Source organism: Bacillus sp. EKM420B (assembly GCF_011065565.1).
Classification (GTDB): domain Bacteria; phylum Bacillota; class Bacilli; order Bacillales; family Bacillaceae; genus Bacillus; species Bacillus velezensis.
Genome location: NZ_JAAMNX010000001.1, coordinates 511,539 through 569,209, shown reverse-complemented (window position 1 = coordinate 569,209; position 57,671 = coordinate 511,539). Strand labels below are relative to the sequence as shown.

At 44.5% G+C, this 57,671-nt stretch carries 28 protein-coding genes (2 of these 28 cut by a window edge); 8 read left to right on the top strand and 20 right to left on the bottom strand.

Going from position 1 to position 57,671, the window contains the following annotated elements:
* The 7 genes from G9F48_RS02930 to G9F48_RS02900 form a co-directional block, all read right to left on the bottom strand.
* Positions 1–1,095: the 5' end (the start) of a type I polyketide synthase gene (locus G9F48_RS02930; RefSeq protein ID WP_165409005.1), read on the bottom strand. It extends 4,608 nt beyond the left edge of the window; 1,095 of the gene's 5,703 nt are visible here — the first part of the coding sequence; its start codon is at positions 1,093–1,095; its stop codon lies beyond the left edge, outside the window.
* A 23-nt stretch (positions 1,096–1,118) separates the two neighbouring features.
* Positions 1,119–8,120 (bottom strand): SDR family NAD(P)-dependent oxidoreductase, encoded by a 7,002-nt coding sequence (locus G9F48_RS02925; protein ID WP_165409004.1) that lies wholly within the window; start codon positions 8,118–8,120, stop codon positions 1,119–1,121.
* Positions 8,113–16,821 (bottom strand): type I polyketide synthase, encoded by an 8,709-nt coding sequence (locus G9F48_RS02920; protein WP_165409003.1) that lies wholly within the window; start codon positions 16,819–16,821, stop codon positions 8,113–8,115. Before G9F48_RS02920 ends, G9F48_RS02925 begins: the two co-directional genes overlap by 8 nt.
* 47 nt (positions 16,822–16,868) lie before the next feature.
* On the bottom strand, positions 16,869–21,635 hold the full coding sequence (locus G9F48_RS02915) for a type I polyketide synthase (protein WP_165409002.1): 4,767 nt from the start codon (positions 21,633–21,635) through the stop codon (positions 16,869–16,871).
* On the bottom strand, positions 21,635–33,892 hold the full coding sequence (locus G9F48_RS02910) for an SDR family NAD(P)-dependent oxidoreductase (RefSeq protein WP_165409001.1): 12,258 nt from the start codon (positions 33,890–33,892) through the stop codon (positions 21,635–21,637). Before G9F48_RS02910 ends, G9F48_RS02915 begins: the two co-directional genes overlap by 1 nt.
* A gap of 20 nt (positions 33,893–33,912) precedes the next feature.
* The gene (gene fabD, locus G9F48_RS02905) at positions 33,913–36,219 is read right to left on the bottom strand and encodes an ACP S-malonyltransferase (RefSeq protein WP_165409000.1); all 2,307 of its coding nucleotides are present in this window, start codon (positions 36,217–36,219) and stop codon (positions 33,913–33,915) included.
* 445 nt (positions 36,220–36,664) lie between these two features.
* On the bottom strand, positions 36,665–37,303 hold the full coding sequence (locus G9F48_RS02900) for a YkyA family protein (protein WP_165409130.1): 639 nt from the start codon (positions 37,301–37,303) through the stop codon (positions 36,665–36,667).
* 246 nt (positions 37,304–37,549) lie between these two features.
* Between G9F48_RS02900 and G9F48_RS02895 the strand changes: the two genes are divergently transcribed.
* Together G9F48_RS02895 and def are read left to right on the top strand one after the other, a co-directional pair.
* On the top strand, positions 37,550–37,726 hold the full coding sequence (locus G9F48_RS02895; protein ID WP_032862645.1) for a YjcZ family sporulation protein: 177 nt from the start codon (positions 37,550–37,552) through the stop codon (positions 37,724–37,726).
* 112 nt (positions 37,727–37,838) lie between these two features.
* The gene (gene def, locus G9F48_RS02890; RefSeq protein WP_039063011.1) at positions 37,839–38,393 is read left to right on the top strand and encodes a peptide deformylase; all 555 of its coding nucleotides are present in this window, start codon (positions 37,839–37,841) and stop codon (positions 38,391–38,393) included.
* Between the two features lie 37 nt (positions 38,394–38,430).
* On the opposite strand, the gene G9F48_RS02885 is transcribed toward def, so the two are convergent.
* A complete protein-coding gene (locus tag G9F48_RS02885) occupies positions 38,431–39,201 on the bottom strand; it encodes a Cof-type HAD-IIB family hydrolase (RefSeq protein ID WP_146283564.1) in 771 nt (256 codons plus the stop codon).
* Between the two features lie 354 nt (positions 39,202–39,555).
* Between G9F48_RS02885 and G9F48_RS02880 the strand changes: the two genes are divergently transcribed.
* Both G9F48_RS02880 and rnjA read left to right on the top strand, forming a co-directional pair.
* Positions 39,556–39,765 (top strand): DNA-dependent RNA polymerase subunit epsilon, encoded by a 210-nt coding sequence (locus G9F48_RS02880; RefSeq protein WP_003154548.1) that lies wholly within the window; start codon positions 39,556–39,558, stop codon positions 39,763–39,765.
* Positions 39,766–39,770: 5 nt separating this feature from the next.
* Positions 39,771–41,438: a ribonuclease J1 gene (gene rnjA, locus G9F48_RS02875; RefSeq protein ID WP_007611151.1), complete on the top strand. Its 1,668-nt coding sequence runs from the start codon at positions 39,771–39,773 to the stop codon at positions 41,436–41,438.
* Between the two features lie 32 nt (positions 41,439–41,470).
* Here rnjA and ade read toward each other — a convergent pair whose 3' ends face one another.
* From ade to G9F48_RS02850, 5 genes are all read right to left on the bottom strand, one after another.
* On the bottom strand, positions 41,471–43,204 hold the full coding sequence (gene ade / locus G9F48_RS02870) for an adenine deaminase (protein WP_165408999.1): 1,734 nt from the start codon (positions 43,202–43,204) through the stop codon (positions 41,471–41,473).
* Between the two features lie 148 nt (positions 43,205–43,352).
* Entirely contained in the window at positions 43,353–44,018 is a 666-nt protein-coding gene (gene ktrC / locus G9F48_RS02865) for a Ktr system potassium transporter KtrC (RefSeq protein WP_003154554.1), read from the bottom strand.
* A 40-nt stretch (positions 44,019–44,058) separates the two neighbouring features.
* Positions 44,059–44,886: a gamma-glutamylcyclotransferase gene (locus tag G9F48_RS02860; RefSeq protein WP_165408998.1), complete on the bottom strand. Its 828-nt coding sequence runs from the start codon at positions 44,884–44,886 to the stop codon at positions 44,059–44,061.
* 1 nt (position 44,887) lies between these two features.
* Positions 44,888–46,192, bottom strand: a complete 1,305-nt coding sequence (locus G9F48_RS02855; protein ID WP_014304932.1) for an ATP-binding protein — start codon at positions 46,190–46,192, stop codon at positions 44,888–44,890.
* 172 nt (positions 46,193–46,364) lie between these two features.
* Positions 46,365–46,649, bottom strand: a complete 285-nt coding sequence (locus G9F48_RS02850) for an AbrB/MazE/SpoVT family DNA-binding domain-containing protein (protein ID WP_024085249.1) — start codon at positions 46,647–46,649, stop codon at positions 46,365–46,367.
* Positions 46,650–46,917: 268 nt separating this feature from the next.
* On the opposite strand from G9F48_RS02850, the gene mreBH reads away from it, so the two are divergent.
* The 3 genes from mreBH to G9F48_RS02835 all read left to right on the top strand — a co-directional run bounded on the left by mreBH (position 46,918) and on the right by G9F48_RS02835 (position 49,464).
* Positions 46,918–47,925 carry a cell shape-determining protein MreBH gene (mreBH, locus tag G9F48_RS02845; protein WP_003154558.1) on the top strand — a complete coding sequence of 336 codons (1,008 nt, stop codon included), beginning with the start codon at positions 46,918–46,920 and terminating at the stop codon, positions 47,923–47,925.
* Between the two features lie 71 nt (positions 47,926–47,996).
* Entirely contained in the window at positions 47,997–48,131 is a 135-nt protein-coding gene (locus G9F48_RS02840) for a protein YkpC (protein ID WP_003154559.1), read from the top strand.
* A gap of 100 nt (positions 48,132–48,231) precedes the next feature.
* Positions 48,232–49,464, top strand: coding sequence for an aminopeptidase (locus G9F48_RS02835; protein WP_165408997.1), 1,233 nt, complete (start codon positions 48,232–48,234; stop codon positions 49,462–49,464).
* Here G9F48_RS02835 and G9F48_RS02830 read toward each other — a convergent pair.
* Together G9F48_RS02830 and G9F48_RS02825 are read right to left on the bottom strand one after the other, a co-directional pair.
* Positions 49,461–50,402: a ketopantoate reductase family protein gene (locus G9F48_RS02830; RefSeq protein ID WP_165408996.1), complete on the bottom strand. Its 942-nt coding sequence runs from the start codon at positions 50,400–50,402 to the stop codon at positions 49,461–49,463. The genes G9F48_RS02835 and G9F48_RS02830 overlap by 4 nt on opposite strands.
* A 112-nt stretch (positions 50,403–50,514) precedes the next feature.
* Entirely contained in the window at positions 50,515–52,134 is a 1,620-nt protein-coding gene (locus tag G9F48_RS02825; protein WP_003154562.1) for an ABC-F family ATP-binding cassette domain-containing protein, read from the bottom strand.
* Between the two features lie 162 nt (positions 52,135–52,296).
* Between G9F48_RS02825 and G9F48_RS02820 the strand changes: the two genes are divergently transcribed.
* On the top strand, positions 52,297–52,566 hold the full coding sequence (locus G9F48_RS02820; RefSeq protein WP_021493749.1) for a hypothetical protein: 270 nt from the start codon (positions 52,297–52,299) through the stop codon (positions 52,564–52,566).
* Between the two features lie 37 nt (positions 52,567–52,603).
* On the opposite strand, the gene sipT is transcribed toward G9F48_RS02820, so the two are convergent.
* From sipT to G9F48_RS02795, 5 genes are all read right to left on the bottom strand, one after another.
* Positions 52,604–53,221 (bottom strand): signal peptidase I sipT, encoded by a 618-nt coding sequence (gene sipT / locus G9F48_RS02815; RefSeq protein ID WP_369719103.1) that lies wholly within the window; start codon positions 53,219–53,221, stop codon positions 52,604–52,606.
* A 94-nt stretch (positions 53,222–53,315) separates the two neighbouring features.
* Complete coding sequence (locus G9F48_RS02810) at positions 53,316–55,220, bottom strand: PTS fructose transporter subunit IIABC (protein ID WP_165408995.1); 1,905 nt, start codon at positions 55,218–55,220, stop codon at positions 53,316–53,318.
* A gap of 14 nt (positions 55,221–55,234) precedes the next feature.
* Positions 55,235–56,146 carry a 1-phosphofructokinase gene (gene pfkB / locus G9F48_RS02805; protein ID WP_165408994.1) on the bottom strand — a complete coding sequence of 304 codons (912 nt, stop codon included), beginning with the start codon at positions 56,144–56,146 and terminating at the stop codon, positions 55,235–55,237.
* Entirely contained in the window at positions 56,143–56,898 is a 756-nt protein-coding gene (locus G9F48_RS02800; RefSeq protein WP_014417627.1) for a DeoR/GlpR family DNA-binding transcription regulator, read from the bottom strand. Before G9F48_RS02800 ends, pfkB begins: the two co-directional genes overlap by 4 nt.
* Before the next feature lie 281 nt (positions 56,899–57,179).
* A protein-coding gene (locus G9F48_RS02795; RefSeq protein WP_071391893.1) for an ABC transporter permease crosses the window boundary here: on the bottom strand, positions 57,180–57,671 show its 3' portion. The gene runs 702 nt beyond the window's last position; the window shows 492 of its 1,194 coding nt (coding positions 703–1,194); its start codon lies beyond the right edge, outside the window — the gene reads right to left on this strand; it ends in the stop codon at positions 57,180–57,182.

The following is a 57,671-nucleotide window of genomic DNA, read 5'->3' as shown; positions in this document are numbered from 1 at the left end:
TTCAAGTTCTTTGACAATGGCAAGCAAAGAAGCGGAATCCAGGCCTTGTTCATAAAAACCAATGTCTGTCCTTATGTCACGCAGATCTAGATTTGAAACCCCGGATATTAATTCTTTAAGGTGTGTCTCAATGCTTTCGCTTCGATCTATGATTGAATCTTTTCTGATCAGGCTGTCTTTTGGCCGAGAAGCCGCTTCAGTTTCCAAACGAGTCTGCTTCAGGTTTTCAATTAAATCTTTTGAGCGAATATGTTTCACAGACAGCCGCGTAAAATAAGCGATCATCTCCCCGTGTGCATCGTACAAACCGTAACTGACTTGGATGACATCCCCTGAATCATGATGTTGGTCTTGCTTCTCTATGTACACATAACACCTGTCTTCCAGGCGCTTCGTCATACGGAAAGATTCAATATGAATGGGAATATACGTTTTCATCCGGCTTGCCGGAGATCCTTGTGTAAAATATTCGGGACATGCCTGATAAAGGATCGATATGATGGTAGACGCATCAAGAAAAGTGGGATGCAATTGAAAATAGCCGGTATATTGTTTGGCAATTTGGCTGAGCGACAACTCTGCAAGTACAGAATGATCAGACGCATAAACCTTCCCCAGACTCTTCATAAATTCAAAATGCGCTATATCAACCTTTTTTAAATAGTCATAACATATCTCCATATCGGCTTCACGGACGGAGGCATGTTTGATTTCATCGATATGAATTGAACTCATGCTTTCCGGGAATTTCTGCATGAGCCTGCAGTTCATATTCTCATCCCAGCTTTCATCCAGAATGCGGTCATCTTTTACCTTTCTGCTCTTCGCTTGAATTTCCCATCCCTGTTCCAATCCCTGAAAACGGATGCGGATTTCTCTGTCAAAGGTATCCGATGTTGCTACAGGTTCCAAATACAAAATATTCCGACACTCGAGATCTTCAATAGGCAAACCTTTGCTCAGCGCCATACGGTATATCATATCTAAAAATGTGACACCGGGTATAATCCGGGTGCCATGCACCCGGTGATCCCTGACAATATAGTCCGTATGTTTAATTGTTAATGTGAACTGATAGTTTTGATTACTGGCCACCTGTCTCATTCCTTTTCTTTTCTTTATAATTCTTTGAAATCAAGTAAAGGAATCAGCAATTCTGACTCTTCCTTTTCTGGAGTTTCTCCATTGTCGATCCAGCATTGTTCCTTATTGAATATAACCGGAGAAAGCGGGTGTCTTTTTGTCTCTCCATATCCTAACGTGAGATGGCTGTCGCTCAATATCATATGTGCGTTCGTGCCCCCGAATCCAAAAGAACTGATTCCGGCTCTCAAAACCCCTTTTCTGGGACGCCATTCTTTTAAAGACGTGTTCGGAAAGAATGGCGACTGATCAAATTTAAAACGCGGATTTGGCGTTTTACAATGTAATGTCGGCGGGAGCATCTGATTTTTTATGGATAAGGCAACCTTTATAATACTCGCTATCCCCGCTGCGCTCATTAAATGTCCGAAATTCGTTTTTACGCTGCCTACTCCGCAAAATTGCGTTTCTTCCGTAACCTCCCGGAACACTTCAGTCAGCGCTTTTAATTCAATCGGATCTCCTATCATCGTACCGGTGCCATGCGTTTCGACATAACTGAGAGTATCTGCATCAATTCCGCCTTTTTTCAGGGCTTTTTTTATCACTGCGCTTTGCGCTTTCGGATTAGGTGTTGTCATCCCCATTGTCTGTCCGTCATTATTAACCGCGGATGAGTCAATTACCGCGTAAATTCTGTCACCTTCGGCAAGGGCGTCATCAAGTCTTTTCAAAAGGACTGCGCCGCATCCTTCTCCCGGTACAAATCCATCTGCCTTCTCATCAAATGTATGACATTTTCCTTCAGGTGAAAGCGCCCGAGCCTCACTCAGCATGACGTAAGGCTTTTGATCCAGCAAAATGTCAACCCCGCCCGCAATCGCCATATCTGACTCTTTTGACATCAGGCTTTGACAAGCGAGATGGACGCTGACCAATGAGGAAGAACATGCCGTGTCTACAACCAGATTCGGTCCTTTCAGATTAAAAAAATGTGAGATATGCGCGCCTATGAAGTTTTGTCCTATACCCACGATCGTATTTTTTGAAGGTGAACCTATTTTGGACATAAACGTCCCGGTCCGCGAACCGATAAAGACGCCGACTTCTTTGTTTGATACTTCTTCTTTTGTATAGCCGCCGTCTCTCAATGTCTGGACGCTGACCTCAAGGCATTTTTTGATTAACGGATCAAGCTCTGATGCTTCACTTTTGTTCATATTAAAAAACGCGGGATCGAAAGACTCAATATCTTGAAGAAATCCGCCCCACTTACTGATACTTTTTCCTTTTTCATAGGTGTCAGAGTAGTATGAAGAAATATCCCATCGCGACGCCGGGACTTCACGGACACTATTTTGTCCTTTCTTCAAATTTGTCCAGAACGTTTCTGTGTCCGGAGCATCCGGAAACTCACAGCCCATTCCGATAATAGCGATTTGATTCAGACTGGTTGGTTGCATTTGAGATCCGCTGTCCCGTACTTCGGAAGCATTTTGATTTATATGTTGCTCTTTTTTCCGACCCTCAATGTTTTCTGAATTAATTTGAGGACTGATCCCCTCACTTGCAAATAACTCGTTCAAATAGGCGCCCAGTTGTGAAAAACTCGGATACTCCAGAAAAGCCGAAGGTTCAATTTTTATTTGAAATGCATCTTCCGCTTTTTTGACAAGCTGAACCAGTAAGATTGAATCAACTCCGTAATCCGCAAAAGACGTATCCTGATCTAATTTCCCGTAAGGTATTTTCAGCTCTGCGGAAAAAATCTCCATTAACTTCCTGATCATAGCTTCATTGTCTCCATGACCAGAGATCACTTTTTCCTCAGCATCCGGGTTATTTTTAGCAGCTTGAATTCTTGTCTGAAGCAGCTGCTGCAGCTTGAATTTCTCCTGATGTGTCTTTGCCGGTATAAGGCATGGATATCCGTTTATCGTCATGATTTCATCCAGCATGGAAATACCTGTTTCTGTTGAGTGTGAAAGTAAACCGAGTGCCTGATATGATGGACTTGTCACCTCGCCCATTCCAATGTCCTTCCAGCTCGGCCAGTTAATTGATTGATAATATGTTCTGCCGGCTGCATGCTGATACGCCGCAAAGTAATCCATAAAAGCGTTCGCCGCGGCATAGTCACTTGTTCCGGCGCCTAATAAAGGAAAAGCGCTCGCAACAGATGAAAACAAAATGAAGAAATCAAGTTCGTCATCAATAAAAATGTCATGAAGTACCTGCATCCCCTGCACCTTTGGCTCAAATACTTCTCTTATTTCTTTATCAGATTTATGAATAAAAGCCGGATTCGAATGATTGGCTGCACCAGCGCAATGAATCACCCCGCCGATTTTGCCGAACTTCATTCTCACCTCTGAAAAGAAGCGATGTAATTTTTCTTTTTCCGTGAGCGGCCCGGAATACACTTCCACCTGAACTCCCTTTTGATCCAACTCATGCAGCAGTTGTAATTTCGAATAAAGAGGTGACTTTTCATCGGTGTCTTCTAACATGCCGGCTATTTTATCAGATTCCGGAAGGTCGGTTACTCCCATCAGCACAAGTTTTTTGACTCCCTTGCCGGCATAATGTCTGGCAAGTTCTGCCCCGATCCCTCTTGTTCCCCCTGTAATAACCAAGGTTTGATCCGTATGGCATACCGGCAGACCGGATCGTTTCCGGTTTATTTCCGCCGCATGTAATTTCTCGACGTATGGAATATAACGTTCACCGTTCCGGTAGCAGATTTCACTATACAGCCCGTCAGCGCAAGCTTCATCTGTGATTACCTGTCTCAGTTCCGCCGCAGTCCCGACATGCCCGTCTACATCTATTGTTTTTGATTTTATCTTTTGATACTCCGCGCTCAGCATTTTATATAGTCCGGCTGTTTCGGCTCCGGCTAACGACGGCTTGTCATTCAGAAATGTCTGCAGCCCTCTTGTCACATGTAAAACGAAAAGCTGTTTACGTGTCTTTATGATTTCCTGCAGCAGTGTCAGCTTCCCGATTGTGCCGGTGCGTGCCCCGTTTTGATCACTCCGCAAATCTGACAGGTCAATCATGCCGATGATTTCCGGATTTTCTTCTACGACTGCTAGAGCCGTTTTTTTGGCTTCCCCATCCGATTGATCCCAGTTATCTGCGCAAATAACAGCGGATTCAATCAGAGGATCTGAATCAAACAATTCGAATGCAAGCCGCTCACTTTCACTATTAGCCAGGATCATCACCTGTCCTTTCGTAAAAGCGGAAGGCGCAGCCTTTTGTTTTTTCCACGATTTTTTTAATACATCAAATGATAAGTCAGTCGGTGCATGGGGCAGACTCTGCGGTATACCTGTTTTTTTCTGTTTCTCTGCTGCTTTAGCGGCAGGCACCCAATATCTGTTCCGTTCAAAAGGATATGCAGGAAGAGAGATAAGCTTCGGTAATTCCGCAGTGTACATTTCTTCCCATTCAACGTCTCCTCCGTTCACCCAGTGAATGGCCATATCTCTTGTATTTTCAAAGTGAGCGGCTGACAGGGCATTCTTTTGACCAGCGCCTCGGCGGGCCTTTCCCCTATATAAACCGTTTAACTTATGATCTGACCGCAAATACATCGTCAGCTTATTGCGAAGATCGTCAATGCTGCTAACCTCAACAGCGAGCCGCTCTTCCATAGCGTTTCTCCCGGTCTGCGAGGTGTACGCGGCATCAGCTAGTGACGTTTTTGGCTCCAGTTCTTTTATATATGCATCAATCAAGAGTCTGAGCCGTTCTTCATTTTTGGCAGAAAGCAGAATAATTTGCGTCTTGTTGCTCTGTACCGTTTCCATCTTTTCTTCATTCTTATACTCTTCGATGATAATGTGGGCATTAGATCCTCCAGCGCCGAACGAACTGATGCCCGACCTTCTGGCTTGATTTTGCGGCGTCTTCCAATCAGTCAGTTCAGACTGCACGTAAAACGGTGTTTCCTCAAAATCAATATTAGGATTTAAGTTATCGGAATGAAGAGAAGGAGCAAGTTGTTTATACTTCATTTGCATCAGCACTTTTGTGATAGAAGCAATTCCCGCCGCGGCCTCTAGGTGTCCGATATTTGACTTAACCGAACCAATTGCACAACGATAATCGCTTTTCGAGCTGTGCAAAGCTTTGGTTAAACCTGAAATTTCAATCGGGTCTCCCAAAGATGTCCCGGTGCCATGCGCTTCAATATAACTTATGCTGTCTGCATCAATCCCCGCCTTATCAAGAGTTTCACTGATGACGTTTGCCTGCTCGCCCGGATTTGGCACAGTGTATCCGTTTGTTTTTCCGCCGTGATTTACAGATGTTCCCTTAATCACACCGTAAATCCTGTCCCCGTCAGCCTTTGCGGCAGAAAGCGATTTCAAAAGAACGGCCCCGACTCCTTCTCCCGGCACATATCCGTCTCCTCCCGCTCCAAAGCTTCTGCAGCGCCCATCGCTTGAAACAAAATGATTTTGAGAAAGTAAAGTATATTTATCCGGGTGTAAGGATAAATTCACTCCTCCGGCTATGGCGAGGGTGGATTCTCCCCTTTTTATACTTTCACATGCAAAATGAACAGCAGAAAGTGAAGAAGAACACATTGTATCAATTGCAAGGCTGGGTCCGTGCAGGTCAAAGAAATATGACACCCGGTTTGCGATAGACGAATAAGAAGATAAGAGCGCCTGACGTCCCTCATCATCTGAAGCACCGGCTGCAAATAACTGATAGTGGCTGTAGGTGACGCCGACAAATACACCTGTCTTATGCCGTTTCAACTTTTTCTTTGTGTAACCCGCATCTTCAAACGTGTGCCATGCTGTCTCTAAAAATAACCGTTCCTGAGGATCAATTAACTCGGCATCACGAGGCGAAATTGAGAAGAACAGCGGATCGAATTTATCAGCGTCTTTTATAAAACCTCCCCATTTGCTGTCATGACGGGCATTGTCACCTGTGTGATAATATTTCCGAAAATCCCAGCGCTCTTTCGGTATTTCCGTTATACAATCTTTTCCGGAAGAAATATTTTCCCAAAACTGTTCCACATCCTTCGCCATCGGGTAGCGGCCGGCTATACCGATAATTGCAATATCTTCCTCGGAAGGTGCGGATGGTATGCGGGAAACGGAAAGCTTCTCCCGTTTCGCCGGCGCCGAATGATCAATTCGCTGTTCGGCTGCCGGTAAAAACGCCTTCTTCAACTCATGTTGATAGTGTTCAAGAAAATACTCTGACAGCTCTTCAACACTGCTGTATTCAAAGAAAAGAGTCTTAGACACTCTTCCAAAATACTTTTCCAGACGGGAGTTAAGACCTAAAATCGTTAGAGAATCAATTCCGTAACGGTCAAATGTATCCTCGGGTAAAATGCTGTCCGCCGGTCTTCCCGTTTCCGCACCGACAATCTCTGTCAATAGACGGATCGTTTGCTTTTTCAGATCTTTTTCATTTAATTGCGGCAGACTGTTGTTTTCAGGCACAGTCTCTATCTTTTTATGGTCAGTTGAGAGTAATTCACTTATTCTATCTTTGTCTCCGCTGATAACAGCCAGCTGAGAAGCAGAACGGCTCATACTGTCCTGAAAAGCGGCAAGCCCTGCTTGGGCAGATAAAAGTTCCAGCCCCGTGTGTCTTAAAGCCTGCAGCTCTGCCGGACCAACTGTCATATTCCCCGCATCCCATAAAGGCCAATTAATAGAAAGTGTTTTCCCGGGACGTCCCTTCATGCTTCGATACTGGGTGAATCCGTCCATACATCCGTTAGCGAAGGCGTAGTCGCTCTGACCCGCATTAGGCAGAACGGCCGAAAGGGATGAAAACATAACGAAGAAATCGAGAGGCTCTTCTTCAGCTGCTTTATCCAGCCAAACGGTTCCGAATACTTTAGGCGCTATAACTTCTTCTATGCTTTCTTTCGCTTTTTTTATGATAAATGCATCCTTAACAAGTCCGGCACTGTGCAAAATTCCGTTTAATTCTCCGAATGTCTGCTTAATGTGCTTAATTAACGCGTCCGCCTCTTTTTCCTTTGAAATATCTGCCGGGACATATAAGGCTTCAGCGCCGAGATTTCCAAGAGCGCTCAATTTTTGCGCCGTTTCACGGGATGCCGGGGAACGCCCGGTTAATACCAGCTTGACTTCTGCCTGTTTCGCCAGATATTCCGCAAACAGATACCCGAGACCGCCGGCTCCTCCCGTAATTAAATACACACCGTTCTTTTTTACACTGAAACTATGTTTCTCCCCATCTTCTTTTTTTACTCTTTTAAGCTGCCTTTTATAATAATGCCTCGGCTCATAACAGGTAAAGTGGTCCGTCTTGCATTGATTGTTCCATTCAAAAGAGATGACATCTGCAATATGCTGCTTTGTAAACGGCTCGTCAAACATTGATTTCAGCTCTGCAGCCTTACATGTGAAATTCGGGTTTTCGGCCTGTACGGTCTTAAGAAAACTTTCAACCGCGTTATAAATGGGCTGAACCTCGCCCTCGGCATTTTCATACAGATACAAAATTTCTGCTTTCGGACAAAGTTTGTTCGCCATGAAGGCCTGAAACATTTGAAACAAGGAAAACAGACTTTTATTGAGCTGCTTTCTCATTGCATCTTCTGTATTTTTGAAGAGCCCGGCAGCTAAAAAATGAATAATATGGCGGGGTCTTATATTTTGAGAACGCAGAACCCCGCATAACGCATCATAATCCTCATCTTTTGCAAAGTTCATTTTAAAACGACCGTTCCGGCAATCTTCGAAACGCTCGCCGGAAGTCACGTAAATGAAAGGCGCCTCATAACCTTCAAGCTGCCTCTTCATTACGGTATACATGCTGTCATCTTTGCAAAAAAATAAAATTGGCTCTTTCGTATGCGGGAATTTTTCACTGCTTTTAAATTCATGTCTATCCCATACCATTTCATATAGATGGGTTTTCCCCAAGCTCTTAATTAATTCCAGCCCTTCTTCACGCGTCAGGCTGCCTTCTTTCACCTTTTTCACGATTTGCTCAATTTGCATCGTTTTTTCATTCATGGAAAAGCAACTCCTCTATCAGCTCTGACGTCTCTTTCGTATTCATCTCACCTGTTTGTGCTTTTTCAAGAAGCGACATGATTTCTCCATCTGCTGTATCTTTATTTGAGTTGTGAAGCTCAGTGTTCGAGAAAGCCTCAGCCTTCTGCGCTTCATCTTTATTTAAATGAATCCAATGTCTGTTCTTGCTGAAAGGATAAAGAGGAAGAGACAGTTTAACCGGTTTGAGTTCCTCCTCATACAAGTCTTCCCAGCTGATTTCACAACCGATCGTCCACAACTGAGCCAGTTTGGCCGGCTTGTTTTGCTGAATCAGTGATTGAACATATGCATGACCTTCGGGGCCGCCGAATAAAGGAGCGTACAGACTATCAAAATCCGTTACATTTCCTTCATAAACACCTTGCAGCCTGCTCCCCTGAATGTAACCGTTTAATTTTTCAAGAAGATCTCCGATATTCGAGCAAGTGATCGCAAGGCGGCATTCAAATGGTTCCCTTCCGGTTTGCAGCGTATATGCTATTTCTTCAAGACCGATTCCGGACTTTTCTCTAAAATTGCCGTTATACGGTTTATCAGCTGATCGATCCCGGACGCTGCTGATATAGCGGCACAGCTCGCTCAGGGTCATTAATTCCTGAAATATGTCTAGTGATATTTCTGTGCCGTACATTTGGTTTATATAAGAGATTAATTCGGAATAAGCCAACGGATCAAATCCGAATTCCGAAAGAGGTGTCTTTGCATCTATATTTGCGGTATCTAAACGCAGGATACCCGCTGCCGCTTCCCGAACCGCCTCTTGCACATCACGTTCCTGCACCTCTTGCTGACTGAATTGAACTGATAGTTCTTCATGTAAAAACGCTGTTAACTCTTTGGCTTTAACCATCAGCCTTTCCTTTGTTTTGGCCGATAGAACAATGATTTGATCCCGCTCGGCAGTTACTGCTTTATCTTGTCCGTATTCAAATTCTTCCACGATGACATGAGCATTTGCCCCGCCGAATCCAAAGGAACTGACTCCGGCGCGCCGCGGAATTTCATTTCCTTTTCGATCTTTTAATCTGGCCCACTTCATAGTTTTATTGACAATGTGAAACGGTGTTCCGCTTAATTGAATGTAAGGGTTCAGCTCCTTGACATGAAGTGTGGCAGGCAATGTTTTATACTTCATGGATAGTAATACTTTAATCAGCCCCGGCATTCCAGAGGCGGGCTCTAAATGACCGATATTCGTTTTTACTGAACCGATGCCGCAATATTGGTCATGATTCTTTCCTGGATGCGGCTCAAAAGATCCAAACGCTTTTTTCAAGCCTTCAATCTCAATCGGATCTCCCAGTTCTGTCCCGGTTCCGTGTGCTTCAATATAAGATATCGTATCAACAGGAATATCGGCATTTTTATAAACAGACGTTAACAGTTCTGCCTGAGCTTCCGGGTTCGGAGCGGTCAATGAAGCAGATCTTCCTCCGTGATTTTCTCCGGTTCCTCTCAGGACTCCGTAAATATTGTCTCTGTCATTCATTGCCGCTTGCAATGGTTTCAATAACAGAACAGCTGCACCTTCACCGCGGACATAACCGTCGGCAAGTTTATCAAACGTCTTACATCGGCCGTCCCTAGACAAAATACCGAGTTTATCGGTATACATATGCGTGACTGGATCTAAAAGCAGCGAAACCCCGCCTGCTACCGCCAGCTCACTTTCACCATTTTGAATCGAGCGCACAGCTCTGTGGATTGCTACAAGACTGCTTGAGCAGGCTGTATCAATGGACTCACTCGGACCTCTGAAATTAAAATAGTGGGATACACGATTGCTGATGAGCGCCTGGCTGTTTCCGGTTCCCGCAAACGCATGCGCCCCGTCCGAATGCCTCATCAGCAGCTGGCGGTAATCATTAAATTGAATGCCCGTAAACACCCCGATATGTTTGCCGGACAGCTTTGAAGCTTTGTAACCCGCATCTTCTATCGCTTTCCAGGTTTCCTGCAAATAAATTCTGTGCTGAGGATCCATGAGTTCTGCTTCCCGCGGATTAATATTGAAAAACGCCTCATCAAATTTATCGGCATCTCTGATAAAGCCGCCCCATTTCGAATGTACTTCGCTGCTTCCTTTGCCTTCGGCGTATTTTTTCCAATCCCAGCGATCCGGGGGAATTTCCTGAATTGAATCTTTTTCATTGATTAAATTGATCCAAAACTCATCTGCATTTTTTGCTCCCGGAAAAACACAACTCATCCCGATAATGGCAACTGGCTGCTTCTCTGGATGATGGTCAGCCTGTCTTGCTGTCTTTTTTTCAAACGGAAAACTTCGCGGCGGCTTCACTGTTTTCCCGGTGGTTTTCCCGGCGTGCACTACTTTCCTTTTTTCAGAAATGGTTTTTTCTGCATCTGTATTCCCTTTTGCAACAGTACGCAGTTCACTGTTTAGAAATTCCGAAAGAGACTTTATATGGCTGTAAGTAAAGAAAACGGCAGGTGTCAGCTTAAGCTTGTATTTTTTATTCAGTCGGACAGCTAATGTTTTCAAACTGATAGAATCAAAGCCGAGATTGCCGAAATTCTCTGCCGTATCCAGCTGTTCAATGTTTATTTTCAATAATTCCGACACCATTTGCTTCAGTTCTTCAAGGACATTGTCTGCAGAATCCGGTGCTGGATAAGAACTTTCCTCTTGACGAACCGGGAGTGTATTTACTTTTTGATGCGGCAGATCTTTTTTTGCTGGTGTAGTTCCGGCATCCCCGGTAACAACCGAAATTTGCGGACAGTCACTTGCCAAAACCGTCTCAAAAGCCGCTATCCCTTCTTCCGTTTCCAAATAATCAAACCCGGATGCGGAAAGATATGCGTCTTCAGCTTCTTTGTTTAAATGCATTCCGCCTTTACGCCACAACGGCCAGTTAATCGAAATGCTCTTGCCTTGTCTCTCTTGCCGGCGGCTCTGTTCGGATCTCCAATTTATATATTGATCTTGAAAATAATTGCCCATCGCATAGTTAACCTGTCCAAAATCACCGAAGACCGAAGAAATAGAAGAAAATACAATAAAGAAATCAAGCGGCTCATCTTTCGTTAATTCATCTAAGCATACCGTTCCTTCAATTTTAGCAGTCATGCCTTCTGAAAAATCAGTCAGATTCATCTCTGTAAATAACCGATCATCGGCATGACCAGCTGAATGAATAATGCCTTGAAGGGAGCCCCAAGTCCGTTTCGTTTCTTCTATGACCCGTCCCATCGTCTTTTGATCTGCGGCATCAGCTTGATAATATACCGCATCCCCTCCAAGCGCCTGCAGCCGGTCAATGTTATGTCGTTTATCAGCTGTTAACGGTGACCTTCCCGTCAATACCAATTTTGCTTGATACTGAGAGGCTAAATATTTTGCGAAAATCAGGCCCAGACCGCCCAAACCGCCCGTTATGAGGTAAATCCCTTTCTGTTTCAGCTGATGAGAGTGCTCTGTATGATTGAATACATACTCCTTTAATGTCTTAACATACCTCTTGTTATTTATATATTTAACTTCTTCCGCCTGCCGTTCCACGCCTGAAACCATTTCGTTAAGACAAAATTCAGCCATTTTTTCAATTGATATACGTTCTGAAAAACCGATTGACTTCACATTCTCTGCGGATGGCACCAACATATTTGCCGTTTTTAAACAGCCTGCAAGAGCGCCCGTATACGGATCATTCACGCCTTCTTTAAAAGAGTGAACAAGAAGCAGAGAATGAAGATAAAGAGAGGCGTCATTGCGGGCGCTCAGGGCTTTTAATAAATAAAAAATTGATTCCAGGCCGCTGAGAAGGCGGTCACCCGCGTAAAATGTTTCTCCCGTGTGCAAGATGACATCAGGAGAAAACCCCTTTTTCTCCAATTCTTCGAATAAACGAATATAATCTGACGTCACTTCCGGGTTTATACAGAATGTCAGCAGATTTTGATCGGTCTGCCGCTGATCCGGCGTGACGAGAATGACACGGCTGTCTGATTGATTTTTCAGAGCTCCAGCCAATGCTTCATCTTTTGCAAAAACCAGAATTGTTTTTGGCTCCCTATCTTTCATTTCAATCAGAGGGTTTTTTTGATCCCACTTATGCTCATAAAAACGTACATTTTTATTAGGCTTTTCGCCAAAAACCAGCCCGCTCAGTTCCATCAAAATCCCGCCGGCATTGTCTAATACATACACATCATAAGCCGAATCGCTTTCTTCAGTTTGTTCTGCATATACATAAACGGGTTCAGTCTCATGATCAAAAATCGTACATTCTTTAATATTTTCCGGGGTCTCTCCGGCATTTTCCCCCGCAAGGTATATGACGGCTTGATATGCGCTCTCAATCACTTCCGGTTTGATTATGCACCCTTTCGGCCCGGCCTTTGCTTTTATCTTTAAAAGCACCTGTCCGTTTCTGCTGACGCAGTGCTCTGCCGCTTTCAGACTGTCACTGCAGCTGTATCGGAATTCGGCAAGCCGCTGATAAAACGCTTCGTACGGTATGCGGTCTGCACGCTGAGACAGAAACGGCTCAAGATGAATATTTCCGTTCTCGTACGCCCCGTCTTCTAATTCGATCCGCCCTGAGGAATAAATGGATGAGTCGCTCTGTTTTTCTATAGAATACGATGCACCCTGATTATCCGGGGTTAATACAATCCGGATCTGCTCATTGCTTTCGCTTTGTAACATCGGTTCTCTAAAGGAGAGCTCAGTTAATTTAATAATCGGATTCCCTGAAGCCATCGCTCCGGCAGCTCTCGCCATTTCAATCTGGCTGAGAAACGGAAACATTTCCTTGTCTTGATACTTTGTTTTTATATACAAACCGGTATCGCTTACATTGATAAGAAACTTCTGGGCTTTAAAATCAGATATATTGCATGAAATGTAAGGATGCAGATCGTTATTTACGTTCATCCGGCGGCTTCCCGTATTTTGCGCATCTATTCTGCATAGCTCTTTGGCAAATGGATATCCCGGTGCTGATACCCGTCTCAAAGTGACATCTTTATAAAGTGACGGCCAATCTACTCCGTTACCGCCAACCCAGTATTCAGCAATCTTCACAAGATCCCTGTTTGCGGCTGCTTCTTCAATCTCAGCTTTGTTCATCCTTTGAGCTTCTGTTGTGTCTTTGCCGCTTGTAAAAATATGATCCCTCGCGTTTCCGAGAATGTAGTCTGTCAGTCCTTTAAGCAATTCATCTCTTGTGGAGGCGATAACAGCCAATCTGTGCGGCATTTCTTCTCGGCCGGTTTGTAAAGTAAATGCTGTATTTCTAAGTGTTTCTAATGGATAATCTCTGGCTGCTATATGTTTTTTTGCGCGTTTTGCATATTCTGCCAGCCTTTCGGCATTTTTTGCAGAAAAAACAAATAAAAGCTGTTCAGGTTCTTCAGCCGCGAGAGGAGAGGTAGCTTCATCCGCAAATTCTTCTAAAATAACATGGGCATTAGCTCCTCCTGCCCCGAAAGAACTGATTCCGGCACGCCTGGGAACGGATGACTCCCATTTTTCTGCACTGTCCGGTACATAAAAAGGTGTTTTTTGAAACGGTATATTTTCATTCAATTCAGCAGAATGAGTCAGTGACGGAACAATCGTTTTATGTTTCATTTGAAGAATAACTTTCGTAATGCCCGCTATGCCTGCAGCAGCCTCAAGATGTCCGATATTTGATTTAATCGACCCGATCGCGCATGTCTTCTTATCGCGTTCGGCACCTGAAAATGCTTTGGTCAGACCGGTGATTTCAATCGGATCTCCTAACGCGGTGCCTGTTCCGTGAGCCTCTATATAGCTGATGCTTTTTGGATCAATACATCCTTTTTTTAAGGCTCTCGTAATGACCTCACTTTGAGCTTTTGGATTCGGCACGGTATATCCATTCGTCTTAGCACCGTGGTTGATCGCTGTTGCCTTAATAACTGAATAAATCTGATCACCGTCGGCAATAGCCTTTTTTACAGGTTTCAGCAGCACGGCACCTGTCCCTTCTCCCGGCACATAGCCGTCTCCTCCTGAACCGAAGCTTCTGCACCGGCCATCACTGGATAAAAATCCGCCTTGAGTCAGGAGTTCATATTTATGAGGATGAATGGATAAATTGACGCCTCCTGCAATTGCAATTTCACATTCATTCCTGATTAAACTTTCACAGGCAAAATGAACAGCCGTTAATGATGAGGAACACATCGTGTCCAAAGCAATACTTGGCCCGCTGAAATTAAAGAAGTAGGATACCCGGTTTGCGATTGATGCATATGAGGAAGAAACGGCCGCTTCGTGACCAACGCTGTACAGCTGATATTGGCCGTACATAACCCCTGCAAAAACACCGACGTTTTTTCTTTCAAGCGTTTTCTTTGCGTACCCGGCATCTTCTATGGTGTGCCAAACCGTCTCTAAAAACAGTCTCTCCTGCGGATCAATTAATTCAGCTTCGGCAGGAGAAATATTAAAGAACAACGGATCAAAATGATACACATCGTCAATAAATCCCCCCCATTTGCTTTGGTTTTTTACTTCGTTGCCCGCCGCAGGCTGATAGTGCAGCCCCGAATCCCACCGATCCTCAGGTATCTCAGTTATACAGTCTTTACCGTTCAATAAGTTTCCCCACAGAGTATCAAGATCATTTGCCATCGGGTAACGTCCGCTGATACCGATAATAGCGATATCATTGTCATGATACTTCTCCTGCTGGACCTGTTTTTTCATCTGGATTTTCTGTTTCCCGTTAACATCGGCTGTCTGTTTATTATCTTTTTTCTTCTGAGATGGGGTGCTGCTCCCGTTTTCTCCTAACCGGAGTTTATGAAGAAGAGTATCCCTGTGCTCCTCAACGAAATACTGTGACAATTCTGCCGCAGTCTGATATTCAAATAACAGCGTTTTTGAGAGCGCGCCGAAATGTTTTTCAAGCTCATTCGTCATATTGATAATCATAACGGAATCAAGTCCGTATTTTTCCAATGCCTCTTCTGCATCTATTTTATCCGCAGGCATCCTGAATTCTGCAGCAATTATTTTTATGATAAAATCAGATGTTTCAGCTGTCAGTTTCTCTGAATCAAATGATTCGATATTTCTCCCTGTTCCTTCATCTGCCTGAATGCTGTCTTTTCGTTCATATAATTGATGAACATGATTGTCAATTTGCTCATCTCCGTAAAATACAGTAAATTGCGAAAAACCGGAGGACAATGCGACTGCAAACGCTTTTTTACCTTCTTCTTTTTCTAAAGGATAAAAACCCGCCTTTTTCATTGTCTCTACCGTGCGCTCATCCACTTGCATGCCGACTTCTTTCCACAGCGGCCAGTTCAGAGAGAGAGAAATCGTATCAGAATGCCGGGCAGAACGCATATTCATGAAATGATCCATATAGCTGTTTCCAAACGCGTAATCAGATTGCCCGACATTTCCCAACACTGCGGAAGTAGAGGAGAAGCAAATGAAAAAGTCAGGATTTTCTTTCTCAACAGCATCATTCAGCCACATCGTACCCAATACTTTCGGTCTGATTACCTGATCGAATTCCTCTCGTGACTTGTTAAGAAGGAAAGAGTCACGGATGATTCCCGCGCCCTGAATGACCCCGTTTACTTTTCCATAAGAAGTTTTGGCTTTTTTGACTACATATTCGGCTTCTTCCTTATTGGTAATATCAGCCTGAACATAAACAGCTGAAGAACCGGCATCCTCCAATCGCCTCAGCTGTTTTCTTATATGGTCTGAAAGCGGAGATCTTCCTGTTAAAACAAGGCAGCATTTTGTTTGAAAAGCCAAATATTCTGCAAAGGTAAATCCTAATCCGCCCGCGCCGCCCGCGATAATATATACTCCATTTTCTCTCAGCGGCACATCTCCGCTTCCGGAATTTTTTTCGGGTTCATACGTTTTGAGCTGTTTGACATAACGCTGCATGTCTTTATAACGGATCTCTACATCTGAAGGCTGGAAATCACTCAGCTCATTGCGTATGATATCAGCTGCGTGAACGGCTGCTATTGACTGCTCCATTTCAATGCTTTTTGCTGAGATTAACGGATTTTCCAGCTGCAATGTCCGCAAAAATCCGCTTGCCGCCGCGTAAAGAGGCTGTTCTCCGGAAAGATGCGAAAAATATCCATATAACAGCTTGATCGGTTTCCGGCAGTTATTTTTGAAGAGCGCCTGTTGTAATAAAAACAAAGAATAGACTCCGCTGTCGCATTGTTCACGAATCGCTCTCTCTGTTTTTTCAAACGGCATGTCTGACCATAAATGCACCGCTTCCCGTATATCTGACTTTTCTTCTTCTATAAGCCATCCTAACAGGTCTATGTAATCTTTTTCAGAGCGGGGGTCGATTTCAAATACACCGTCCCCGGTTTTTCGAAACTCTTTCCCCGGCTTAACCAAAATAACCCTTGTATCATGCAATGCAGCAAGTTCTTTACTCACATCTTCATTTTTATCAAATAATAAAAGGCTGCTCTCACGCCGGCCGCCTTTTACATGAATGCTGAGATCTGTCCGCTGCCAGACCGTCTGATAATATATCGCCTGTCCGTTAACCCCTGCGGAATGAAAACCAAGCTGCTGTATCCGCTTTACTCCTTCTTCCAAAGAAATGTTGCCGCTTTCTATGTCAGAAAGTACTTTTTTTCTAATATGACGGGCTTCTTTCATAAAAATCTTCATCCCCTTTACAAATGGCACTTCGGCAAAATGATAAACTAATCCTGCATGCGCTCCAGCACATAATCAGCTTCCTCCGCAGTCAGTTCGCCCGCTTTTAATTGTCTGAGGAGCTCTTTTACTCTCTCGTTCTTTCCATTGGAATCCGCTGTTGCACGAGTCTGTGCCTCCGCAGAAAACGTTTCTTTTTTACGAATGGTTACATCCTTCAAACCTGCAAGTCTTTCTCCTTGTTCATTAAGCAGCTGAATATCGTAAATAAGCTCGGATTGACCTTTTTGGCCTGTTTTACGCGCATAAGCCCAGCATTCTGCTGAAACTTTTTTCCGAATCGTAATCTCTCCTATTGAAAAAGGAACATAAACAGATGCCTCTTCTCTTCCGTCCGTAATTCCGAACAAAGATTGCAGAGCCCCATCAATTAAAGACGGATGCAATGTATAATTTTCAAGAGCATATGCGGCTTCTTTTGGCAGCAATAAGTGTGCAACCGCTTCTGTTTTTCCGCCCCATAAACGTTGAATCGGCTGAAAAGCGCGCCCATACAGGAACCCGTTTTCCTGAAAATACTTGTAACATTCATCTTGTTCACGGACAAAAGCACTTCTGTTTATCATCTCTTGTCTGTCGATATTCTCTATATCACCGTAATGATGATCAAAATCTAATTCCCCCGTCACAAATCCAGTCCTTACAGGAGCATCCTCGTCAGATGACATATTAAATAATATTTTGCCGTCTTTTACGGAAATGTGAGTGTAAATGGTCAGGCTCTCTTGCAAAAGCATGGCCGGTCTTGCAAATATCACGTTTTTTAAACAAGTGACCTCTTTCTTTCGATATGACCGTGTTCCCGCTGCGCATGCCATTTCAAGAAAAGCAGCGGCCGGGAGAATGCTCTTGTTTTTTACGATGTGGTCTTTTAACCAAATCTCTTTTTCTCTTAATGTCGTTTTAAAAAACTGCTGTTCCAGAGTAGATTCATTCGAATCCAGAAGCGGGTGCAGTGAAGACTGCCGCGACAATATTTCCGGAAATATTGCACTTTGATTTCGAGGCACCCAGTAAGACTCCTCAGCAAATGGATATAAAGGAAGCTTGACCTTTTGCGGGGTATACTCTTCATATAACTCTCTCCATTGAATATCAGCCCCGAAAGACCATAATTTTGCTAGAAGATTCAAGTCCTTTGTCTCCATCATCACCTCGAGGAATTTATCTTTCATCTTTTGATCATGAAAGATAAAGACTTTATCAAAATCTTTCGTAACATTGCCTTTGTATACGCCCTCTCCAATTGTTCCTTCAGTACAGAAAGTTCTCAGCTTCTCCTTAAGTTCCGGCAAATCGGAAGCTACAACAGCAAGTCTGTCTTCCATCGGCTCCCTGCATGTCTGCAATGTAAAAGCGATATCAGCTGCCGAGGCCTTTGTCTCCCGCTCTGTGAATTGCAGAAGGCGCCGGGCGTATTCTTTCAGTCTGTCTTCATTTTTGGCAGAGAGAACTGCGGCAAACGGCCCACTTATTGTTTGTGTGTCTGCATGGTTTTGATATTCCTCCACAATGACATGGGCATTTGCTCCTCCCGCTCCGAACGAACTGATTGCTGCTCTCCTGTTAGAGGCGCCTGATTCTTTCCGCCACTCTTCTTCTTTCTGCTGAACGTAAAAAGGCGTCTTTTCAAATCGGATATTTTGGTTCAGCTGTTCCGAGTGAATGGATGGCGCCAATTTCTGGTGTTTAAATTGTAAAAGAACTTTTGTAAGGGCTGCTATACCTGCGGCAGACTCCAAATGTCCGATATTAGACTTCACTGAACCTATGGCACAAAATTGTTTATCATCCGTAAATTTCTCAAAAGCTTTTGTCAATCCTGCGATCTCAATCGGATCTCCGAGCGAGGTACCCGTTCCGTGTGCTTCCAAGTAGCTGACGGATCGCGGACTGATGCCCGATTTCTTAAAATTTTCAGCAATCAGCTCAGCTTGTGCATTCGGATTCGGAACCGTAAACCCATTGGTTTTTCCGCCATGATTTACAGATGTTCCTTTAATCACTCCGTATATATGATCCTGATCAGCAATTGCTTTTTCCAGAGGTTTCAACAGGACGGCTCCCGAACCTTCTCCCGGGACATAGCCGTCTCCGCCCTCTCCGAAACTTCTGCACAATCCTTCGGTGGAAACAAAATTACCTTGACTCAGCCAAAGGTATTTGCTGGGGTGTATGGACACATTAACGCCGCCCGCAAGCGCAATTTCACTTTCCCCTCTTTTAATGCTCTCACATGCCAAGTGAATGGCCGTCAGCGATGATGAACACATCGTATCCAGTGCAATGCTCGGGCCGGAGAGATTAAAAAAGTATGAAACCCTGTTCGCAATAGATGAAAAGAAGGAACTGAGCGCAATCGGATTGCCCCGCGCAGTTTCTTCTGCGCCGAATAATTGATATTGTCCGTACATGGCTCCGACAAACACACCGGCTTTCATACCGTTAAGCTTCTCTTTTGTATATCCTGAATCTTCAAACGTATGCCAGGAGGTTTCGAGAAAAATTCGCTCCTGAGGGTCCATCAGCTCAGCTTCTTTATGAGAAATGTGGAAAAACAGCGGATCGAATTGATCAACACCGCTGATAAAACCGCCCCACTTACTGTTGATTTTCCCCTTCTCCATTCTGTCGGGACTGTAATTCGATCTGAAATCCCAACGTTCCTCGGGGATTTCAATAATACAGTTTTTCCCTCCGGCAATGTTTTCCCAGAACTCTTCAAGAGTATCGGAATTCGGATATCTTCCGCTCACACCGATAATGGCAATATCCTCACCCGGCTGAACCATGCTCGGTGCAGGTGTATCCTTCTGCTGCCGGTGCTGTTTTTTACTCGGATTTTCTCTTTTCTTCTGCACTCTTGTTACCGGAGCTGCTCCTGCGGCCTTAAGCACTTTTTCTTTAAAAGATGTTAGGAAGAAGTTTGAAAGCTCTTCAATGTTCTGATATTCAAAAAAGATTGTTTTCGGAAGATCCCCGAAAGTATCTTCAAGCTTTGAAATAAGTGACATGATCATAAGTGAGTTGATTCCGAACTTCTCAAAAGAGTCTTTCGCATTTATTTTATGAGCTTGGATTTTCAAGACACCGCTGATGATCTTGATTAAATAGTCATTGACTTTTTCTTTCGCAGCATATTCCTCTTCTTCATCGTATTCCGCCGTGAGTGTATCTTGATCTGCTGCAGCTGTATTTCTTTGAATCGAAAGCGCTTTTATCATTTTATCCCGCTCTCCTTCTGCAGGCATTAAGCTGGTAAATGAAGACCCCAGCATTTTCAGAAACGCTTCCAGAACAGAGGAAGTTCGCATCGGAGTCATTCCGTATTTTTCTTTTATTTGAATGATTCCATTGCTGTCGAGACTCATTCCGCCATCTTTCAATAACGGCCAATTGATTGATAGTGTTTTTCCGTTTCGGGAGAGCTGGGATCGAAGCATTGCAAAACTGTCCATAAAATGATTTGCGTACGCATAGTCACTTTGGCCGGCATTTCCGTAAGCGGCAAAAGAAGAAAAGAGAACAAAAAAATCAAGATCTTCGTCTTTTGTCAGCTCATCCAGCCAGATTGTCCCGTAAACTTTCGGTTTCAGTACGTCCGTAAAATCACTGAGACTTTTATTTACAAGAAATGAGTCACGAAGGATGCCGGCAGCATGGATGATCCCGTTTATGCTGCCGTACCGCTGTTTAACGCCGAAAATGAATCGCTCTGCCTCTGTTCGATCTGTTATGTCCGTCCGCTGATATTCAACAATAGAGCCGCTCTCATTAAGCTTACTGATCCGTTCTTTTTGATCAGCTGTTAAAAAAGAACGGCCTGTAAGTATAATCACGGCTTGGTTTTCATTAGCGATGTGTTCCGCAAACAGCAGCCCGAGTTTTCCGGCTCCTCCGGTAATGATATATATGCCGCCTTTTTGATACGTTACAGATCCGTTATCGTGTTCCGGAATATCAATAGGCTGCAGCTCTTTCACAAAACGGGTATGTGAGTCTATTAAAATCTCACATTCATCCGTTTGAATGCGCTGCATTTGACTGATTGCAGCATCCCACATCTCGGAAACCGGAGGATTTATGTCAGAACCCTCGTGGCGTATCTGTATGGTTTTCGCTTTAAGCTTGGAGCTTTCCATGTTTACCGTTTTCACGAACCCTCCGACAGCTTCATGAAACGGCTGATTCAGACCGCTTGTCCAATAAATATGCAATAACGTAACAGGTTCGTTTCTTCGCATTAAAGCTTTTGATAATAAAAAGAGCGAGTTTATCCCTCTGCGAAGAGTTTCATTAACGGATTCTTCAGTGAATTCTCTGATTTCTCCGTCCCATAAATAAAGCACGACATCAGGTGTAAATCCGTTTTCAGCCAAATCAGACAGCAGCATTTCGACATGATTTTCATCAGAAGGATTGATTGTGCATCTATTCCGTTCAATTCTGTAATCAGAATCGGGCGTTACGAGAATGACACGGTTATGTTCTCCATTCATCATCTCGGCATGCTGAAAGAGACGGTTATCCTGATCAAAAATCAGCATATTCCCCGGTGCCTGCTGATTCGGCATATCAATGTGATTTGTCCTTACCCAATCGGTCTTAAAAAAAATGGTTGGGGACGGAGCTTGTGATTCCGGCTCCGCCTTTTTTTCCATTTGTTGTTTTCTGTAAGTACGAATTAGCTCCAGTCCTGCATCAGGAGACATTTGCTGTTCTTCAATTAAGGAAAGTATTTGTTTGATCTGCACTATTTTCCCTCCAGCAGCTGATAAACTTGGTCAGCAGAAAGTTCACCGTTTTTCAATTGTTCCAATAAGAAGAGAATTTCCTGATCTTCATTTTTATGACCTGCGGTTAATTCTCCCCCGGTCACTTTTCTGACAGAAAAGTCTTTCATGCTCACGGCTATTTCGCCGCTCTCATTAATAAAATCAATGTTATACGTATAAAAACCGGTTTCTCTCACCGAAACATGGCAACGGGCAGTAAGCGCCCTCTTAATGTGAAGCTCTCTAAGTGAATAAGGAACAAATAAGCCGTCTTTCTCATTTTCTCTTAACAAAAATGCCGCCGCTTGAAAACCGCCGTCAATTAATGAAGGATGGAGTGTAAAATGTGAAAACCCGTTCGCTAAATGATCCGGAAGCTCCAATTCTGCCATTAACTCCACATCACCGCGATATACGGCTTTCAACGTTTGAAAACCGCTCTGATATGTCAGGCCCATACGACTGAAGCGGTGATAACACTCTTCCCGGCTTATGACCGTTTTACTGCTGCGTATGAACTTATCAATATCGACATACTCATGATTGCTGTTTATGTCTCCGAATACTGTTTCACATTGTGTGCAGATTTGCTGCACGCCATCCGGGCCCTCTTTACATATCGTTACGTTCAACTTATCTTGTTTCATTTTCAAGCCGGTATAAATATGCAGCGTTTTTCCTTTATATAATATAGGTCTGTTCCACATCACGTCTTTTATTTTATATACTTTACTTTCTCCGCTTATTTCCGCACAAACAAGAGCCATTTCAAGCGAAGCGGCTCCCGGCAACACACAGTCTCCTGAAACAAGGTGATCAGTGACGAAAAATTCAGTTCCGGAAATAACAGTTTTAAATGCTTGTTTCTTTAATGTTGAGACATTCTCGCTGATTAATGGGTGAAGACTTTTGCTATTAACCTCGCTTTTGTTCTTTTTCGGAGTAAACCAATAACTCTCTTTTGCAAACGGATAAGTCGGCAGCGGCACTCTATTCAATTTCTTATTGCCGATGGTCTTCCATTCAAACTCAGCTCCATTGGCCCAACATTGTGCGAGCAGCTCCTCTTTTCCGCTTTGAAGAGCCTCCTGAATCATATATTCAGAAACAGCTGCGCGCTCTACAGTGTTTTCGCTTATAAATACGCCATTTTGCACCTTGCTTTTATCAAGAAAGCTGACGTATTTATCTTTCAGCTCAGTCAGACTCACTGCACATACGGCAATTCTCTCGTTCATTGCTTCCCGGCCGTTTTGCAATGTAAATTCCATGTCACTAGCATTAACCGTCATGTCACCGGCAATCACGCGATCCAAGTACTGAACCATAAGCCGGATATACTCAAGTAATTGATCTTTGGTTTTCGCAGATAAAACAAAAATGTGTGTTTTACCGTTGTTTTCCGGTACTTCTTTTTGAGGTTCCCTGTATTCCTCTAAAACAATATGCGCGTTCACACCGCCGAATCCGAATGAGCTGACACCTGCTCTCCTCGGCAGATCGTTGTTCTCTTCATCTTTTATCGGATTCCACTTTTGAGCGGTTTCTGTGATATAAAATGGCGTATTTTCCAGTTTAATGTATGGATTGAGTTCTGAAAAATGGGCGAGTCCCGGAAGTTTGCGATATTTAAAAGCCAGTAACACTTTCAGCACTCCGGCTATTCCGGCAGCGGTTTCGAGATGGCCGATGTTTGTTTTCACAGACCCGATTCCGCAGCTTTTTTGTTTCTCAAAAGGAATGTCCCATTCTTGATATAACGTTTTAAATGCCTTTATGATGCTGTTTACTTCAATCGGATCGCCAAGACTTGTCCCTGTGCCATGCGCTTCTATATATCCCGCAGTGGCGGGACTGACCCCCGCCTTCCGCCAAGCTTCGGTTAATAAGTCCGCCTGTGCGTTCGGATTCGGAGCTGTCAAAGAATTGGCGCGGCCGCCGTGATTTACAGCTGACCCTTTAATCAAACCATAAATATGATCACCGTCTGCCTGTGCTTTGCTGAGCGGCTTAAGCAATACTGCAGCCGCCCCTTCACTCCTTACATAGCCGTCAGCGCTTTTATCAAACGTTTTGCACTTTCCGTCTTTGGAAAGCATACCTGCTTTATCAAAAGCTATAAACAGAGTAGGGCTTGTCATAATATGCACTCCGCCTGCAATCGCCATTTCAAAATCGCCTCTTTGAATCCCCTCAGCCGCACGATGGAGTGCAACTAACGAACTTGAACAGGCAGTATCAATCGGTTCACTCGGACCCGTCAGGTTCAGCTGGTAAGAAATACGATTAGCCAATATACAATGATTTAAACCGGTTGCGGTCTGCGCCTGAACAGAGACGCCATTTTCATTGAGACGTTCCGCATAGTCCGTTGTGGCGACCCCTGCAAACACCGCGGTTTTCGTCCCTGCCAAATCAGACGGCTTATAGCCCGCATCTTCTATTGTTTTCCATACAGTCTCCATAAAAATTCTTTGCTGGGGATCCATTAATTCTGCTTCGGCGGGAGAAATCCCGAAAAACAACGGATCAAAACTGTCCGCGCCTTTGATAAACCCGCCTTTTTTTATTTTTGTTCTATTGACGTCCCTGATCGGATCGCCGTCAAACTCTTTCCAGTCCCAACGGTCTTCAGGAATGTCTGTAATCATATCCCGCCCTTTTTCAATTCCTTCCCAAAAGTCTTCCAGCGTATCTGTTTGGGGGAAACGGCCGCTTATTCCCACTATTGCAACCGGCTCATTCATATGTCTTTCCTCTTGCCTGGTTTTGTTTTCAGGCTCAGGGGAATGTTCATAGGATTCGGGCGGAGGCGTGCTGTACAATGTTTTTTCGTCTGCTGCAGAAAAAGGTTCTGTCTCAGCAAAAAGGATTTCTCCGTATTGCTCGATTACATAATCAGTCAGTTCAGCCAGTGAATTGCATTCAAAGAAAATGGACGGCAATAATTCCGTACCATATTGTTGATTGATTTCATTTCCGAGTCTGGTAAACGTAATAGAATCAAATCCGTACTCGCCGAATGAAGTCTCTTCTTCTATTTCCTTTCTGTCAATCTTTAAAATACTTGACATCATCTTTGCGATGCCCTCAATCAGATTTTCTCTTCTGTCTTTCGCCGCAGATTCATCTGAAGAAAAAGACCCGCAGAGATGAAGCTCTTCGGAATACTCACTCTTTAAAAACTCAAGAAGTTCATTAAAATCAGTAAGACCGAAAAAATCTGACGGCATCATTGATATTCCTAATGTTTCGTTTAATTCGTTGCCCAGCATTGTAAACATAATTGAATCAAATCCGTATTCACTTATCGGCAGTTCAAAATCAAATTCCCGTTCTTCAATTTTTAATACGCCGGTGATGATGCGCGTCAAAGTGCTTTTTAAAGATTCAGTTATTGACAGCTCTTTCGGTTCGTGATTTTCGTCGGCGATTGCCGGGTCACTTTTTCCGCTGTCAATCGTTATCATTCGTTCCAGCTTTAATTCATTACCGCTAAATACCATTATTTGATGTTCACACCCTGTCATTGCTTGATCAAATGCTGCAAGGCCTTCCCGTTTTACCAGAGGCAGCATTCCGAAACGGTCATAAAGGAACTTCTCTGAATGAATGTCAATTTGCATACCGCCTTCTTTCCATAAAGGCCAATTAATCGAGACTGTTTTTCCAGGTTTATTTTCCGCCGCTCTCATTTCCGCAAAATAATCCATAAACCGGTTTGCATAAGCATAATCAGTTTGTCCGGCATTCCCGATTATTGCGCTGATAGATGAAAACATAACAAAAAAGTCCAGAGGTTCTCTGTCTGTATACCGGTCAAGCCATATCGTTCCGTAAACCTTGCTGGCCAGGACTGAATCGAGATCCTCTTCACGCTTATTGATGAGTAATGAATCTTTTATCACACCGGCGCTGTGAATAATTCCTTTAACAGGACCTAATTTGTTTTTGACGAGTTTTATCAGGTTGTTGACATTTTCCTTATCAGAAATATCGGTTCTTACATAAAAAACCTCTGATCCGTTTTTTTCGAGCTCTTTTACATTGCTTACGGCTTCCTCAGAAAGCTCTGACCTGCCGATAAGCACAAGTTTTATTCTCCCTTTTCGCACAAGATGTCTGGCAAAAATCAGGCCCAGGCCGCCTGTTCCTCCTGTAATGAGGTAAACTCCCCCTTCTTTTACTTCCATCTTTTTGAGGGGCTCTGCACTTTCAATTTCTGCAGAGTGTTTCACCTGCCTGATTCCATCTCTGTATCTGATTTCTGAAGAAGTATCATCGCTGATGACTGTTTCTTTCACAAGGTTTTTTAATTCAGGCAGACCGGTGTTCAGCTGTAACTGAATATCGTCGCTGTGTATTTCAATATTTTTACCGGACAACATTGGATGTTCTAAATGAAGCGACCTAAAAAAGCCGCTCATTGCCATTTGATAAGGTAAGATTTGATTGTTCCTTGTGAAAAATACATGTGATATCAGGATTTTATGTCTTGGGATGGTGGCTAACAGAGCTTTCGTTACATTGAAAACCGGCAAAACAGCCTTTTCCAGCTTTTCATGAATGTTATGCTCAATTCCCGTTTCAGGGCTCATCCCGATTAAAATGACGCGGTCAATTGTCACTTGTCTTTCTTTAAGAATCGCCAGCAATTTCTTATAGCCTTCAAGTTTGACGCTGTTCAATTCAAAGGAATCAGCTTCTTTTTCTTGAAAACCGCCGCCATGGCGGACAAAGATCATGTTCAGGCCGATATCTTTATATGCCTGGCGGATCAGCGGTTCTGATATATCCTGACGGAGTGAAATCACAAGGCAGCTGTTTAAACCGCTGCCTTCAGGCTGATGAAGCATAGGGGCCCGCTTCCACATATCAGTGTAATACTTAGCTGAATGCCGCTCATTTTGAGTCTGCGGTGCAGCCCTTAATGCCTTCAACGCTAAGTTTTTTATTTTAAGACTTACAGATCCGTGTTCATCCATAAATAGTATATGAAACCTTTTGACATCATCATGTTGTCTTTCATCGGCAGCTGTAATGTAAGCATAGCCGCTTGCCGAAGGTGGTTGAAGAATTTCCAGCTCACCTAATTCAAAAGGCAAATATGCGGTGTGATCGTCTTCCTGAGTGGACGTAAACCCGGTTGTGGATTGAAAAATGCCATCCAATAAACACGGTTCCAGCAGCGCGCCGGATTTTTTATGAATGCTCTCAGGAAGTGATATTCGTGCAAGAACAGCATTTTCATGGATAAACAGCTGTTTTATTACCTGAAAGCCGGCTCCATAGTCCAAACCGCTCTGCCGGAAGTTCCTATAACACTCAGCGCCGCTGATTAATCTTTTCTGTCCGGTTAACCAGCTGTCCAATTTAAAATGCTCTGTATGAGAGGCATCTTTATCTCCGCATGTGATAATGTTTCCTTGGCAATGAACTGCCGCTTCAGGCTGCATATCGGTTTTCACCACAAATCTGCCGTCTTTTTGATTCGGCAGCAGATCTATCATTATCGTCTTTTCTTTTTCAACGGTTATCGGAACCGCCCATACAACCTGACTCAGTTTTATGACTGATTTTCCGTACAGCCTCTCTCCCGCTTCTCTGGCCGCTTCGATGATTGCCGCTCCGGGCAGAACCATATTCCCATGCACAACATGGTCTTTTAAATAATATTCAGAATCTGAAAGCGTTTTATAAAATCGGCACTCACCTGCAGAAAAATCAAATAAAGGAGCTGTACCGGCTGCTGATGTTGTTTGCGCCTTATTTGACACCCACAGTCTGTTTTTTAAGAAAGGGTAAGTCGGCAGCGCAATTTTTGCCGGTTTTCTGCCGGTGCGGAAATCTTCCCAGCTTAAATTCCCTCCCGATACCCAGAATTCAGCCATTTCGGCTAATGTGGTTCTGCCGGATTTGAGCGGAAGATCTGATTGCCGCTGTCCGCGTTTATGATTCGGTTTTTTCCCTCTGAATATTTCGTGATCGTCAATTCCATTATAAAAGTGATTTAATTTCAACATCAGATCATCGATATTATTTGAAATGACAGCAAGCCTTTCCGGCATGGCTTCACGCCCTTCAAGAAGGGTATACGCAATATCAGAAAGGTGAAGCGGCTTATTTGTTCCCGCCGGCTGTAAACACTCGCCCTGCTTATGACGAGCCTTTTGCAGATATTCCTCCAGCTGTTTTGCTGATTCCCGTAAACTCAGTGAATGCTTGGCTGAGAGTACGATAAGTTCCTCACTTTCCTCACAATCCGTTTGACAGTCAGCAGCAGACTCATACTCTTCCACAAGGATATGAGCATTTGCCCCGCCCGCTCCGAAAGAACTTAATCCCGCACGCCGCGGATATTTGCTGTCAGAATGTTTTTCATTCGCGGGTTTTATCCAGTCGGCGGTTTCCTGCTGGAGACAAAAAGGTGTCTCTTCCAGATAAAGATCCGGATGAACCCGTTCAGCATGCAGTGTTGCGGCTATTTTTTTATACTTCATTTGTAAAATAATCTTTGTCAGGCCGGCAATACCCGCGGCCGCTTCGAGATGACCGATGTTAGATTTAATCGATCCGAGAGAACAATATGAAACATCTTCGGTATAAGCTCTGAACGCCTTGGTCAGACCTCGGACTTCAATCGGGTCACCCAGCGGCGTTCCCGTGCCGTGGGCTTCAATAAAGCTGACACTTCTGGCGCTCCAACCGGCCGCTTTAAGAGCTCCTTGAATTAAATCCGCCTGTGCGGCAGGATTAGGCACCGTATAGCCATTCGTCTTTCCGCCATGGTTAATTGCCGTTCCTTTTATGACGGCGTACACAGTATCATTATCACGTATGGCATCTTTAAGCGGTTTAAGAATAACGGCCCCGACACCTTCCCCGGGCACGAAACCGTCGCCGCCTTCTCCAAAACTTCTGCATTTTCCCGATTTTGAAAGCATTCCCATCTGACACCGGTATAAATAGTCAGAAGGATGAAGATACAAATTTACTCCTCCCGCAACCGCAACAGAGCACTCACCTTTTTTTAAACTTTGGCAAGCCATGTGAATTGCCGTTAAGGATGAAGAGCAAGCCGTATCTACAGGGATACTGGGACCCGTAAAATCAAATGTGTAAGACACTCTGTTCGCGAGAGACCATGGGAACGAATTTGGAAGTACATCGTTTTTGTCCGTCGGTATTCTTTCGCCGAGCAGCTTGTAAGAATTGGTTGTAACTCCCGCAAATACACCGACATGTTTTTCGGTCTGCTTTCTCAACCCGTCAATGGTATATCCCGAATCTTCAAATGCTTTCCATACGGTTTCGAGAAATATTCGTTCCTGAGGATCCATCGCTTCTGCTTCTCTCGGCGATATTTGGAAAAACAAAGAATCAAATGATTCAGCATTCTTTAAAAATCCGCCCCATTTGCAATAAATTTTTCCCTCATGCGCTTTAGCGGGGTCTGGATCATAGTAGGTCTCATAATTCCATCGTTCTTTCGGAATTTCTGTGATTGCGGTTCTCTCTTTTGATAGAAGATCCCACAATTCTTCGATATTTTCAGCTCCGGGATAACGGCCGCTGATACCGATTACCGCTATCCCGTCAAGATGTTCTTTTTCCTCCGCCGCAGGTGCAGTGATGTTTTGTTCCGGCCTGGCGGGGGTAATGCTCTGAATCTGTTTTCCTTTTTCCTCCCGTGAAAATAAACGTCCCAGCCGATCCGGGTATTCCTTTACAAGATGATCTGCTAAATCTCTGATTGTATGAAATTCAAATAAAAGCGTTTTCGAAATTGCTCCCAGTGACTGCTCCAGCTTTGTGTTGCATTGATGAATCATAACTGAATCCATTCCATATTCAGCCAGATGCACATCTTGATCGATCTCTTCCCGTTCTGCACCGACCTCAGAGGAGATGATATTGGTTAAAAACAAAACTGTCTGATCCAAAATATCGCCTTGAGCCAAAGGAACGGCGCTGCCTGTCTCTGTTTCGTCCGTCAAAAATCTCTGCTGCATAAATTGTTCAAAGCGTTCGTGATCACCGCAGACTGCAATATTATGCAGCTGACCCGAAGTTACAATCCGCGAAAACCATTGCGTTCCGTCTTCAGCAGGAAGTTCTTCGAGCCCGGAACCATGAAAAAGAGACGTCCGCCCTTGACCTGACAGGTTCGCCCCCATTCCGATGTCTTGCCATAAAGGCCAATTGATTGTCAGGGTGCGGCCGCTGCGCAGAGAATTTTGCCGTTTCTGTTCCCGATATTCGGCGAAATGATCTAAAAAGCCGTTTGCATATGCATAATCACACTGTCCTTCGTTCCCTGCAATAGAGACGACTGAAGAAAAAACGGCGAAAAAATCCAATTCGAGCGACTTCGTTGCATGATCAAGATTCAATGCGCCATGAACTTTCGGAGCAATCACCTCTGAAAGTTCCTGCTTTGTTTTTCGAAAAAGCAGCGAGTCTCTGATAACTCCTGCACAATGAATGACGCCATGAAGACCTGCATGCTGATCGGTAATACCGTCAATCATTTTTTTTACCGCTTCTTTATCGGATATATTCGCCTGTATATAATAAACCTTTGCTTTAAAGCTGTTCAGGTATTCTAAATGTTTCTGCTTATCTCCGTTTAAAACAGATCGCCCCGATAGGATAATGGTGGATCTTTCAGTTTTCGCGCAATATTCAGCGATTTTACTGCCAATCCCCCCAAATCCCCCTGTGATTAAATATACTTTATCTTTTTCAGGGTATTGAATGGTCTTTCTGTTTGTTTCTCTCTGCTTCTCTAACATCCGTGCATATCTTACGCAGCCTCTGTAAGTGATATGAATATGCCGATCAGGCGCTGTGTTTATTTCTTTATAAAGAATGTCAGCCTTCTCTGAACATGAAACGGATACAGAATCATGTTCAAAGCAAACCGTCTTACAATGCAGCTGCGGGTACTCTTGTTTTACCGATTTTAAAAAACCGTTCACACCTTCAAAATACGGCAATTTTTCTTTTTGATCTGCGCTGAATGTATAAATGAACGTTACTTTGTTTATAAGGTTCTCGCTGATTAAAGCCTTAGTCAGATAAAACACGGAATAAATTCCTGATTCGAGTGTTTCTTCCAGTTCAGGCTGTTTTTCAGACCAAGTATGCAAAATTGCATCAGGCGCTGCGCCTTTTTCCTTTAACAGACGAATGACACCTTGATAATCTTCGGGACGCTGCCTGTTGATGGTGAAAACACTGTCGCTTATCTGCTCTAAACGGTCACCGGGCATAATAAGATATGCGGACGTATTCTCTCTTTTTTTCAGCTCTTCAAAATAGTCTTTATTCCCGGAGAACAACAAAATAGTACAGGCTTGTCCGCTGCCCGCTTCATTCTCAAGTTCGGTTTCTTTCCATACCGGCGTATAAAGTGCCTGATTCTTCTTTTCTGAAAAAGCCGCGTCTGATTTTACCGGCTGAGGGTTTAAAGAAAATTGAGAGCGCTCAAACGGATAAGGCGGAAGCGGGGCTTTTCTTTTATGATAATCACCTAGTTTCGCCCATTCAATCTCTTCTCCTGAAAGCCACATTTGCATAAATGAATGATAAAGAGCCTCATCGGCTGGTTTGTCCGCTTCAAAAGCAGCCGCTTTGTTTAGTTTTGCTGATGGAGGGAGCGATCCGAATTGAAAAACTGAAAAATCAGAGATATTTACATCCGGCTCCGTTCCCTTTTCTTCCGTGTAAAGCGGCATATGGTCAGCTATCTCCTGAGACACGGCATCCATTTGATTGTATTCTGTCATCAGCGGAAAACGGGCCTTATCATAAAAACCTGCCGGCTGCTCATTCATACAAGCAACAGCCTGTTTAATTCCGTCTTGCTTTTTCAATAACATGCTCAGAAAAAGTTCTTTAGATAAGATTCCCTCATCCAGTAAATTTAATATTTCCAGAACATAATCATTATCAAAGAATCCATCATAATCTGTTAAATCCCATCTCTTATACAGTCTTCTCATAGAGGCAAGGATCGCCATGATCGCCGCTTCCTCATCAGCCGGCAATGCGTTTCTTTTATCCGCCGTGCGATTCACTATATAAGATAAAATCTCGATTTCCTGAGTCTTTCCCGCTTTATCCCACTCTTCTAAAAACCCTTTAAACGTATATTGGTGCTCAAGAAGCAGCCGTGTTTTCCCGTACAGGCGGTCTGTAAAATCAGCCGGGAAGCTCAGACCGTTCAGCAGCATCCTTACATATTCTTCATTTAATCGAACCGGCGGGTACGTTTTTGAAGTGTACGGATTGACAAATGGAATGGTCGGCGGCTCACAGGATAAGTGCGAAGGTTTTTCAGCGCCTGTGATGACAGAAATGGCCTTTTCAATTTTGATGATATCCGCTGCTGCAAGAGCGACGTAATATCCGTCTCCGGCGCCTGTAATGAGGCTTGGCTTAAAACCGGATGCCAGGATACTTTTTATGATTTCCGTATTGATAACTAAAGAATACAAGCGAATTTTCTCAGGCGTCCATTTTCTTTTAAATGAACTGTGCAATGTTGGTATACCCTTCAGCACCGACCTTACGTTCTTTTCTAAATCAGGGAACACGCGTTTCAAAACGGCAAATTGTTTATAACTTTCCCATTTGAAGTCACCGATGGCAAGCGCCCATTCAGAATCTTGTTTCCTCCGAAAACTCAATCCCTCTTTAAGCTGATTTTTAAATTCCTCCTTGCTGCCTGCCAATAAACCAGCCCTGTAATCAAACGATGTCCTTGTTAAAAGGGTGTTGCTGATCACTTCATTTGATATTTTGCAAAATTCCTCAGAATCGTCAGAAAAGGTTCTCCAATTATGTATCATTTGTTTCATGCTTTCTTCACTTTTAGCGGAAAAAAGGAAGGGAACCCTTCCCTTTCTGTCAGATTCGTCTTTTGTATGTATAAATTCTTCGATGATGACGTGAGAGTTAACACCTCCAAAACCGAAGGAGCTGATTCCCGCCCTGAGCGGAGCCCCGTCTGCCGCCTTCCAATCACTTGAATCAAGCGCCGGCCTAAACGGTGTTTTTTCAAACTGTATAATTGGATTTACCGTATGTACATTCAGGCTTTTCGGCACCCTCCGATGTTTCATCATCATTAGAACTTTTATCAATCCGGCCATTCCCGCCGCTGCTTCTGTATGACCGATATTTGTTTTCACACTTCCGATCCTGCAATATTGAGTATCCTCAGTATATTGCCGATACGCTTTTGTCAATGCTTCTATTTCTATCGGATCGCCCAGAGATGTACCCGTGCCATGTGCTTCTACATAAGAAACCGTCGCAGCATCAACAGCAGCGTTGTGTAAAGCTTCTGAGATGACCCGGCACTGCGCTTCTGCTCTGGGAGCGGTTATGGAACGGGATTTACCGCCATGATTAACAGCTGTCCCTTTTATGATCCCGTATATATGGTGACCGGCTTTTACTGCATCACCAAGGCGCTGCAGCAATACAACGCCTGCCCCTTCTCCGGGAACGTACCCGTTCGCCGCTGCGTCAAAGGTTTTACATTTGCCGTCAGGACTCAGCATTCTGGCTTTAGAAAAAGAAATATATTTTCCGGGTTGGAAATTCAAGTTTACTCCCGATGCGATTGCATAATCGCTTTCTTTTGTCCGCAATGACTTAACCGCTTCATGTAAAGCAACAAGCGACGATGCACAAGCGGCATTTACAGACATGCTTTTTCCGGTCAAACCGAATGTGTATGAAAGCCGGTTGGAGAGCATAGCTTCGAAACTTCCTAAACAGGCGTAACTGTCGATTTCCGATTCAGCATGACCTGTCTGCCGGTAGTCAGAATTCATAATACCCGCAAAAACAGAAGTGGTTTTACGCTGGAGATCCCGCAAAGAGACCCCGGAATCTTCGATGCACCGCCAAGTTTCTTCTAAAAGGATTCTTTGCTCAGGATCCATGTTTTTCGCTTCCCGGGGAGAGATATTAAAAAACTTATGGTCGAAATGGTCAGCTTTATGAATAAAACCTCCCCACTTGCTGATTGTTTTGTTCGGTATACTGATATCAGCTGAATAATAAAGATCGGGATCCCACCGTTCAATCGGCACTTCCCGGATGGAATCTTTGCCGCTATTTATGTTTTCCCAGAATTCATGATAATGATCTGCATCGGGGAATCTGCAAGCAACCCCGATTATCGCGATATCCGCACTCTGTTTATTCAAATGAACCATTGGCCTCCACCCGCCCTTCTTTAGTGTAGAAATAACGTATCCAATCTGCGCCTTAGCAGACTTTCGGTCTCATTCATCATTTTTTCACCAATGTCATCGACATGTCTGTTTCTCCATGATTCCAAATCCGTGCCCTTTACCCAATGATTAAAAGCGCCTAAAGACGGGCCGCAATGAACTTGGAAATTCACCTTTTGTTCTTCCTGCCCTTCCAAAGCAAGCAGACATCCTCTCTGCAAATACCACTTAAATAGTAACAGCATCTTATATTTTTGATTGCGCTCAGCTTTTTGGGCCAGGTTCGGCTGTTTTTCTATTATGCTTTCGTAGATTTCATCAAAAGTCTTGTTAAAATAAACATTTTCGAGCTGAATTTTTGTCTTTTCATCTATCTCACTCAAAGACTCATATTGTTGGTAGATTTGAAATAATTTATTTGCCCTGACCGGAAACAGCGTGCCCTTTTTCAGCACCTGCACCTTTGTTCCGAACTCAAACAGAGTCTCCGAAGGCGCATAAGCAGTGTCCCATATTCCTGTCTCACTCAGCATTTCTTTAACAAAACCGCTTGTTTCGGCTTCAACTGTACATTGATTAATGGATCCCGTCATAATAAAATCAGCGCCCATTAAAAAAGCAGACGCCGCAGACTCGGGGGTCCCGATTCCTCCCGCGGCCCCGACTCTGATCTTCCTTGCGTATTTGTGTGTTTCCATCATTTCATCCCGCAGGTTAACAAAAAACGGCAGCATCGCCGTCAATGAGCCCTGTTCGGTATTACTGCCGCAATCTGCTTCAATAATGATATCGTCTGCTGCCGGAACACGGCTGAGCCACTCCGCCTGCTCTTCCGTCAGCATACCCTGCTGACACATTCTCTTTACGATACTTTGAGGAGGCGGACTCAGAAATGCGGCCGCAACTTCCGGCCGTGAAACTTTGGCAATGATCCGTTTATGAGGTATGACCCTGCCGCTTTTGTCCATCTTCAACTGATGCGCTTTGTAATAAATTAATGGCGCGCTGACGGAAAGATACGAAGACGCTTCTATTACCCGTACGTCATGCTTGATATATAAATCTATCAATTCCTTTTCTCTATCTTGATGATCCGGCTCAAATCGCAGATTCATTCCGTAGGGCTGGCCACTTTTGAGTGTCTTCTTAATAGTAATAAGAGCCTGTTCAATTTCCCTTATAGTTAAACCCGCTGTGCCAAAGAACCCCAGCATTCCTTTCTTCCCGAGGCGGATCAGCATTTCAGCGGAAGAGATCCCTCTATGCATCGCACCTGCCAAATACGCGTATGTCAAACCGTAATCTTCTTTGAAAGATTGATCACCCAATCGGGACACCGGTGAAGCCGCACTGCTTTCTATATTTTCGGCCAAGAGGCCCTTCTCTTTCCCGCTTTCCGAATTGTCCTTGTTCCCTTCAGAAAACAAGAGACTGTCTTCCGGCGCACTAATATTAAGCGGTTCCTCATCTCTTTGTATGGTTTGAATTAATTTAGTCAGAATGTTTCCGGGACCGATCTCTTCAAACACAGTGACGCCTTGTCCCATTAAGTACCTGATGCTTTCAGTCCATTTCACCGAGTTTGTTATTTGTTCAATTAAATTCCGTTTGATATCTTCTTGTTTATAAGGTCTTGCCGTATAGTTAGAGATGACCGGGAAATTCAATTCAGAAAAATGAAACTCCTCGATAAATTCCGCAAATTCACGCTGTGCACTTTCCATAAAACGAGAATGAAAAGCTCCGCCGACTTGCAATACGATATAAGCTTTCGCCCCTTCTTTTTCAAAAAAAGAGGCTGCCCGCTTTATCTCTTCTGCAGCCCCTGCTATCACAATTTGTGAAGATGTATTGTAATTGGCGATATCTATTTGGCCGAATTCATACTTTTGAAGTATTTTTTTTATGTGATGCTCATCCAGTCCGATCACGGCAGCCATTCCGCCCTCGGAAGCCTCACTCATTAACTCGCCTCTTTTAGCAACCAGCCGGAGACCTGTTTCAAAATTAAAAACGCCGGCCGCAAAAAGCGCAGTATATTCACCCAGACTATGTCCTGCAACAGCATCAGGGCGTGTATGACCTTCTTTTAAACCCTTTAAATATTGCAGTGCGCTCACTGTATAAATTGCAGGTTGTGTATACTTCGTATCAGAGAGCCTCTCTTTTTCATCTGAAAGGCATAAATCCTTTATGGAGTATCCTAAAATATGATCTGCCTTTTTAATGAGCTCACTGAATTCATCGAATAAGTCTCTGCCCATTCCTTTAAACTGCGCTCCCTGTCCGGGAAAGACGTAAGCAAGCATTTGTTTTCCTCCTTGTTCCGTATTTCTGCCGTTTCTTTTCGTTCCGATTGTGATTTGATTAACATTTTTCACTTCAATTTTAAAATTGTCATTTACTTAATAAGCATTACGAAGCAAAATAAAAAACCTTTATGCCGGATAAAGGTTTAAAAGCAAAAACATGTACAAATATCATATTGCCGCAAATGTAAATAGAAAGAATTTTCTGATAATTAAAGCCGCATTTTCATTCTGTTTTTTATATATCAATATAATAAAAACATTCCAACGTGCCGAAACAACGATTGGTTTTATGTGAATATTTCCCTAAATAAATACTATACCATGATTTACATGTTGTCAATGGGAAACACACGTATATACCAATTCTTCAGCCGCCATTTTACAGGCGGCTGAACTCGGTTGTTATCAGTTCATCAGCCCATGCCGATATGCCTTCACTATACTATTCGCGGAATAATAGTTCTTTCTCTTTGTTGTAGTCTTTAGTAAATTGATTGAACTCCTCTGCTTGTTTATGCACCTTTTCGTAAACTGAGTTTACTTTGCCGATTTGCTCTTCCAGCTGCGCTAATGTGAGCTTTTTATCTTTAATCAGTTTATAAAGGTCCTTATCAAGTGAAATGGCTTTTTCGTACTTTTTGTACAAAAGATCATAAGATGCATACCTTTTCCCCATTAAAGCGACAGCATGCCCGGCTTTTTCTTTTACTTTCTTATCCTTTATTTCTTGAGAAGTTTTTTTTGCGGATTCAAATGCTTTTTTTGAATCATCAATACTGTCTTTTTCTGCTTTCAGATGTTTTTTTCGCTGATTTGCATTGCTCAGAGCCTGATCAGACAGTGTGACGATTTTCTTGTAATCATCCATATTCAGTTTAACCGCGCTGTCGTAAAGCTTGTGCTCTTTTTTCTCTAATTTTTCCAATGTTTTCTGCTCTTTTTGAAACGGTTTTTCCGCTTGAACGGCTTTTTCCATCGAGTCATGAAGCGATTCAACCGGATCTTTTCCCCCGCAGCCCGCAAGCAGCATACTTGCGGCGCCGAGCGCTCCGATTCCTGCTAATACCTTTTTTTGAATCATATTCACTTAAAATCCCCCAATCTTGACAATTTCCACTATAGAAGCCCGAACGCTTTTTGACAATAGCTGAGCTGTAATTGGCATGACCGGGTAAAAAGACGCTTACGGTGCTGTCAAAGAATACTTGCGTAAAAAATTGAGAAAACAGGGCGGATGACCATACATCTTTTTGGCTTTTACATAGTTTATAGTAGACGCCGGCCCTGCTGACAAAGGGTCAGCGTAATTAAAAGAGGAGGTTTTTTTATGTACGGATATGGATTTGGCGGCGGATTTGGCGGCGGTTGCTGCGGCGGCGGATACGGTTATGGCGGTTACGGTTATGGCTGCGGCGGGGGATATGGCCGCACATTCGCATTAATCGTCGTATTGTTTATCTTATTAATCATCGTCGGTGCCGCTTATTTAGGCTGCGGCTGCTGACCTTATACACCATGAAAATCGGCCGGCCTGCTATGGCCGGCCAATTGTTTCGTTGCGCCGCGATAAAGAAATTCGCTATAATTTACATATTAAGCTTTAGGAGTGAAGTTTCTTGATTACTATGGAAAATATTGTACGCGACGGACATCCCGCGCTCAGAGAGATCGCTGAAGAGGTTCAGCTTCCCGCTTCTGACGAAGAAAAACAGCATCTTGCTGATATGATTGAGTTTGTGAAAAACAGCCAAAATCCTGAATTAGCCGAGAAATACAAGCTTCGTCCGGGCGTCGGTCTTGCCGCTCCGCAAACAGACGTAAAAAAACGGATGATCGCCGTCCATGCAGAAGATGCGAAAGGCACTTTATACAGCTATGCTCTTTTTAACCCTAAAATCGTCAGCCACTCAGTGGAAAAAAGCTACTTGACGAGCGGAGAAGGCTGCCTGTCGGTAGACGAACCCATTCCCGGCTATGTGCCGCGCTACGCCCGCATCCGCGTGAAGGCGGTGACGCTTGAAGGAGAACAGATTGACATCCGCCTCAAAGGTTTTCCGGCCATCGTGTTTCAGCACGAAATCGATCATCTGAACGGCGTGATGTTTTACGACCATATCGATAAAGAAGATCCGTTCAAAGAACCTGAAAACGCCATTGCCATTGACCGTTAAAAAAAACCGGCACTTCCCAAAGTGCCGGTTTTCTTTATTACAAAAGGCCCAGTTCTTTGACGGCCCAGCTGATTCCCTCTTCATCCACCGGCTTTGTGACGAAATCGGCGGCAGCTTTTAATTCCGGAACCGCATTTCCCATCGCCACCCCGGTGCCGGCAAAACGGATCATCTCAAGGTCATTTAGTCCGTCGCCGAATGCATAAGTGTCACTTACGCCGTACGGAAGCCGCTCAAGCACTCTTTTAATGCCTTCCGCTTTTGAACCGCCTTTCGGAAGCACATCCGTGGACAATTCATGCCAGCGGACGTAATCAAACTCCGGAAAAGCCGCATATGCTTTTTCTTCATGTCCGCGGCAGAATAAAAGCAGCTGATAAATTTCTTTTCCTTTATAAAATGTTTCATCAACTTCGGGATAAGGCGCTTTCAGACTGCCGATACCTTCCGAGACGTGCGGATGTCCGGGGACGGTCGTTTTCATCGTGTCTTCCGCCATAAATACGACGGGATGCTCCCCTTCTGCCGCCTGCTTTAATAAACGCGCAACCGCATCTTCAGGAAGAGGATTTTTATAAATGACCTCACCTTCAAATACGACATACTGGCCGTTGTATGAAATAAATGATTCAATCTCAAGCTCTTCCAGAATCGGTTTTACCATAAACGGGGACCTTCCGCTGGCGATAAAAACGTGATGCCCAGCCTCTTTAAGCGCCGTCACGGCGTTTCTTGCGCTATCGGGAATATGTTTATCATGGTCATAGATCGTGCCGTCAATATCAAAAAAGATCAGTTTTGGATTCATGTCAATTTCTCCTTTTTCCCGTTTATCAGTCGTGTCTTTTTCAATATCATCATACAGAAAGTTTTTCTTCCGGAAAACCGCCTTGATCAAATTCCAGTTTTACCCACGAAAACAAATTCATTTTTTCCGCATACTACTGCTATAAAGGGCTTTAAAGGAGGTATACAATGCTGCGCCGATTACGGAAGAAACTCAGAAGACAGTGGGGCGGAATGCTCCGGAAAAAAGTCATCGCGTAGAAGGGATCTTTCGGTTTTTGAAAGTCCCTTTTTTGCTCGAGACTTTCCTTATAATCCGTTTTCGAATATAATAGAATGAGCGAGTCTAACATACGGCATTTAAGGAGAGATTTGGATGATTTATAAGGTATTTTATCAAGAGAAGGCTGACGAAGTACCTGTTCGGGAAAAAACAGATTCACTTTACATTGAGGGCGTTTCAGAACGGGACGTCAGAACGAAACTGAAAGATCAGAAATACAACATTGAATTTGTTCAGCCTGTGGACGGTGCTTTTTTAGAATATGAGAAGCAGAGCGAAAATTTTAAAGTATTGGAGTTATGAGCGGAATGAAATTTGTAAAAAATGACCAGACTGCCGTTTTCGCCCTCGGCGGATTGGGCGAGATCGGGAAAAATACGTACGGGGTGCAGTTTCAGGATGAAATTGTACTGATTGATGCGGGAATCAAGTTCCCGGAAGATGAACTTCTCGGCATTGATTACGTAATCCCCGATTACACGTATTTAGTAAAAAATGAAGATAAAATTAAAGGTCTGTTTATCACCCATGGTCATGAAGACCATATCGGCGGTATTCCGTACCTGCTCAGACAAGTAAATATTCCCGTTTACGGCGGTAAACTCGCGATCGGCTTACTTCGGAATAAACTTGAAGAGCACGGGCTGTTAAGACAGACCAAATTAAACATCATCGGTGAAGACGACATCGTGAAGTTCCGCAAGACGTCTGTATCCTTCTTCAGAACGACACACAGCATTCCGGATTCATACGGAATCGTCGTCAAAACACCGCCGGGCAATATCGTACATACCGGGGACTTTAAGTTCGATTTCACACCGGTAGGCGAACCGGCCAACTTGACAAAGATGGCTGAAATCGGGAAAGAAGGCGTTTTGTGCCTGCTTTCTGACAGTACAAACAGTGAGGTTCCTGATTTCACCATGTCAGAACGCCGCGTAGGCGAAAGCATTCACGATATTTTCCGAAAAGTGGACGGCAGAATTATATTTGCGACATTCGCTTCGAATATACACCGTCTTCAGCAGGTGATTGAAGCAGCCGTTTTAAAAGGCAGAAAAGTTGCCGTATTCGGACGCAGTATGGAATCGGCTATTGAAATCGGACAAAATCTCGGCTACATTACCTGTCCTAAAAATACGTTTATTGAGCATAACGAAATCAATCGTTTGCCTGCCAATAAGGTAACGATTTTATGTACGGGAAGCCAAGGTGAACCGATGGCGGCGTTATCACGCATCGCTAACGGGACGCACCGGCAGATTTCCATTAATCCCGGAGATACGGTCGTCTTTTCTTCCTCTCCGATTCCCGGAAACACAATCAGCGTAAGCCGCACCATCAACCAGCTGTACCGTGCGGGCGCAGAAGTCATTCACGGTTCATTGAATGACATTCATACATCCGGACACGGCGGACAGGAAGAGCAGAAATTAATGCTCCGCCTGATCAAACCGAAGTTCTTTATGCCGATTCACGGTGAGTACAGAATGCAGAAAATGCACGTCAAACTCGCGACTGATTGCGGCATACCTGAAGAAAACTGCTTTATCATGGATAATGGAGAAGTGCTGGCCCTCAAAGGCGAAGAAGCCGCTGTGGCAGGCAAAATTCCGTCCGGCTCCGTTTACATTGACGGAAGCGGAATCGGTGATATCGGCAATATCGTGCTCCGCGACCGCCGCATTCTTTCAGAAGAAGGCCTTGTTATCGTTGTTGTCAGCATCAACATGGACGACTTTAAGGTTTCGGCGGGGCCTGATTTAATCTCAAGAGGCTTTGTATACATGAGAGAATCCGGTGATTTGATCAATGACGCGCAGCAGCTCATTTCGAACCATCTGGAGAAAGTAATGGATCGGAAAACAACGCAGTGGTCCGAAATTAAAAACGAAATTACCGATACGCTTGCTCCGTTCCTATACGAAAAAACAAAACGCCGCCCGATGATCCTTCCGATCATTATGGAGGTCTAAAAAAACTGCACTCATTACGAGTGCAGTTTTTTTTATTGCAGCGGAATATGCTGAAAGGCTTTGACATCAAACAGACCGGCCGCCGTCATTTTAATATCCGGAATCACCGGAAGGGCTAAAAACGATAAGGTGAGAAACGGATTGAAATCACCGGTGAATCCGAGCAGAGGAAGCTTTTCATGAAGCACGCCCAAGCTGTCATTGACCCATTCCGCCGACTTATCAGACAAAAGCCCGGCGATCGGAAGCGGAACGGAGTGAAGCAATTCTCCGTTTTTCACGGCTGTTAATCCTCCTCCGGTGTCACGGAGCCTGTTGATTGCTTTTGCCAAATCGGCATCGTTTGTACCGACGGCGATGATATTATGGGAATCGTGAGAAATGGTTGTGGCGATGGCGCCTTCTTTTAACCCGAACCCTTGTACAATCCCGAGTCCTATCATTTTTTCGCCGCTATGCCGCTCTGCGACGGCAATTTTTAATAAATCCTTATCTGTATCAGGACGAAACGCGTCAGCAGACGGTGCAGGCACTTCTTTTTTTCTCGTCTCCAAATGATTTGGTACAATTTCGATTACTTTCATTTTCCTGCCCTCATGAATCGGCATATAAAAATCAGATTCAGTCAGCGGCGATTTCAGCCGCACTGTATCCAACAGCGCCTGGTCCGGCGAATAGGAACCGGCAGACTGTTCATAAACCGTTCGTCCGTTCTCGGCAACGGTCCGGCCGGCGACCATGGTCTTCGTGACGGCAGCCTCCCGTACATCTGAAATGAACAGCAGATCTGCGTCAAAACCCGGCGCTACCGCCCCTTTTGTTTCAAGGCCGTAGCACTCAGCCGCATTTAAGCTGGCGAGCTGATACGCAAGGAATGGATCAAGTCCGGCCTTTATCGCCATTTTGACTTGGTGGTTCACACTTCCTTCTGAAAGCAGATCATCTACATGCTTATCATCCGTACAAAAGAAAAAGCGGCGCGCGTTTTTTTCATTCACCGCCGGCAGCACATTGAGCGTATTTTTTGCCACCGATCCTTCGCGCAGCATGACGTACATTCCCCGTCTGATTCTGTCCAGCGCTTCTTCTTTTGTCGTCACTTCATGATCATTTGACACCATTGCGGTTCTGTATATATTGATGATATCTGAAGACAGTCCGGCTAAATGCCCGTCGATCCGTTTTCCGTGACGCTTGGCATCAAGCAGTTTCTGAAGCACATCCTCTTCACCTTCCGCAACAGACACATAATCCATTACTTCCGCAAGCCCGAGCACCTCTTTCTCCTGATAAAAAGGCTTTAAATCCTCGGCTTTTAATACAGCTCCTGAGCGTTCAAAGCTAGCGGCGGGAACACAGGAAGGAAGCATGAAACGGATGTTCAGCGGCGCCTTTTTCGCCTGCTCTATCATAAATGAAATGCCTTTTGCTCCGGAAACGTTCGCAATTTCGTGAGGATCAGTAATGACAGTAGTCACTCCGTGAGGGAGGACGGCTTTAGCAAATTCAATCGGAGTAACCATAGAGGACTCGATATGAACATGTCCGTCAATAAAGCCCGGAACGATCATTTGACCTTCTGCATCAATGACTTCTTCCCCTTCATATTCGCCCAGCCCGACGATCACTCCGCCCGTAATGGCGATATCTGCAGAAATCCATTCCTGGTTAAATACATCCATGATTTTTCCGTTTTTAATGACGGTATCGGCTTTTTGTCTGCCGGCTGATGCATTCAGCCGTTCAGCCAGTGTTTCTTTGTTCAAAATGAGGCCTCCTCTTTTTCTTTATATGGTACAATATGCTATCGGATCGCCTGATCATAGTCAATAAAAATTGCAGAATATACCGCTTACACGATAAATGTCTTTCTATTCTGACATAATAAAAGACCGTCCTTTTACGGACGGCTTTTCACTTTGTATGAAGCACTCTTTTTTCAAATCGGGAAATGTCCGTAAGAGAGCCGATAACGATGAGAATATCTTCTTTTTGAATCATTTCAGTCGCCAGCGGAGATACGATCACTTCTTTTTCTCTCTTGATGGCCACGATATTAATGCCGTACTTCGCCCGGATGTCCAGATCAAGCAGTGTGTTGCCCGCAAGCCTGCTGTTGGCCACGATCTCCACAATGCTGTGTTCGTCGGACAGCTCCAAATAATCAAGCACATTATTTGATACGATGTTGTGGGCGATGCGTTTTGCCATGTCACGTTCAGGGTGGACGATGTGATCGGCCCCGATTTTCGCAAGCACTTTCTCATGATAATCGTTCTGCGCTTTAACCGTGATCGTGTTCACGCCGAGTTCCTTTAAGATCAGCGTCGTTAAAATGCTCGCCTGTATATTTTCGCCGATTGCCACAATGACGTGGTCAAAGTTGCGCAGCCCTAAGTTTTTCAGCACCGATTCATCGGTTGAATCGCCGATGACCGCGTGTGATGCGATTTTGGCGTATTCATTTACTTTATCTTCATCAATATCCATCGCCATGACCTCAAGGCCTTCTTCACTTAATGCTTTGCAGATACTTCCGCCGAAGCGTCCGAGACCGATAACGGCAAACTCTTTTCTCATAACAGTACTCCTTTAAACAATATCTCTAATAGGAATAGTATCACATTTTCGGCAATGAGTTCATATAGCGTTTGAGCTTTTCTGAAAAGGCGGGTGATAAATACAGGTCCGCTCCGCGTTCGATTTCTTCCTGATAGTGACCCGGAGGCGCAATTTCCTCAGCTTTATCAAGAACCAGGAACGTCAGGACGCCTCTGTATACACGGCCGCCGGCACACACTTCTATGAACGCGGGACGGTATGTGTGGTTATCAACACCTTCTCTTTTGTACAGATAGGTTGCCGCTTCAAACGGGAGCTTGTACAGCACGCCTTCAGTTCGTCCCCCGTCTTCAACAAGATCGGCTCTGGAACCGTCAGGACGCCTTAACGTGAATCTCGTCGAATATCCTTCAACAACCGCCCCTCCGACCGGCTCGGCAAAAAAGTGGTCGACTCCCGCCTGTTTAAACCGGGCATTGTCCATACAGGAGCCGTAAGCGAAATAATAAACCGGACTGTCATCCTCCCGTTTCATAAAACGGTATTCTTTCCAGTCTCCGCTATTGATACGGCTGAATGAGGCACACTGGTCGGGCTTTACGACATATGCGAAGGCGGTTTTATTCCCGGCATCCGTCGTCACGGCAACCTCTTTCCGGTCAAAATCAGCATAATACATATCCAGCTTACGGATCATCTGATGATCTGTTTCATACAATTCCCCGTACACAAAAGCTGTTTCTGCTAAAGACGCCGCAGGCTGACCTTTATCCGTTTCGTACAGCACACCGTTTATCGCGGCCTGCTCGCACACACACGGAGCGCCTTTCAGCAGTTCATGGTTTTCTTCACGCTTCCGTAACAAACCGTATACAAAAAGAAGCAAGTTATTTTTCCTCCTTTTGGACAGCAGCCGCTTCTAACGGCAGAATCACCTGAAACGTACTGCCTTCTCCATTTTTGCTCTTAATGTTAAGTTTACCATTATGCTCCTTCAGAATTCGTAAACAAATCGGAAGCCCGAGACCCGTTCCCTGATCTTTTGTTGAGAAAAACGGTTTGCCGATGTTTTCAAGCTTTTCTTTCGACATGCCGTTTCCTTCATCCTGTATGCTGATCACCGCGTATTCTTCATCCCGTTCTGTATAAATATGAATATTCCCGCCGTCAGGCATCGCTTCAATCGCATTTTTAATAATATTGATAAATACCTGTTTCAGCTGGTTTTCGTCACCGTTGACCATACAGGACTCAGTCTGCCTGAAATCCTTCTCAATCACAGTGTTCGACAGCACCGCGTTCGTGTCAAGAAGCGTCGCCACCTGCCTTAAAATATGGTTGAGATGATGAGCGGTAAACGTCACGGTCTGCGGCTTGGCGAGCAGAAGCAGCTCCCCCAGCACGAGATCAATCCTTTTAATCTCCGAAAAAATAATATCGAAATAATCCGTTCTTTCCGGATACTGGGCTTTCATCAGCTGGAGAAAGCCGCTGACTGACGTTAAAGGATTTCTTACTTCATGGGCGATTCCTGCCGCAAGCTCTCCGGCAATGGCCAGCTTTTGAGATTGCATGGCAAGGCGTTCGTTCGTTTCCAGAAGCTCGTCGACCGCTTTTTTCCGTTCACTGATATCAGACATCGTCCCCAGGCTCCCGACAAATTTCTGTCTGCGGTCATAATACAGCTTATAATGGACTTCCCCCCAAAAAATCGTGCCGTCTCTTTTAATATATTTGGCCGTAAACATTCCTGACGGGGACTGCTGCTTGATTTGGGAGATAATATAATCAATGATATGTTTTTCTTTTATAAAATAATCATTATACATCGTGCCCATACATTCGCTGATGGAGTGGCCCGTAATCGTCGTCCAGGCCTGATTCAAATATGTAATATTCCCTTGTGAATCCGTCTGAAAAACGATTTCCTGCAAATTGTCCATGATCCGGTTTTTCTCATCTGAAAGCGCCTTTGCTTTCTGCTCGCTGTCCTTCAGCTCCGCCAGCAGCTGCTTTTTATTGTCCACATAATAAGCCAGCAGCCAGACGCTGATTAATGTGACGGCGGTAAAGGTGATGTCAACGGGCCAGTTAATCGGATTCCGTTCAATCATATAAAATAAATAATCCCAAAACATAATAAAAATCATTGCCAAGATTAAGGAAATGATACGCGCTTGATATTTTCCCATAGTCCCACCTGCCGCTAGCATTTCTACATATATTGTAACATTGTTGACTGCATTATTGACTAAAAAATGATAACTATTCCCAATTAATTGAGCAGGTTCGCTTACTTTTCCCGTGAGTTTTTGCACAAGTTCATAATAAAAGGACGGAATGATGCCCCGCCCTTTTTGCTGATTATGATCTATCTTTTAACGCTTCCTCGATTTCCTCAAGCAGCATTTTCGCTCCTTCAGGACTTAAAATAATTTTGCCGTTGCCGTACTCCTGATTTTCGGAGGTAATTTCCCCGGTCATTAAGCAAATGCCGTGCGGCTTGTATTTTTTTAAGACAATTTTGTCTCCGTCAACGAAAAATTCAATACTATCTTTAATAGCGATATCCAATGCTCTTCTCAATTCAATCGGCATGACAATACGCCCGAGTTCGTCTACTTTTCTTACTACACCAATTGATTTCATAGAAATCCCCTACTTCCTTTAATGTCTCTTCTTTATGTCCAAGGAAAATCCTTCATAAACGTAGACGAAAGGAACGGAGCAAAAGTTTCTCAGCATCCGGAAATGAATGTTTTTTACAGAAAAAAGCCTTTTGAAATACGGGATACAGACTTTCCCTCCTTTTTTACAAAAACATTTCATTCCCGGCGGAAACCCCCAAAAATCGTGGTTTTTCTCAGAAACTTTAAATGTAGAATCAATTAAATCAGGATAGGGATTGGGTGAAAACATGTTTCAATCAACTGAGATCGGAATCGACTTAGGAACCGCTAATATACTTGTTTACAGTAAAAATAAAGGTATTATTTTAAACGAGCCTTCCGTTGTCGCTGTAGATACAACAACGAAAGCGGTGCTTGCCATCGGAACGGATGCCAAAAGCATGATCGGAAAGACGCCGGGGAAAATCGTCGCCGTACGGCCGATGAAAGACGGTGTCATTGCTGATTATGATATGACAACTGACTTATTAAAACACATTATGAAAAAAGCCGGAAAAAAAATCGGAATGACCTTCCGCAAACCGAATGTCGTCGTCTGCACGCCTTCAGGCTCAACAGCCGTTGAACGCCGCGCCATCAGTGACGCTGTCAAAAACTGCGGAGCGAAAAACGTTCACTTGATTGAAGAACCCGTAGCCGCTGCAATCGGGGCCGACCTCCCTGTTGACGAGCCGGTCGCAAACGTCGTCGTAGATATCGGCGGCGGTACGACTGAAGTCGCCATCATCTCATTCGGTGGAGTCGTATCCTGCCATTCGATCAGAATCGGCGGCGACCAGCTTGATGAAGATATCGCCTCGTTCGTCAGAAAAAAATACAACCTGCTGATCGGGGAACGCACGGCAGAACAAGTGAAAATGGAAATCGGATTTGCATTGATCGAACATGTGCCGGAAACGATGGAAATCCGCGGGCGTGACCTTGTAACCGGTCTGCCGAAGACAATCAGACTGCAGTCTAATGAAATTCAGCACGCGATGCGTGAGTCGCTCCTGCATATTCTTGAAGCGATCAGAGCGACGCTTGAAGATTGTCCGCCGGAGCTCAGCGGTGATATCGTTGACCGCGGCGTCGTGTTAACCGGCGGAGGCTCCCTTTTAAACGGGATGAAAGAATGGCTGACAGATGAAATCGTCGTTCCCGTTCATTTGGCGGCAAATCCGCTTGAATCAGTGGCTATCGGCACTGGGCGTTCATTAGACGTCATCGACAAGCTGCAAAAAGCGATTAAATAATAAGATTGTGCTTCTTTTTTCTCCGGCCGGCTCATATTGTGAGAACTGGAGAAACATTAAGGAGGAAGCATATGCTTAGAGATGTGGGAAGACGCGTAGCAGTAGCCGTCATTTTAAGCGGAATTATTTTGGGGGGCATGAGCATTTCACTGGCCAATATGCCCCATTCTCCGGCCGGCGGCGCCGTAAAACTGAATCACCCGTAAAGACGCAGCAAAAGCTGTGTCTTTTTCGTTTGTGCTCCTTTCTTTCCTTTATGAGGCGTTATTTGATATGATGAGAAAAACCGATGAGGAGGAATGAACGATGAGTTCGTTTACTGAAAAGTTAAATACATATGCTCAGCTGGCGGTAGAAGTCGGCGTCAATGTCCAAAGAGGACAGCATGTCGTAATCAATGCCTCAACTGATGTCCGGGAACTTGTCAGACTGCTTGCCAAACATTCTTATGAAAAAGGCGCAAAAAACGTCACCGTAAATTGGCAGGACGATGAACTGTCCAGATTAAAATACGAGATGGCACCTTTTGAAGCGTTTGAAGAGTATCCTGAATGGGAAGCAAAAGGCAAAGAAGAGCTCGCGAAAAAAGGGGCTGCGTTTATTTCTGTCGTCTCATCCGACCCCGACCTGTTAAAAGGCGCTGACGGCAAACGGATTGCAGCATTCCAAAAAGCCGCCGGAAAAGCATTGCATACATACAGACAATATATTCAATCAGATAAGGTCAGCTGGACGGTGATCGGAGCGGCTTCAACAGGCTGGGCGAAAAAAGTGTTCCCGGATCAGCCGGAAGAAACAGCCGTTCAGCTTTTATGGGAAGAAATTTTCAAAACAACCCGCGTAAATGAAGAAAACCCTGTGGAAGCATGGAAAAAACACGATCAAAATCTTCATGAAAAAGTGGAACACCTGAACAAAAAACATTACAGCGCCCTGCATTATCAGGCTGAAGGAACAGACTTAACCATTGAACTGCCGAAAAAACATGTATGGGCAGGCGCGGGAAGCGTGAATGAAAGCGGGCACGAATTCATGGCCAACATGCCGACAGAAGAGGTTTTCACCCTTCCGCAGCGTGACGGGGTGAACGGCACGGTTTCCAGCACGAAACCGCTGAGCTACGGCGGCAACATTATTGATAACTTCACTCTTACCTTTGAAAACGGCCGCATTGTCGATGTGAAGGCTGAAAAAGGCGAGGAGATTTTAAAAGGCATCGTCGAAACCGATGAAGGCTCACACTATCTCGGTGAAGTGGCCTTAGTGCCGTACGATTCACCGATTTCACAATCAAATATTTTATTTTACAACACACTGTACGATGAAAACGCCTCTAACCACTTGGCGATCGGCAGTGCGTATGCCTTTAATATTGAGGGCGGCAAACAAATGACACGGGAAGAGCTTGTTAAAGAGGGCTTAAATGAAAGCATTACACACGTAGATTTTATGGTCGGTTCCAAAGACATGAATATCGACGGTATTACCGCGGACGGGAAAAGAGAACCGATCTTCAGAAACGGAAACTGGGCATTTTAATAAAAAAAGGAGGCGATCAGGCCTCCTTTTTTTTTCGCTTCATACATTTGCAAGTTGGCGCAGACGGTTTCCAAAACAGGTGTATCAATTGACAAGCCTTTCGCTTTCTCAAGCAAAAAGCCGTGTAAATGATCACCTTCCGTCACCCTGCCCTTTTCCATATCTCTCAGCATCGACGATTTCATATGGTAAGACATGCTTGTCAATGTGCGATAACTCTCTTCTTCCAGTCCAGGATCTTTCGGGATGCCGGCACCCTTGAAAATGGCTCCGATTTCAGCAAAGAGGCGCTTTGCCGTGCTGCGGCCGCCTTCTGTTTCTAAAATCGGTCCGACCGGCTGTTGAAACAGAGTGGTCACGCCCGCCTGCGCGGCAATAAACATATATTTTTTCCAAATGTCCTTTTCAATCTCCCGACTGATGATGACATCCGCTTTCACACCCGCAAACGCTTTTTCCAGCTCATTTATACGTTCCGTGCGTTCCCCGCTCCATTCACCGAACACAAAGCGGTGGGCAGCGCTCGTATGAAGAATGTCCCCTTTTTCGTTAAGGGCGCTCTCAATAAAGCAGAGGCCGCCCAGCACCTGCCGTTTTGAAAAAGCTTCAAACAGCTGGTTATAGTGCCTGTATCCGTTTAAAAAAGGAAGAATGACCGACGAAGGTTTGACAAACGGTTTGACATCCCCAATGACGTCCTCCAAAGAATACGCTTTTGATGCGATGATAACGGCGTCAAACTCTCCATCTTCGCCCGCCATGATTATTTTCGGCTTGATTGAAACATCACCATTTGCACTTTTGACGGTCAATCCCATCTCTTTTAATTGTTCCGCCCGCTTCTGACGGACGAGAAATGTAACGTCATTTCCCTTTTCTGCAAGACGCGCGCCAATATATCCCCCCACTCCCCCAGCTCCGACAACTAAAAACTTCATGATGCATTCCTCCGTCTCTTTTCAATTTATGTATTCCTTTATTGTAACGGGAAGTCAGAAGATTGAAAACTTTTTTCATAAATAAAAAAGCAGAGTCTCCCCTGCTTCTTTATTACGCGTATAGCTCTTCAAGCTTTTTCTGCACATCCGCGTTTTCAAGAAATTCGTCATAAGACATTTGTTTGTCAACAATGCCTTTAGGCGTTAATTCAATGATACGGTTGGCAATTGTCTGTACAAATTGATGGTCATGAGATGAAAACAGCATAGCGCCTTTAAAGCTGATTAAGCCGTTGTTAAGCGCCGTAATGGATTCCAAATCTAAGTGGTTTGTCGGTTCATCCAGAATTAAGATATTCGCGCCGGAAAGCATCGCTTTTGAAAGCATGCAGCGCACTTTTTCTCCTCCGGAAAGGACGTTTGATTTTTTGTTGACTTCTTCTCCTGAGAACAGCATGCGTCCTAAGAAACCGCGCAGAAAGCTTTCGCTTTGGTCATGCGGCGAGTATTGGCGGAGCCAGTCGACAAGGTTCGCATCGCTGCCGTCAAAATATTCGCTGTTGTCTTTAGGGAAGTACGCCTGAGAAGTGGTCACGCCCCATTTAAATGTGCCGCTGTCTGCTTCCATTTCCCCGGAAATGATTTTAAACAATGTCGTAACGGCAAGTTCGTTGCGGCCCGTAAATGCGATTTTGTCTTCTCTGTTCATAATAAAGCTGACGTTATCAAGCACCTTAACCCCGTCAATCGTTTTTGTTAAGCCTTCAACCCGAAGCACGTCATTTCCGATCTCGCGTTCCGGCGTGAAATTGACATAAGGATAACGGCGTGATGACGGTTTGATATCATCAAGCGTGATTTTATCAAGGAGTTTCTTTCTTGATGTCGCCTGCTTTGATTTAGAGGCATTGGCGCTGAATCTGGCCACGAACTCCTGAAGCTGTTTAATCTGCTCTTCTTTTTTCTTGTTGGCTTCCTGAGAAAGCTTTAAAGCAAGCTGGCTTGATTCATACCAGAAATCATAGTTGCCGACGTACACTTGAATTTTATTAAAATCAAGATCGGCGATGTGCGTGCACACTTTATTTAAAAAGTGACGGTCATGGGATACGACGATGACTGTGTTCTCAAAGTTGATTAAAAACTCTTCCAGCCACTGAATCGCTTTCAGATCCAAGTGGTTGGTCGGTTCATCAAGCAGCAGAACGTCCGGCTTGCCGAACAGCGCCTGTGCCAAAAGCACTTTCACCTTTTCTGAACCGCCTAAGTCGGCCATTTTCTTCGTATGCAGGTCTTCAGAGATGCCCAGCCCCTTTAACAAAATAGCGGCTTCACTTTCAGCTTCCCATCCGTTTAATTCCGCAAACTCTCCTTCAAGTTCAGCGGCGCGGATGCCGTCTTCATCTGAAAAATCAGGCTTCATATAAATCGCGTCTTTTTCCTGCATGACTTCGTATAAACGTTTATGTCCCATAATGACGACTTTCAGCACTTCACAGTCTTCATATTCAAAGTGGTTCTGCTTCAGAATGGCAAGACGTTCGCCCGGACTCATATGGACATCGCCGGTCTGCGGCTCCAGCTCACCGGATAAAATTTTCAAAAATGTTGATTTTCCGGCACCGTTTGCGCCTATTAATCCGTAGCAGTTGCCCGGCGTAAATTTAATATTGACATCTTCAAATAACTTGCGATCCGCAAAACGCAAGCTCACATTATTTACAGCAATCATTTAGAATCCTCCATCGTGTCTATCATCATTAAAAGTATACCATGAATAAAGGGGAAGAGAAATGTTTCCCTGCGAATATACGGGTTTGAAAAGATGCAGGCGTCAAACCCGGAGCGCTGTGATACAATAGATATATATACATATTCATCACGGAGGAACAAGTTGAAGCTTTTAACACTCACAGAATACTGTCTTATGATTTTCTTCACCGGGGTTTTTCTGGCCGTCACAGGCTTTACGGCACGTGACATCGGCTTGTACGTCGGAATCGCCCTCATTTATACGTTTTCGCATCTCTTTTCAAAACGGATGCTTGAAAAACGCGGCAAAGAGAAGAAGCAGGTGAATCTTTTTTTCAGCGTTCTGGCCATTGTCGGATCAGTGCTGGCCACGGTATTGTTCATCGCCGTCGCGGCCTCGTTTGCCAAATAAAAAACGCCTGCTGTCCGAATCGGGCAGCGCGGCGTTTTTATTTTGTCTGACGCATATCATGAAACGGGAAGAACACAAACTTCGAGGTGCCGACGATCCGGTTTTCGGCAATTAAACCGAGTCCGTTCCGGCTGTCCATTGAATTCAGCCGATTGTCGCCCATGACGAAGTATTTGCCTTTCGGAACCTTTACAGGGCCGAAATCTCCCGTCAGGTTGACTCCCAGTTTTTTCGCTTCTTTTTTATTGCTCGCGAGGTACGGTTCTGCGATTTTTTTGCCGTTTATATAAAGCGTGTCATTTTTCATTTCCACCGTTTCTCCAGGTTTTCCGATGAGCCGCTTTACATAATGGACTTTCGACGTATCGCCGTTAATAATGACGATGTCCCCCCGCTCGATTTCTCCGATATAATTGACGCTTTTGTTGACAAACAGTCTTTCACCGTCATGTAATGTCGGGTACATTGATGATCCTTCCACTAAGTACGGTTCAAACAGGAAATGGCGGATTAACAGCGCAAGTGCAACCGCTATAATGATGGCCTTTCCCCATTCCCAATACGTGTTGGATTTTCTTTTTACCGATTTTTCAGAAGTAGGTTTTTGTTCTTCAGTCAACGTGGTTCCTCCTAGACGATCACTGTTTCGGTTCATGTACCATCTTTACTTTATCACAACTCATCACAAAATACATAACGCTTCTATGCGCATATGATTGAAAAAAGCGCCCGTAAAGGACGCTTTTCGCTTATTTCTCTACTACCGGTTTTTTGATGATTCCCAAGATAACCGCCGTTACAATCGCTCCGATCACGATGCTCATTAAGTAAAGCAGCGGATGGTTCGTAATGAATGCAACGAATATTCCTCCGTGCGGTGCAGGAAGCGTTACCCGGAAAAACTCTGTCAGTCCGCCCGCTACCGCAGAACCGACAACGGCTGCAGGGATGACGCGAAGCGGATCAGCCGCCGCAAACGGGATGGCGCCTTCTGTAACGAAAGCTGCTCCCATGAAGTAGCACGTAATACCGGCTTCACGGTCACGTTTAGAGAATTTGTGTTTAAAGAATGTTGTCGCCAGTGCGATTCCAAGCGGCGGTGCCATTCCGCCCGCCATGATGGCCGCATGCGGCGCATAGTTTCCGGCATCGATCATCGCGATACCGAAAGTGAACGCCGCTTTATTGAGCGGGCCGCCCATGTCGATAGCCATCATACCGCCTAAAATAATACCCATTAAGACAAGGTTTCCAGTTCCAAGGCTTTCAAGCCAATTTGTTAAGAAATTCATAAACGCTGCTACAGGTGTGTTAATGACAAACTGCATCAGGACACCGGTGATAAAAATACCGAGCAGCGGATAAATCAATACAGGTTTTAATCCGTCAAGAGTCTGAGGGATAAAGACAAACAGCTTTTTCAAAAGGACTACGACATAACCGGCTAAGAATCCGGCAATCAGTCCGCCCAAGAATCCGGCATTCGCCTGCGTAGCCATAAATCCGCCGACCATACCCGGCGCAAATCCCGGACGGTCCGCAATACTCATTGCGATGAATCCGGCAAGAACTGCAACAATCAGCTTTAACGCATTACCGTCACCGATAAAGTTCAGCGCGGCAGCAAACGTGTTGTATGTCGGGTCTTTCGGATCAGCTGAATGAATTCCCCAGAAGAATGAAATCGCAACGAGAATTCCGCCGCCGACGACAAATGGAAGCATGTTGCTGACACCGCTCATTAAGTGTTTATAGAAAGTGCTTCCGATGCTTGTGCCTGATTTCTGTTTCGGGCCGTCTTCATTTGAAGCGGGAGATCCTCCGCCGCTGCCCTCGTAAATCGGCGCATCTTGGTTAACGGCTTTTTCAATCAGTTCCTGTGGACGTCTGATACCGGCCGTTACAGGCACTTGAAGAACATGTTTGCCTTTAAAGCGCTCCATTTCAACCTGTTTATCAGCCGCTACGATAATCGCAGGCGCGTCTTCAATTTCTTGAGCCGTCAGCTTATGTTTAATACCGCTTGAGCCGTTTGTCTCGACTTTAATGTCAACGCCGAGCTCTTTCGCTTTTTCTTTCAGTGCGTCAGCTGCCATGAACGTATGGGCGATACCTGTCGGGCATGCCGTAACAGCAAGGATTTTGCCTTTTCCTGACGGCGCTGCCTGTTCTTCCTGCTCTTCTTCTTCCTCATCGTCATCTTTGTCATGCTGATTGATGATGTCAATGATCGCATCTTCTGATTCAGCTTCAAGAAGCTGTTTGCGGATTTCCTCACGCATAAGGAGCGTTGAAAGTCTTGATAATGCTTCAAGATGCGTATTATTCGCTCCTTCGGTTGCCGCAATCATAAAGACCAGGTGTGCCGGCTGACCGTCTAATGATTCATAATCCACACCATCTTTTGAACGGCCGAATGCGATGGCCGGGTTAATGACGCTCGCCGTCTTCGCATGAGGAATGGCAATGCCTTCGCCGATTCCCGTCGAGCTTTGGCTTTCACGATTTAAAATGGCTGCTTTGTAAGCCTCTCTGTCATTTAATCTGCCGGCTTTGTCAAGCACTGTCACCATTTCATCGATAACGTTTTCTTTCTCTTTGCTTTCTATATTGAGATGAATTGTATCTCTTGTTAACAGCTCAGTTATCTTCACTTTTCTTTCCTCCTCTATAGACGTGTGACTTTAACTTCAGGAAGAAGCTGCTGTACAAACTCTTCAGTTCCGAGTTCTTCAGAAAATGCCGTCGCGCTTCCAGAAGCAACTCCTAAACGGAACGCATCTTCCAAAGGCAGCTGTTTTGAAATTCCCGCAAGGAATCCCGCGACGACGGAATCACCCGCGCCTACCGAATTGACAAGCTTTCCTTTAGGAACATTGGCGAGGAAAACCGCCTCTTTCGTAAATAAAAGCGCACCGTCGCCAGCCATCGAAACAATCGCGTGTTCAGCGCCTTGTTCAATTAATTTTTTACCGTAAGGAACGGCAGCTTCGGCTGAATCAATGACCGTATTGAACATTTCCCCAAGCTCATGATGATTCGGCTTCATCAAAAACGGTTTCATTTCAGTCGCTTTCATCAGCGCTTCACCGGAGATGTCCACCACTACCCGGGCATTCTGCTTTCTGCATGCCTCAGCAATTTTTTCATACGTGTTATGCGGCAGGGAAGAAGGGATGCTTCCCGCTAAAACGACGATGTCTCCCTCTTCCAGAGCGGAGAACTGTTCTAAAAAGGCATTGAACACTTCGTCTGAAATCGTCGGGCCCTGTCCGTTAATTTCCGTTTCATCGCCCGTTTTCAGTTTTACATTTATACGCGTGTCTTCATCCACCTCAGAAAAAGCCGTTTCCAGACCTTCCTGCTGCAAAAATGACGTGATATAATTTCCGGTAAATCCGCCGACAAACCCCAATGCTTTTGACGGCACATGGTGTCTTTTCAGTAATCTCGAAACGTTGATGCCTTTTCCGCCGGGATACTTCGTGTCATAGCTGGAACGGCTTAAACCGCCTACGGCAAAATCTTCAACGTGAACGATATAGTCAACAGACGGATTGAGGGTTACAGTGTAAATCATGGTTTCACTACCTTTACGACAGTTTTTTCTTGGTAATTATCGAATGCAAGTTCTTCAGCTTCAGTGGTAATGATAGCTGCATCGCCCAAGGCGGCGAACGCTGCGAAAGAAATCTCGCCGAATTTAGAAGGATCGGCTAAAACATACGCATTTTTCGCCTGTCTCACAGCCTTTGTCTTCAGAAGAGCCTCATCCGGATCGGGTGTTGTAAAGCCGGCTTCAATGTGCACGCCGTTCACCCCGAGAAAGCTTTTGTCAAAACGGTACTGGCTGACCGCCGTTAATGAGGCGCCGCCGATCATCGCACCTGTTCTATGCTTCACATATCCTCCGAGAAGATAAAAAGGAATCCCCTTCCTTATTAAAGCGTCGATATGCATAACCCCGTTTGTGACAACCACAATGTCCTTTGTATGATCTATAAAATCAATCATGTGCAATGTAGTTGTTCCCGCATCAAGGTAAATACAGTCACCTTCTTCTAATAAAGATGCCGCTTCTTCAGCGATCTTCAGTTTATCCTGAAGGTTTTTGGAGGATTTTTCAAGCATATCGGGTTCTTGCCTGCTGTTGGAAAGTTTAGACGCCCCGCCGTGAACGCGCTTTAAAAATCCGCGCTCTTCAAGTGTTGATAAATCTCTTCTGATCGTTGATTCAGAAGCGTTTGTCATGCTTATCAGCTCTTGAATCTTCACCACATCTCGCTTTTCAATCTGATCCATAATCAGCTGATACCTTTCAGGAGTGAGCATATTCCGCCTCCTTTGAAAACGTATTCATTTCGGCTGCAAGATAATTGTAAACGCTTTTTTTACTTCAAGCAACTAAAATCACTCAAATTCATTCAATAACTATCAAAATCTTTCACATTTGTTCATATTAACGTATGTACATAGGGTTTGTAAACTGTAAATTCGACAAAAAGGGGGACAATTGTATGACATTTTCTTTTTATCATAAATGAAAAAAGTCTATTATATTCATTCAATCATTAAAACACAAAAAACCCCATGCAGACTGCATGGGGCGCCGGTTATTCATACCGTAACGCTTCAATCGGATCTAAGCGTGATGCTTTGTTGGCGGGCAGCATGCCGAAAATGACACCGATCAGCATACTGAACAGCACGCCGATACAAACCACCTGCCAGGAAACGAGCGACGGCCAGCCTGCGATAAGGGAAACGAGTGTTGCTCCCCCGTAGCCGAGACCGATTCCGATTAAGCCGCCGATTAATGTAAGCACAACAGATTCAATTAAGAATTGTGTCAGAATCTGTCCTCTCGTGGCACCGAGCGATTTGCGGATGCCGATTTCTCTTGTCCGTTCCGTCACTGATACGAGCATAATATTCATGACCCCGATCCCGCCGACAACGAGAGAAATACCGGCGATCGAACCGATGATCGTCGTCATAACGGTCGTGACCTGACCGATTCCCGCCGCGATTTCTTCCATATTCATGACTTGATAGGCCTCTTTTGTACCGTGATTGTCATTTAAGAGACGGGCCGCTTCTTTTCC

What these genes read in the sequence shown, in the direction of transcription:
- G9F48_RS02925 (WP_165409004.1), bottom strand. Translation starts at nt 8,120, where the DNA reads ATGAATGAAAAAACGATGCAAATTGAGCAAATCGTGAAAAAGGTGAAA.
- G9F48_RS02920 (WP_165409003.1), bottom strand. Translation starts at nt 16,821, where the DNA reads ATGAAAGAAGCCCGTCATATTAGAAAAAAAGTACTTTCTGACATAGAA.
- G9F48_RS02910 (WP_165409001.1), bottom strand. Translation starts at nt 33,892, where the DNA reads ATGGTTCATTTGAATAAACAGAGTGCGGATATCGCGATAATCGGGGTT.
- fabD (WP_165409000.1), bottom strand. Translation starts at nt 36,219, where the DNA reads ATGCTTGCTTACGTCTTTCCCGGACAGGGAGCGCAGTTTAAAGGAATG.
- G9F48_RS02900 (WP_165409130.1), bottom strand. Translation starts at nt 37,303, where the DNA reads ATGATTCAAAAAAAGGTATTAGCAGGAATCGGAGCGCTCGGCGCCGCA.
- G9F48_RS02895 (WP_032862645.1), top strand. Translation starts at nt 37,550, where the DNA reads ATGTACGGATATGGATTTGGCGGCGGATTTGGCGGCGGTTGCTGCGGC.
- G9F48_RS02885 (WP_146283564.1), bottom strand. Translation starts at nt 39,201, where the DNA reads ATGAATCCAAAACTGATCTTTTTTGATATTGACGGCACGATCTATGAC.
- G9F48_RS02880 (WP_003154548.1), top strand. Translation starts at nt 39,556, where the DNA reads ATGATTTATAAGGTATTTTATCAAGAGAAGGCTGACGAAGTACCTGTT.
- rnjA (WP_007611151.1), top strand. Translation starts at nt 39,771, where the DNA reads ATGAAATTTGTAAAAAATGACCAGACTGCCGTTTTCGCCCTCGGCGGA.
- ktrC (WP_003154554.1), bottom strand. Translation starts at nt 44,018, where the DNA reads ATGAGAAAAGAGTTTGCCGTTATCGGTCTCGGACGCTTCGGCGGAAGT.
- G9F48_RS02855 (WP_014304932.1), bottom strand. Translation starts at nt 46,192, where the DNA reads ATGGGAAAATATCAAGCGCGTATCATTTCCTTAATCTTGGCAATGATT.
- G9F48_RS02850 (WP_024085249.1), bottom strand. Translation starts at nt 46,649, where the DNA reads ATGAAATCAATTGGTGTAGTAAGAAAAGTAGACGAACTCGGGCGTATT.
- mreBH (WP_003154558.1), top strand. Translation starts at nt 46,918, where the DNA reads ATGTTTCAATCAACTGAGATCGGAATCGACTTAGGAACCGCTAATATA.
- G9F48_RS02840 (WP_003154559.1), top strand. Translation starts at nt 47,997, where the DNA reads ATGCTTAGAGATGTGGGAAGACGCGTAGCAGTAGCCGTCATTTTAAGC.
- G9F48_RS02835 (WP_165408997.1), top strand. Translation starts at nt 48,232, where the DNA reads ATGAGTTCGTTTACTGAAAAGTTAAATACATATGCTCAGCTGGCGGTA.
- G9F48_RS02830 (WP_165408996.1), bottom strand. Translation starts at nt 50,402, where the DNA reads ATGAAGTTTTTAGTTGTCGGAGCTGGGGGAGTGGGGGGATATATTGGC.
- G9F48_RS02825 (WP_003154562.1), bottom strand. Translation starts at nt 52,134, where the DNA reads ATGATTGCTGTAAATAATGTGAGCTTGCGTTTTGCGGATCGCAAGTTA.
- sipT (WP_369719103.1), bottom strand. Translation starts at nt 53,221, where the DNA reads ATGAACCGAAACAGTGATCGTCTAGGAGGAACCACGTTGACTGAAGAA.
- pfkB (WP_165408994.1), bottom strand. Translation starts at nt 56,146, where the DNA reads ATGATTTACACTGTAACCCTCAATCCGTCTGTTGACTATATCGTTCAC.
- G9F48_RS02800 (WP_014417627.1), bottom strand. Translation starts at nt 56,898, where the DNA reads ATGCTCACTCCTGAAAGGTATCAGCTGATTATGGATCAGATTGAAAAG.